The sequence below is a fragment of the Rectinema subterraneum genome, assembly GCA_009768935.1.
Taxonomy (GTDB): domain Bacteria; phylum Spirochaetota; class Spirochaetia; order Treponematales; family Rectinemataceae; genus Rectinema; species Rectinema subterraneum.
On the sequence record WESA01000006.1, the window covers coordinates 1 to 57,671 of the forward strand.

At 50.2% G+C, this 57,671-nt stretch carries 49 protein-coding genes and 4 tRNA genes; 20 read left to right on the forward strand and 33 right to left on the reverse strand.

Translation table 11 applies throughout. From position 1 onward, the window contains the following. Window positions 1-197 precede the first annotated feature (197 nt). On the forward strand, window positions 198-1,514 hold the full coding sequence (gene hisS, locus GAP13_RS03010; protein ID WP_158906058.1) for a histidine--tRNA ligase: 1,317 nt from the start codon (window positions 198-200) through the stop codon (window positions 1,512-1,514). Beyond that, window positions 1,501-2,241 (forward strand): tRNA (guanosine(46)-N7)-methyltransferase TrmB, encoded by a 741-nt coding sequence (gene trmB, locus GAP13_RS03015; RefSeq protein ID WP_158906060.1) that lies wholly within the window; start codon window positions 1,501-1,503, stop codon window positions 2,239-2,241. Before hisS ends, trmB begins: the two co-directional genes overlap by 14 nt. On the opposite strand, the gene GAP13_RS03020 is transcribed toward trmB, so the two are convergent. Beyond that, complete coding sequence (locus GAP13_RS03020) at window positions 2,228-4,897, reverse strand: helicase-related protein (RefSeq protein ID WP_241864278.1); 2,670 nt, start codon at window positions 4,895-4,897, stop codon at window positions 2,228-2,230. The two genes, trmB and GAP13_RS03020, sit on opposite strands and share 14 nt — an antisense overlap. Window positions 4,898-4,977: 80 nt before the next feature. Here GAP13_RS03020 and xseA point away from each other — a divergent pair, with 80 nt between their 5' ends. Then, the gene (gene xseA, locus GAP13_RS03025) at window positions 4,978-6,237 is read left to right on the forward strand and encodes an exodeoxyribonuclease VII large subunit (RefSeq protein ID WP_158906062.1); all 1,260 of its coding nucleotides are present in this window, start codon (window positions 4,978-4,980) and stop codon (window positions 6,235-6,237) included. Further along, entirely contained in the window at window positions 6,224-6,466 is a 243-nt protein-coding gene (gene xseB, locus GAP13_RS03030) for an exodeoxyribonuclease VII small subunit (RefSeq protein WP_158906064.1), read from the forward strand. The genes xseA and xseB overlap by 14 nt, the downstream gene beginning before the upstream one ends. A gap of 46 nt (window positions 6,467-6,512) precedes the next feature. On the opposite strand, the gene GAP13_RS03035 is transcribed toward xseB, so the two are convergent. The 3 genes from GAP13_RS03035 to GAP13_RS03045 form a co-directional block, all read right to left on the reverse strand. Continuing rightward, entirely contained in the window at window positions 6,513-6,959 is a 447-nt protein-coding gene (locus tag GAP13_RS03035) for an NUDIX domain-containing protein (RefSeq protein ID WP_158906066.1), read from the reverse strand. Between the two features lie 10 nt (window positions 6,960-6,969). Then, entirely contained in the window at window positions 6,970-8,631 is a 1,662-nt protein-coding gene (locus GAP13_RS03040; RefSeq protein WP_158906068.1) for a bifunctional ADP-dependent NAD(P)H-hydrate dehydratase/NAD(P)H-hydrate epimerase, read from the reverse strand. A gap of 76 nt (window positions 8,632-8,707) precedes the next feature. Next, window positions 8,708-9,919 carry an LIC_12708 family protein gene (locus GAP13_RS03045; RefSeq protein WP_158906070.1) on the reverse strand — a complete coding sequence of 404 codons (1,212 nt, stop codon included), beginning with the start codon at window positions 9,917-9,919 and terminating at the stop codon, window positions 8,708-8,710. Window positions 9,920-9,975: 56 nt separating this feature from the next. Here GAP13_RS03045 and secA point away from each other — a divergent pair, with 56 nt between their 5' ends. Genes secA through GAP13_RS03070 form a run of 5 tightly spaced genes read left to right on the forward strand, consistent with a single transcriptional unit; the run spans window position 9,976 to window position 16,729 of the window. Next, entirely contained in the window at window positions 9,976-12,741 is a 2,766-nt protein-coding gene (gene secA, locus GAP13_RS03050) for a preprotein translocase subunit SecA (RefSeq protein WP_158906072.1), read from the forward strand. 15 nt (window positions 12,742-12,756) lie between these two features. Then, window positions 12,757-14,202 carry an NFACT RNA binding domain-containing protein gene (locus tag GAP13_RS03055; RefSeq protein WP_158906074.1) on the forward strand — a complete coding sequence of 482 codons (1,446 nt, stop codon included), beginning with the start codon at window positions 12,757-12,759 and terminating at the stop codon, window positions 14,200-14,202. Beyond that, window positions 14,199-15,167, forward strand: coding sequence for an ABC transporter substrate-binding protein (locus GAP13_RS03060; protein ID WP_158906076.1), 969 nt, complete (start codon window positions 14,199-14,201; stop codon window positions 15,165-15,167). Before GAP13_RS03055 ends, GAP13_RS03060 begins: the two co-directional genes overlap by 4 nt. Further along, window positions 15,151-15,951, forward strand: a complete 801-nt coding sequence (locus GAP13_RS03065) for an ABC transporter permease (RefSeq protein WP_158906078.1) — start codon at window positions 15,151-15,153, stop codon at window positions 15,949-15,951. The genes GAP13_RS03060 and GAP13_RS03065 overlap by 17 nt, the downstream gene beginning before the upstream one ends. Window positions 15,952-15,982: 31 nt before the next feature. After that, entirely contained in the window at window positions 15,983-16,729 is a 747-nt protein-coding gene (locus GAP13_RS03070) for an ABC transporter ATP-binding protein (RefSeq protein WP_158906080.1), read from the forward strand. Here the strand turns inward: GAP13_RS03070 and GAP13_RS03075 are convergent. The 8 genes from GAP13_RS03075 to ispE all read right to left on the reverse strand — a co-directional run bounded on the left by GAP13_RS03075 (window position 16,726) and on the right by ispE (window position 26,123). Then, on the reverse strand, window positions 16,726-18,618 hold the full coding sequence (locus GAP13_RS03075) for an ATP-binding protein (protein WP_158906082.1): 1,893 nt from the start codon (window positions 18,616-18,618) through the stop codon (window positions 16,726-16,728). The two genes, GAP13_RS03070 and GAP13_RS03075, sit on opposite strands and share 4 nt — an antisense overlap. A 34-nt stretch (window positions 18,619-18,652) precedes the next feature. After that, window positions 18,653-20,566 (reverse strand): S1C family serine protease, encoded by a 1,914-nt coding sequence (locus GAP13_RS03080; protein ID WP_158906084.1) that lies wholly within the window; start codon window positions 20,564-20,566, stop codon window positions 18,653-18,655. Between the two features lie 8 nt (window positions 20,567-20,574). Then, complete coding sequence (ftsH, locus tag GAP13_RS03085; protein ID WP_158906086.1) at window positions 20,575-22,455, reverse strand: ATP-dependent zinc metalloprotease FtsH; 1,881 nt, start codon at window positions 22,453-22,455, stop codon at window positions 20,575-20,577. Next, window positions 22,436-23,935, reverse strand: a complete 1,500-nt coding sequence (gene tilS, locus GAP13_RS03090) for a tRNA lysidine(34) synthetase TilS (protein ID WP_158906088.1) — start codon at window positions 23,933-23,935, stop codon at window positions 22,436-22,438. The genes ftsH and tilS overlap by 20 nt, the downstream gene beginning before the upstream one ends. A gap of 97 nt (window positions 23,936-24,032) precedes the next feature. Beyond that, complete coding sequence (locus GAP13_RS03095; RefSeq protein ID WP_158906090.1) at window positions 24,033-24,686, reverse strand: 50S ribosomal protein L25; 654 nt, start codon at window positions 24,684-24,686, stop codon at window positions 24,033-24,035. A 31-nt stretch (window positions 24,687-24,717) separates the two neighbouring features. Next, a tRNA-Gln gene (locus tag GAP13_RS03100) sits at window positions 24,718-24,789 on the reverse strand. Between the two features lie 49 nt (window positions 24,790-24,838). Beyond that, entirely contained in the window at window positions 24,839-25,123 is a 285-nt protein-coding gene (spoVG, locus tag GAP13_RS03105; protein ID WP_158906092.1) for a septation regulator SpoVG, read from the reverse strand. Continuing rightward, on the reverse strand, window positions 25,110-26,123 hold the full coding sequence (gene ispE, locus GAP13_RS03110; protein WP_158906094.1) for a 4-(cytidine 5'-diphospho)-2-C-methyl-D-erythritol kinase: 1,014 nt from the start codon (window positions 26,121-26,123) through the stop codon (window positions 25,110-25,112). Before ispE ends, spoVG begins: the two co-directional genes overlap by 14 nt. Before the next feature lie 192 nt (window positions 26,124-26,315). On the opposite strand from ispE, the gene GAP13_RS03115 reads away from it, so the two are divergent. Continuing rightward, complete coding sequence (locus GAP13_RS03115; protein ID WP_158906096.1) at window positions 26,316-26,657, forward strand: hypothetical protein; 342 nt, start codon at window positions 26,316-26,318, stop codon at window positions 26,655-26,657. A gap of 108 nt (window positions 26,658-26,765) precedes the next feature. On the opposite strand, the gene rsfS is transcribed toward GAP13_RS03115, so the two are convergent. From rsfS to ligA, 10 genes are all read right to left on the reverse strand, one after another. After that, window positions 26,766-27,131 (reverse strand): ribosome silencing factor, encoded by a 366-nt coding sequence (gene rsfS, locus GAP13_RS03120; RefSeq protein WP_158906098.1) that lies wholly within the window; start codon window positions 27,129-27,131, stop codon window positions 26,766-26,768. Beyond that, window positions 27,121-28,311, reverse strand: coding sequence for an LCP family protein (locus GAP13_RS03125; RefSeq protein WP_158906100.1), 1,191 nt, complete (start codon window positions 28,309-28,311; stop codon window positions 27,121-27,123). The genes rsfS and GAP13_RS03125 overlap by 11 nt, the downstream gene beginning before the upstream one ends. Next, window positions 28,308-28,922 (reverse strand): bis(5'-nucleosyl)-tetraphosphatase (symmetrical) YqeK, encoded by a 615-nt coding sequence (gene yqeK / locus GAP13_RS03130; RefSeq protein WP_158906102.1) that lies wholly within the window; start codon window positions 28,920-28,922, stop codon window positions 28,308-28,310. Before yqeK ends, GAP13_RS03125 begins: the two co-directional genes overlap by 4 nt. Further along, window positions 28,900-29,478: a nicotinate (nicotinamide) nucleotide adenylyltransferase gene (nadD, locus tag GAP13_RS03135; RefSeq protein ID WP_158906104.1), complete on the reverse strand. Its 579-nt coding sequence runs from the start codon at window positions 29,476-29,478 to the stop codon at window positions 28,900-28,902. The genes yqeK and nadD overlap by 23 nt, the downstream gene beginning before the upstream one ends. After that, a complete protein-coding gene (gene obgE / locus GAP13_RS03140; protein WP_158906106.1) occupies window positions 29,475-30,566 on the reverse strand; it encodes a GTPase ObgE in 1,092 nt (363 codons plus the stop codon). The genes nadD and obgE overlap by 4 nt, the downstream gene beginning before the upstream one ends. 87 nt (window positions 30,567-30,653) lie before the next feature. Further along, window positions 30,654-30,899 (reverse strand): 50S ribosomal protein L27, encoded by a 246-nt coding sequence (gene rpmA, locus GAP13_RS03145; RefSeq protein WP_158906108.1) that lies wholly within the window; start codon window positions 30,897-30,899, stop codon window positions 30,654-30,656. A 28-nt stretch (window positions 30,900-30,927) separates the two neighbouring features. Then, window positions 30,928-31,239 carry a 50S ribosomal protein L21 gene (rplU, locus tag GAP13_RS03150; RefSeq protein WP_158906110.1) on the reverse strand — a complete coding sequence of 104 codons (312 nt, stop codon included), beginning with the start codon at window positions 31,237-31,239 and terminating at the stop codon, window positions 30,928-30,930. A gap of 110 nt (window positions 31,240-31,349) precedes the next feature. Then, window positions 31,350-33,125 (reverse strand): arginine--tRNA ligase, encoded by a 1,776-nt coding sequence (gene argS, locus GAP13_RS03155; RefSeq protein WP_158906112.1) that lies wholly within the window; start codon window positions 33,123-33,125, stop codon window positions 31,350-31,352. 22 nt (window positions 33,126-33,147) lie between these two features. Beyond that, on the reverse strand, window positions 33,148-33,453 hold the full coding sequence (locus tag GAP13_RS03160; RefSeq protein ID WP_222126132.1) for a DUF167 domain-containing protein: 306 nt from the start codon (window positions 33,451-33,453) through the stop codon (window positions 33,148-33,150). Further along, window positions 33,450-35,378, reverse strand: coding sequence for an NAD-dependent DNA ligase LigA (ligA, locus tag GAP13_RS03165; protein WP_158906114.1), 1,929 nt, complete (start codon window positions 35,376-35,378; stop codon window positions 33,450-33,452). The genes GAP13_RS03160 and ligA overlap by 4 nt, the downstream gene beginning before the upstream one ends. 115 nt (window positions 35,379-35,493) lie before the next feature. Between ligA and GAP13_RS03170 the strand changes: the two genes are divergently transcribed. Genes GAP13_RS03170 through GAP13_RS03190 form a run of 5 tightly spaced genes read left to right on the forward strand, consistent with a single transcriptional unit; the run spans window position 35,494 to window position 40,198 of the window. Beyond that, window positions 35,494-36,063, forward strand: a complete 570-nt coding sequence (locus GAP13_RS03170) for a transcription termination/antitermination NusG family protein (RefSeq protein WP_158906116.1) — start codon at window positions 35,494-35,496, stop codon at window positions 36,061-36,063. Then, on the forward strand, window positions 36,035-38,086 hold the full coding sequence (locus GAP13_RS03175) for a molybdopterin cofactor-binding domain-containing protein (RefSeq protein ID WP_158906118.1): 2,052 nt from the start codon (window positions 36,035-36,037) through the stop codon (window positions 38,084-38,086). Before GAP13_RS03170 ends, GAP13_RS03175 begins: the two co-directional genes overlap by 29 nt. Then, window positions 38,083-38,571, forward strand: a complete 489-nt coding sequence (locus tag GAP13_RS03180; protein ID WP_158906120.1) for a (2Fe-2S)-binding protein — start codon at window positions 38,083-38,085, stop codon at window positions 38,569-38,571. The genes GAP13_RS03175 and GAP13_RS03180 overlap by 4 nt, the downstream gene beginning before the upstream one ends. Continuing rightward, the gene (locus GAP13_RS03185; protein WP_158906122.1) at window positions 38,558-39,382 is read left to right on the forward strand and encodes an FAD binding domain-containing protein; all 825 of its coding nucleotides are present in this window, start codon (window positions 38,558-38,560) and stop codon (window positions 39,380-39,382) included. The genes GAP13_RS03180 and GAP13_RS03185 overlap by 14 nt, the downstream gene beginning before the upstream one ends. A 24-nt stretch (window positions 39,383-39,406) precedes the next feature. Beyond that, the gene (locus tag GAP13_RS03190; RefSeq protein ID WP_158906124.1) at window positions 39,407-40,198 is read left to right on the forward strand and encodes an SAM-dependent methyltransferase; all 792 of its coding nucleotides are present in this window, start codon (window positions 39,407-39,409) and stop codon (window positions 40,196-40,198) included. 7 nt (window positions 40,199-40,205) lie between these two features. Here GAP13_RS03190 and mfd read toward each other — a convergent pair whose 3' ends face one another. Continuing rightward, the gene (gene mfd, locus GAP13_RS03195; protein ID WP_158906126.1) at window positions 40,206-43,601 is read right to left on the reverse strand and encodes a transcription-repair coupling factor; all 3,396 of its coding nucleotides are present in this window, start codon (window positions 43,599-43,601) and stop codon (window positions 40,206-40,208) included. 79 nt (window positions 43,602-43,680) lie between these two features. On the opposite strand from mfd, the gene GAP13_RS03200 reads away from it, so the two are divergent. Together GAP13_RS03200 and GAP13_RS03205 are read left to right on the forward strand one after the other, a co-directional pair. Next, window positions 43,681-44,082, forward strand: a complete 402-nt coding sequence (locus GAP13_RS03200) for a hypothetical protein (protein ID WP_158906128.1) — start codon at window positions 43,681-43,683, stop codon at window positions 44,080-44,082. Between the two features lie 52 nt (window positions 44,083-44,134). Continuing rightward, a complete protein-coding gene (locus GAP13_RS03205) occupies window positions 44,135-44,461 on the forward strand; it encodes an ArsR/SmtB family transcription factor (RefSeq protein WP_158906130.1) in 327 nt (108 codons plus the stop codon). A gap of 5 nt (window positions 44,462-44,466) precedes the next feature. Here the strand turns inward: GAP13_RS03205 and ispG are convergent, their stop codons facing one another. From ispG to GAP13_RS03245, 8 genes are read right to left on the reverse strand one after another with little or no spacing between them, the layout of a single operon-like run. After that, window positions 44,467-45,573, reverse strand: coding sequence for a (E)-4-hydroxy-3-methylbut-2-enyl-diphosphate synthase (ispG, locus tag GAP13_RS03210; RefSeq protein WP_158906132.1), 1,107 nt, complete (start codon window positions 45,571-45,573; stop codon window positions 44,467-44,469). Between the two features lie 16 nt (window positions 45,574-45,589). Continuing rightward, entirely contained in the window at window positions 45,590-46,012 is a 423-nt protein-coding gene (locus GAP13_RS03215; protein ID WP_158906134.1) for an ATP synthase subunit C-like protein, read from the reverse strand. Continuing rightward, the gene (locus GAP13_RS03220) at window positions 46,009-47,925 is read right to left on the reverse strand and encodes a V-type ATP synthase subunit I (protein ID WP_158906136.1); all 1,917 of its coding nucleotides are present in this window, start codon (window positions 47,923-47,925) and stop codon (window positions 46,009-46,011) included. The genes GAP13_RS03215 and GAP13_RS03220 overlap by 4 nt, the downstream gene beginning before the upstream one ends. Next, complete coding sequence (locus GAP13_RS03225; RefSeq protein ID WP_158906138.1) at window positions 47,922-48,536, reverse strand: V-type ATP synthase subunit D; 615 nt, start codon at window positions 48,534-48,536, stop codon at window positions 47,922-47,924. The genes GAP13_RS03220 and GAP13_RS03225 overlap by 4 nt, the downstream gene beginning before the upstream one ends. Window positions 48,537-48,568: 32 nt before the next feature. Next, a complete protein-coding gene (locus tag GAP13_RS03230) occupies window positions 48,569-49,867 on the reverse strand; it encodes a V-type ATP synthase subunit B (RefSeq protein WP_158906140.1) in 1,299 nt (432 codons plus the stop codon). A 3-nt stretch (window positions 49,868-49,870) separates the two neighbouring features. Next, window positions 49,871-51,634, reverse strand: a complete 1,764-nt coding sequence (locus GAP13_RS03235) for a V-type ATP synthase subunit A (RefSeq protein WP_158906142.1) — start codon at window positions 51,632-51,634, stop codon at window positions 49,871-49,873. After that, the gene (locus GAP13_RS03240; protein ID WP_158906144.1) at window positions 51,631-52,218 is read right to left on the reverse strand and encodes a DUF2764 family protein; all 588 of its coding nucleotides are present in this window, start codon (window positions 52,216-52,218) and stop codon (window positions 51,631-51,633) included. Before GAP13_RS03240 ends, GAP13_RS03235 begins: the two co-directional genes overlap by 4 nt. A gap of 1 nt (window position 52,219) precedes the next feature. Continuing rightward, complete coding sequence (locus GAP13_RS03245) at window positions 52,220-52,837, reverse strand: hypothetical protein (RefSeq protein WP_158906146.1); 618 nt, start codon at window positions 52,835-52,837, stop codon at window positions 52,220-52,222. A gap of 656 nt (window positions 52,838-53,493) precedes the next feature. On the opposite strand from GAP13_RS03245, the gene GAP13_RS03250 reads away from it, so the two are divergent. After that, window positions 53,494-53,565, forward strand: a tRNA-Gly gene (locus GAP13_RS03250). Between the two features lie 111 nt (window positions 53,566-53,676). Here GAP13_RS03250 and GAP13_RS03255 read toward each other — a convergent pair. Together GAP13_RS03255 and GAP13_RS03260 are read right to left on the reverse strand one after the other, a co-directional pair. Next, window positions 53,677-53,750: transfer RNA gene (locus tag GAP13_RS03255), tRNA-Arg, on the reverse strand. Between the two features lie 44 nt (window positions 53,751-53,794). Further along, window positions 53,795-53,867 (reverse strand) — tRNA-Pro (locus GAP13_RS03260). Between the two features lie 309 nt (window positions 53,868-54,176). Between GAP13_RS03260 and mgtA the strand changes: the two genes are divergently transcribed. Together mgtA and GAP13_RS03270 are read left to right on the forward strand one after the other, a co-directional pair. Beyond that, window positions 54,177-56,831, forward strand: coding sequence for a magnesium-translocating P-type ATPase (gene mgtA, locus GAP13_RS03265; protein ID WP_158906148.1), 2,655 nt, complete (start codon window positions 54,177-54,179; stop codon window positions 56,829-56,831). Between the two features lie 2 nt (window positions 56,832-56,833). Then, window positions 56,834-57,631 carry a PTS sugar transporter subunit IIA gene (locus tag GAP13_RS03270; protein ID WP_158906150.1) on the forward strand — a complete coding sequence of 266 codons (798 nt, stop codon included), beginning with the start codon at window positions 56,834-56,836 and terminating at the stop codon, window positions 57,629-57,631. The last annotated feature ends 40 nt before the right edge of the window (window positions 57,632-57,671 follow it).

Below are 57,671 nucleotides of genomic sequence, written 5' to 3' on the forward strand. Positions count from 1 at the left end.
GATGAAATAAACCAGCTATTTCACCTGATGTAAAGACTTATTGAGTTGGGCAATGTCAGGCTACTGCGGAATCATGGAGGGCATTGTTTTATAGCACAAAAGATTGTGAATAGCAAGCATTGCCCGCTTGCACGGCTGGCGATTTATTTTCATAATAGCGACGCATTCCAATTTATGTATCCAAGACGGAGATATCGATGCCGACCATAACCCCGAGAGTCCTTAAAGGTTTCCGTGATTTTCTGCCCGACGCGGAGATGGCGCGAGCTTCTCTTGTAAAGAAGCTCGAACAGGTATTTGCATCATTCGGCTTTGTGCCGATAGATACGCCCGTCCTTGAGTATGCAGAAATTCTCCTGGGCAAAGGTGGAGGCGAAACCGACAAGCAGGTGTACCGCTTTCTCGATCATGGAGAGCGGGATGTTGCCATGCGCTTCGATCTCACGGTTCCTTTCGCGCGATTTATGGCCGAGCATGTTGATGAACTGTATTTGCCATTCCGGAGGTACCACATTGCAAAAGTCTGGCGCGGCGAAAATACGCAGCGCGGCAGATACCGCGAATTCATGCAATGTGATTTCGACATTGTCGGTACCGATTCTGCGTCGGCCGATGCAGATATTGTGCTTACCGCCGCACAAGCTATGACAAAACTCCAAGTCGGCGATTTCAGCCTCCGGGTCAACCACAGAGCTCTTTTCAACCGATTCCTGGCGCATATCGATGCGTCTGACAAATCGGTCGATATCCTGCGGGCAGTCGATAAGCTCGAAAAGATTGGACAACAGGCGACAGCCAATGCGCTCTCTTCGCTTGTTGGCAGCCCTCTGGCAAGCGATATTCTCGAATTCATCCGCAAAGAGGATTCTTTCGAGGCGACTCTCGATAAAATGCACCGCTTTTGCGCACAGAAGGACCAGGCTGCGGATATGGCAAAAGACCGAATGCTCAAGATTATGGAGTGTGTTTCTGCTGCAGGTTTCGAGAACCGCATGGTACTCGACCCCAGCATCACGCGCGGACTTGATTACTACACGGGCATGGTGCTGGAAACCACTCTTGCTGCCCTGCCCGAAATCGGCTCGGTTTGCTCGGGCGGCAGATATGATGAATTAGCAAGCCTCTATACCGACAAAAAACTCCCAGGCGTTGGCGCTTCTGTTGGCCTTGACAGGCTTATGGCTGCGCTGGAGGCAATCGGCAAGCCTGTGGTGTCCGACGAATCCACCCAAATCCTCATTATCAATCAGGACGATATTCAGCTGCCGGAAATGCACAGACTTGCCAATTTGCTGAGAGCCGATGGTTTCGCGGTCGAAGTTTTCCCGGAGCCCAAAAAGGTAGTCGCGCAATATACCTATGCAGAGCGAAAGCACATTCCGCTCGCGCTTTTTTTAGGTAATGCGTCCAAGCCCTATACTCTCCGCGTTCTTGGCCGCCGCGAAAATATTGAAATTGCCGATTTTTCTGCTATTGGCGATGCCGCAAGGAAAGAGCTTGATGGCTCGCGATGACGCAAAGCCCCTCGAAGGCGACCAGCTGCACAATAGCTCCCCCCTCGAAGGCAGCCAGCTTCTCGACGGAAGCGTGCGATCCTTTGTTGTCCGCTCCGGCAGGCTGACCGAAGCCCAGCGACGGGCAATCGAGGTCTGGGGACCAACCTACATCATCCCCTTCACCCCCGTTCCGCTGGATTTTGCAAAGCTATTCGATGAGCAAAGACCCGTTATCCTCGAAATCGGCTTCGGGATGGGCCAGGCAACCTGGCAAATTGCCAGAGACAGACCGAACTACAACTACCTTGGCATCGAAATCCACGCGCCCGGTGTAGGGAGACTCATCATGGATCTCCGCGAGCACAATATTGCCAATGTGCGAATTATCCAGCACGATGCGCTGGAAGTGCTGCGCACGGCCATTCCTCCGGAAAGCCTTGCGGGCCTGCACATCTTCTATCCTGACCCGTGGCCAAAAAAACGGCATCACAAGCGCAGGCTCATGCAAAAGGCTGTCATATGCTTGATGGCAGAAAAGCTTGCATCAGGCGGCTATCTCTATTTTGTCACCGATATCGAGGAATACGGCGAATTTGCAAAAAATGCGCTCGAATCCTGCAAACTGCTGGCGAACCGCTATGAAGGCTTTGCGCCTCGCCAGGACTGGCGCCCAGTGACCAAATTCGAAGGCCATGCAAATGAATCAGGTCGAAACGCATTCGAACTCATGTTTATAAAGAGCTGAAAAAATCATTCAGCCTGCGATAGAGCAAGCCAATTTTATCTTTGAGCTCGGCCTCAAGCCCTAAATCCTTCGCATAATCGACAAGCAATTCTGCGCTTGCCAGGCTCTGATTCAGGGCCTCCGAAAACGATCGGGTCGGCTGGAACCAGAAATTGCCTGCTTCGTCCGAATAAAGGCCAATGAATCCCAGCTTTCCAGTCTTTCCTACCTTTGTGACATGCAGGACTGAGCCAAGGGAATCTGCGAGCTCCTCAAGGGTGCGCCTTCTTTTTTCCAGGCTGTCTTCTTCGCTCTCGCTTTTATCCGCTTCAAAAGAATAATTCTTGTGCTTTGGCCAACCCGAAGAAAGATCTTTTTCGATATCCATCCATTTGAGAGCCTTCAGCACAGTGGAAAATTTTTCGTTTCCGAAAAGCTGGTACTTGCCCCATTCGATTTTGGCTTTGAGACCTTTTCCAAGATCTTCATCTGCGGGACCTATCTGCGAAGCGATACGCTTCAGGCGATTCCAGTCTAGTACAACCGTTCGCAAGGACGGTTTCTTGCCCTCGATCGGGAAAACCTCCCCGCCCAGAACAAGCGATTCGAGCTTTTCTTTCTGGGGCAGGTCATGGCTGGATATTTCGGATTTTCGTCCGCCTCTCTGGCTTTCTTTATGATTTCGACTCCGGTATGCATCCCTTTCTCTGCTGCGCGGAGGCATCGATGTTTTCTGCCTGAGGCGTATCAACTGATCTGCAAGCTCCGGAGAAATGCGATACAGCTGGGCTTTCGATAGCGGCGAGACCGACATCGCATACATCCTCGTTGTCCGCACGATTTCGCCTGCGACGATAAAATCAGCATCCTGTCTGAACATGACCGATCCAGGGTGTATCTGTATTCTTTCCGCAGTAAGGGAGCGGAACATCCCCCGCCCCTGCCTTGCGCAGACAAACTGGATGAGGCCCCTGCTTACCGCGCAGATATAGTCAGCTATCGCGCCCCCCGAGCCAATGGGCACGCCAAGATCGGACACAATCAGCTCAAGCTGTTCCCGGATCCGCACAATTTCATGTAGTGTGCGCTCATCTAGATAATTGCGCTCGCAGAATCTGGTTTTGTCCCGCGCAGCTACAAATGCTTCATAGAGCCGCAAATACGATGCAAAATCGCCCATTGGGTCCCGGAACTGATGATGCGCAGCGCGCGCTTCCGTCTCCTCGCCAGGCGGCAAAATGTAAGGGCTGGTAGTGGAGAGAAAGGCAGATGCAATCAATGTTGCGGCTATCACATCGGGATATTTCAAAATAGCTTCAACTATCATACGGGAAAGCTTGGGCAAAAGCGGAAAGGCACACATCATTTCGCCGATGCGGGTGAGGGTACGGTCAGGGTTGAGCGAATCGAGCAGATTCAGCACTTCGATTGCGCCTCGAATGGCGCTTTTGGGCGGCCTAGTGATGAAATCGAAATGCTCGAAATCCGTAATGCCGAGCTCTGCCATGCGAAGCAGGACTTCCGAAAGATCGGTGCGATGAATTTCTTCGGTCGGATACAATGGCCTTGACTCAAAATCCTTAATCGAATAAAGCCTGTAACAGATGCCGGGCCGCGTACGCCCCGCTCTTCCCTTCCTTTGGTTACAGGATGCCTTGGAAATGGGGGTTTCGATAAGACTGGCAGTAAAAGTCTTTGGGTTGTAATAATTTATTTTGGCAAGGCCTGAATCGATGACGACTGTGATGCCGTCGATGGTAACGCTTGTTTCCGCAATGTTCGTTGCGATAACTACCTTGATTTTTCCGGGCGGCGGATCATCAAACACGCGCTCCTGTTCATCTTTGCCGAGACGCGCATACAGGGGAATACAGTATAATTTTGCTGCCCAGCGGCTGGCTATTAGCTGTTGCAGGCAGCCTTTTATGGTTTTTTCTCCTGGAAGAAAAATAAGGATATCGCCTGGTTCGGCTCCTGCATCGCCATCGAGAACTCTGCCCACAATAGAAAGAATCTTGTCGTAGAGCGCGTCATCGGAAGAACGATAGTAGCCGGCTTCATGCTCGCCTGCTGGCTGCGGCAAATCCGAAACAGGTTTTATTGCATCGTACACAACACGAACAGGAAACATTGGAGCATCGATGCGAACAATCGGGCATTCCGAAAAATATTCCGAGAAGATCTCGGCATTGATCGTGGCTGATGAAACGATAACGCGGAACTCACTTCTGGCTTCCAACACCTTCTTGAGAAGTCCGAGGATAAAATCGATATTGAGACTTCGTTCGTGAGCCTCATCTACCATAATTACCCCATAGCGGGAAAGAAATGGATCAAGCTTCATCTCCTGCAGCAGGATGCCATCGGTCATAATCTTTATTACTGTATTCGACGCGGTGGCATCTTCAAAACGCATCTTATAGCCGATAATTCCAGGGATAGCGCTCCCCAGCTGGCGCGCAATAAAATCGCTCACTGAGAGCGTAGCAATGCGGCGAGGCTGCGTCACACCGATAATTCCGCGGGCTGCATATCCTGCTTCATACAGAATGATTGGAAGCTGTGTGGTTTTGCCTGAGCCTGTCGGGCTTTCGACTACAATGACCTGATTCTTCTCGAGCGCATCGAGTATTTTCGCCCTTTGCTGATAAATGGGCAGATCGTGAGGATTCATCATGTCGTTAGTCTAATATTTGCGACCGAATTAAGCCAGTATGCAGCTTTTCCGGACAGGGACATTTCTGCTAGAATGTTGCCATGCATGCCGATGACTGGCTCGCCGATTCTGTACAATCTTCCTCGCCACTCAGCGTCTCACAGCTGACACTGCTCATAAAGAACGATCTGGAAAATAAATACCCCGATGTAACCGTAGAGGGAGAAATATCGAATTGCAAGGTGGCCGCCTCTGGCCATCTCTATTTTTCTCTGAAAGATGACCAAGCCGTATTGCAGGCCGTCATGTTCAGGCGAGATATGCTCGCGCTGTCATTTGTTCCTCGCGATGGGATGAAAGTCTGGGCGCGAGGCGGCATTTCAGTCTACGCAGGCAGAGGACAGTATCAGCTTATTGCAAGAACGATGAGAGCTGCCGGGCTTGGCGACATTCTTGCCATGCTTGAGGAGCGAAAGCAGAAGTTTGCAAAGGAAGGCCTTTTCGATCAGGACAGAAAAAAACAGATCCCTGCTTTTCCTGAGCGAATTGCAGTAGTTACCAGCGCAACAGGAGCTGCGATACGGGATATCATCCATGTGTTGCGCAGGAGAAACCCCAAAGCACACATTATTCTGCTTCCGGCAGCCGTGCAGGGGGAAGAAGCTGCCGCATCGATTGCAGCGCGAATACGGCAGGCAAACCAGTGGAGCATTGCGGATGTGCTCATTGTAGGGCGAGGCGGCGGTTCCATCGAGGATCTGCTGCCGTTTTCAGAGGAAATTGTCGTTCGCGCAATTGCCGAATCCCGCATCCCTGTCATCAGTGCAGTCGGTCATGAGACAGACTGGGCTCTTTCCGATTATGCTGCCGATCTGCGTGCTCCTACCCCATCCGCAGCAGCCGAAATGGCTAGCAAGGATCTTGGCCTTGTCCAGAAGGAAATCGAGCATTTTGAAACGGTCCTCGCGCAATCGATGCGGCAGATAATTGAGCATGCGCGGCAGCGCCTTTCGCTGGTGTCCCCACGCAGCATGGAAAGCATGCTTGTTCGTCGCCATATGCTTCTGATGCAGCGCTTCGACACGGCAACTGAAGCGATCGAGCAGGGCATGCGCAGCAAAGTCGATGCCTTCAGCCATCGCATCGCGCTTGCTGCAAGTGCGATCGAGCTTTCCAACCCCAAAGCAATCATGAAACGGGGATTTTCTATAGTGCGCAAAAGCGCTGAAATCATTCGCTCTGCAGAAATGATCAAACCTGGTGAAGAAGTGCACATATCATTTTACCGAGGCGAAGCGAACGCATCGATATTGAGCGCACAAGCCGAAGATGCAAGGAGCAAAAACGATGAAGGACTTTGAGAAGAAAATCGCAAGACTTGAACAACTCGCCGAGCAGATGAGAGATACAGATCTTCCGTTGGAAAAATCGTTTGAGATATTCGAAGAAGGCATCACCCTTGCTCGATCCCTCAAGAAAGAACTTGATGAGCTGCAGGGAAAGGTCGAAGTTTTGCTCAACAGTCTGGAAGAAGACGAATCTCCGCGCACAGCCGCGTTCGAGGATCAAGCGCAGAACATTCAGCCATAGAATTGATTTTGCTCGCCCATGCTCAAATTCAGAGCATGAGCAGTTTTTACATTTTTTGCTGCAGCGCGGAAAAAGCAGCCTGCACAAGCGGCAAAAGCGACCGATCCGAGTCCGCAAGGTCCATTTTCGTGATCGATTCGAATGGAAGCCAGGCAGCCTCCGAGTGTTCATTCAACATCGCTACATCTTTCGGCTGCATGCGTATTTCCCATGCGGCGAGAATGCGCATTCTCCCTCTATGAGCAAACATGGTCTCGCCAAGATACCTGACCACTTGTATCCTGGCGCCAAATTCCTCAAGAAATTCCCGCTCAAGCGCTTCTTCATCTGTTTCTGTTTCTTCCACTTTGCCGCCAGGAAATTCCCAGCGGTAACTCATTTCTGTATCATCCTGCTTTCGCCGCGCGAGAAAAAAAAGCGAACCGCTCGCAGCGATTCCAGCAACTGACCGCTGAAAAGAGTCTACAGGTCCTCGTTTTTTAGATGATGTCATATATCTGCCATTATTGCGCCTTCAAGCAATCGAGCTGCCATGAGCTGATACGCGCACAGGTTCGTGCCAGCTCCTCTGGATTGAACCATCCCTGGGCATCAAAAAGACTGCGCCCTGCAGCGGCATGCACAAGTACCGCGCTGATAATCGCTGCCGAAAGGGGATCTTTCCACATGCCGTGATCCCCCTCATTGAGCTCTGATGCGGCGCGAAGCTCTCGTGCTGCGCGCCACCTTGCAAGAAACCCCCCGGCGAGCCCGGAAAGCACGTCTCCTGAGCCGGCAACCCCAAGCCCTGGCGTGCTACCGTCGCAGATTGCGCATGATTCATCGGGGAAGGCAATATGCGTTGTGGATGCCCTGAGCGCAACAACAATCCCGAATTTTTGCGCGAGCGAGCAGACTTGATTCACCATTCCCGATGACTGAAATTGCGCTGCTTCTTCCTGGCTTATGAATTTTTGGAGCGCAGAAAATTCTCCCGGATGAGGTGTCAGAACAAGCGGAGCCTTAAAAAAACGTAGAGTTCCGTTCCGCGAATGCTGCTCTGCAAGATGTGCAAATAGCCGAACTCCGTCAGCATCGAGAATTATTGGAGTTTTCGATTGGAGCAGCCGAGCAAGCTGGCCCTCTCTTTTTTCTCCGATTCCCCATCCTGGGCCAATGACCAGTGCGTCCCATTCTTCGGCGGAAAAAGTATCGTCGGAATATACTCTTACAATCGCATAATCGCCAAGAGCAGAAAGGTACGCAGAGTAAAGCTCTTCGTCGCAATACAGCGCAATATACCCCGCCCCGGAAGCTGCTGCACCGCGCACGCAATGCATTGCAGCACCAGCGCCGGCCGCACTTCCTGCAAAAATTGCCACCCTGCCTCGCTGCATTTTATGCGCCCATGGCGAAATCGGCGGAAGAAACTCGGGAAGATCAGCACTTTCAATTTCCCATACTCGGGGATGTGCCTCGTTTGGCCATAACGGGAAAATCCCTCCTACCGGTATGATTTTGCCAGCATAGGGCCTCGCGGCATGCATGAAAAGGGCTTCTTTCATCGGCTCGATACAGAGCGTCGCATCTGCTTGGACGCATGGAAAGCCTGGTTCCCACTCATCGCTCAAGCCTGAGGGCACATCTATCGAAAAAAGATAGGGGAAATGGCTTTTCTCTGAAACCGCTGCTTTTTTTGCGCTTGCTAGCGCAGATATCAGTGCTGCCGCGGGTTCTTTTGCCGCTCCTTTAACGCCAGTGCCGAGTACAGCATCCAAGAGAATATCTTGAGCCGTAAGTTTTTTTTCAAGTTCATCCGGGGCGAGATCATATCTGATGATATCGATTCCGCAGCGCTCCGCGCGGCATAAATTCAATCGCGCATTCTCTTTCATTGTCGCTGGATCGGGAATGAATACAGAAAGACGCTGAAAGCCGTCCATTTTCGCATGCCTGAGCATTGCGAGGGCATCGCCTGCATTATCCCCTTTCCCGCACAGCGCAGCTATTGCAATGGTATCTTTGCTCTTGCCGGTCAATGCGCCTAGCGAAAGCATTTCTTGCTGCAATGCGTACCATAGCCGCAATGATGCAACTTCCATGAGTCCATCTGCAGAAAAGTTGAACAGCTCTCGCGTGGAGGCATCCAGCAAGAGCGATTGACTCATCGAAACAAGAGAGCGCATCGAAAAACCTCCGCTTCCACGAGACTTTTCTAACTATACTCGCTGATTCCCTGTATCTGCAAGCAAAACATTATTATCACATGCCAGGGATCTTCCATGCATACATTCGGAGTGCAGAAGGCAGAGAGGCAAGCAAATAGAGGTACCCATCATCTCCAACAGTCATTGCAACAAATGCAGCAGCCTCATCTGGGCAGCGAATGCTCAGTTTTCCAGTTACTTTTCCGCTTGAGTCAAATTTCAGCAACTCTCCTCCAAGGTATTGATCAGCCCAGCGGATGGTCAGAAAACTGTCCTTTTTTGCAGCAACAAGCTGCAGATTGACACCCGTTTCGCTCATACCGCTCTGGAGCGGAAACGCATTGAGGATTGAGCCGGCAGATGCATCAATTTGAAGTATCCATCCTCCTAGCTGATCAATCGACAGAGTGACGCCGGTTCCGACATCATAATTTTCAAGGTAATAATTGATTTTTAAAATCACTTCTGTTTTCCCCGCGACATATGCGGGTATGATGGACTCCAGCGAAGGAATGATCCGAAGGCCTTTCCCCTCCGGATTTTTTTTCAGAATCTGGGCAGGAATCGGCAAAGTATTGTCTTTCAGTTTGAGTAGATGCAGGAAAACGCCATTTCGGTCGTAAAAGTAAACCAGGGTTTCAGTCTCGGAGGCGCATATCACCGCAAGCGTATCGTTTTCTGTAATTTCAAGACGCATTATTTCCGGAAATGGCGAACCAGCTATTCCTTCCTGGCCAAGAGGCCCTAGTTCTTTTCCATTGGCATCGAAACGCCGGACAATTCTGTCCGGCTCGGCTCCATACGCGGAATTTTCAGTGCCATTCGCAGAAACCTGGTTTGACTTCCTGTCCGCGACGTAGAGTGTTTGCCTTGAATCCGCAGCCATTGGCCAGGGATCAACAAAAGAAACCTGAGTCGCAAAGCGGCCCATGTCCTCTTTTGACGACCCAGCATCGATTTTCACATCCTTCAGAATCATCGGCGCACTTCCGCGTGCGGGGTCGTACCACATGGCAAGTGTTTGGCCATATGAGGAAATGCTCAGAATTTTCGCCTCTCCCCTGCTCAGAATATGGAATATGCCTTTGTTGATGGATAATCCAATATTGTTTTTTTCTGATGCCGAAAGATCAAGAGTAAAGTCGGTCTTCCCGTATCCGATATCGAATAGCGCATGCGTCTTTGCTTCATCTGATGATACCTTGCAGCTGGCCAGTACCAGGAGAACCCCGAGAAGCAGCAGAGTCCTTGTGCATCGTCTGTTCATACTCCGGATTATACCATTCCTTGACCCTTTATGAGAACGAAAGTATTCTATTCATTATGTCTGGAAACATTCTTGCAGCCCTCCTGGGCTCAAAAAAAGAAAAAGATATCAAGGCTGTTCTGCCGCTGCTCCATAGAATCAATGAACTCGAACCATGGGCTCTGTCATTGTCGGATGCGGATTTCCCCAAAATGACTACTAAATTCAAAGATCGCCTCTCAAAAGGTGAGACGCTGGATGATATATTGCCGGAGGCTTTTGCGCTTGTTCGGGAAGCGGCTCGCCGAAGACTTGGCGAGCGCCCTTTCGATGTCCAGCTGATTGGCGGAATTGTTCTGCATCAAGGCAAAATCGTCGAAATGAAAACCGGGGAAGGCAAGACTCTTTCATCTGTCACGGCTGCGTATCTCAATGCGCTGACGGGCCAGGGCGTCCATGTCATTACTGTCAACGATTACCTTGCTGAACGCGATAGCCAATGGATGGGGCAGATCTATACATTTCTGGGTCTTTCTGTTGGATGCATCCTCTCGTCCATGGATAATGTGGCCAGAAAAACCTCGTATGCATGCGATATCACGTATGGAACCAATAATGAATTCGGTTTCGATTACTTGCGCGACAATATGGTCTGGTCGCTCGATCAGAAAGTTCAGCGAGGACATGCCTACTGCATAATCGATGAAATCGACTCCATTCTTATCGATGAGGCGCGGACTCCGCTCATCATCTCCGGCCCTGCAGACGACGACACCTACAAAGTGAACGAAGTGAACCGGCTTGCCCTTTCTTTGGTTGAAGCGAAAAAAAATCCCGAAACAGGCGAATATCCCGATGAATCAAAAGGGGAAGTGCTGGAAGGCGATTTCAAAATCGATGAAAAATCGAAACGCGTCATGTTCACCAGCGAGGGCATGAATCATATTGAGTCGCTTCTCCAGAAACGCGGCCTCATTAAAGGCAGCCTTTTCGATCCAGCAAATTTCGAGTTTGTGCATTATTTTACGCAAGCTGTCCGAGCGCAGCGCCTTTTCAACAAGGATGTGGATTATGTAGTGCAGGACAATCAGGTGCAGATAGTCGATGAATTTACCGGCCGCATTCTTCATGGCAGGCGCTACTCCGAGGGTCTTCACGAAGCAATAGAAGCAAAGGAACGCATTAAAATCGCGCGGCGAAATCGCACGCTGGCGACGATTACCTTTCAAAATTACTTTAGATTGTATAAAAAATTAGCCGGCATGACGGGAACTGCTGACACCGAATCGGAAGAGTTTAATAAAATATACAATCTCGATGTTGTTGTCATACCCACTAACAGACCAGTCGTGCGCAGAGACGAAAATGATCTTGTCTATCTGAATGAAACGGAAAAATTTGACGCAATATTGAATGAAATCAAAACCCTGCACACCAAGGGCCAGCCAATTCTGGTCGGCACCGTGTCGATAGAAAAATCGGAAAAGCTTTCCGCCATGCTTACAAAAAACGGCATCCGGCACGAAGTTTTGAATGCCAAGAACCACGCGCGTGAAGCACTCATCATCTCGGAAGCGGGCGCAAAGGGGGCCGTCACCATCGCCACAAACATGGCAGGCCGCGGCACTGATATCAAACTCGGTGGAAATCCCGAATTTCGCGCCCGCAGAAAAGCGGGAACCGAAGCTCCAGAAGAAAAATACAGAGAAGCCCTGCTCCATGAATACGACCTCTGGGCACGCGATTACGAAGAAGTAAAGAGCCTTGGCGGACTTTGTGTCATAGGCACCGAGCGGCATGAATCCAGGCGGATCGACAATCAGTTGCGCGGACGCAGCGGTCGACAAGGCGACCCTGGAAGATCCATTTTTTTCATTTCACTTGACGACGACCTCATGCGCTTGTTCGGCGGAGAAAACTTCAAGCAGCTTATGAGCAAAGCTGGCATGAAACCCGGAGAGCCCATCTATCACCCCCTTCTCAACAAATCTATCGAAAGCGCACAGAAAAAAGTCGAAGAGCGCAACTTTGAAATCAGAAAACATCTGCTCGAGTATGACGACGTGCTCAACAAGCAGCGCAATTTCATCTATGAACAGCGCAATGCCATTCTGGCAGATACCGACCTCATAGAGAGAGTCAGAACTTCCGCAACCGAAATGCTGGAAGACCGAAGCGACCTTCTCGATCAATCCATCAAAGAGAACCAGAACAAAGCGATCGCTGATTTCTGCTCATGGCTGTTCGACACATTCGGCATTGACCTTTCCCCCAAGCAGGTTGCCGATCTGCATCGCTCGGGCACAATTATCCAGGAAATCCAGAAACTGCTGGATCAGGACCTCAGCGCAAAAATCGAATCGGCCGGAGCGGAGAGCCTCAATTTCTTCATTCGATTCTCATATCTTCAGGAAATCGATGAAAAATGGCTGGATCATCTCGAGTCCATGGAAGCGCTTCGCGAAGCCGTATATCTGCGCAGCTATGCCCAGAAGAATCCGCTTCTCGAATATAAGCTCGAAGGCTCGGATATTTTCGAATCGCTCATTCTCTCGATTCGGCACAATATCGCTTCGAAGGTGTTCCGCGTACGAATCCAGCAGAAGGTCGAACAGACTGCGACAATACCATCGCGGGCTCCAAGAATCGAAGTCGCGCAAACGAGCCATCAGTCTGTTGGTTCTTTTGCAGGCGAATCGGAAGCAGTGCGGCAGGAATCCGCCATTGCCGCAGCAGCAGCGCCGCCTGCGGCTACAGTCATCCGGCAAGGCCAGAAAATAGGCCGCAATGATCCCTGTCCGTGCGGCTCAGGGAAAAAATATAAGCATTGCCATGGCCGCTGATCCGGAGCGGAACTGATGTCGCTTAATTGCGAGGAAATCGAACTCATCCTCTCCGAAGAGCCGCTCGAAGGCATGAAGATACAGAATATTTTCCAGCCTTCCTATGATGCCATTGTCCTGGAGCTCTATGGCAGAGGCAACAGGCTGTTCTATCTGATCAGCATCGCTCACAATGCGTGCAGAATCCATCCACTCACCGCGCCGCCGGCAAAAAACGAGCGCCCATTGCGCTTTATGGAGTGTCTCAGATCGAGAATCAAGGGCGGTACAATCATTCATGCTGAGCAAATTTCCAAAGACCGGATAATCAAGATCGAAATCACCAAAGCCGATGAAAAAGGCAGCCCTGCCAAACTTTTTCTTTACGCCAGACTCTGGAGCGGCGCAGGAAATGTGCTTCTCGTTTCTGAAGAAGGCATTATCATTGATGCACTCCGCCGCCTTCCTTCGCGGCAGGAAATATCGGGCGCCGCGTTTGCATTGCCTGCCCCAAGAGATGCCGCCAGCCAGAGCGCAAAGCCTTACACGATCCGAGATCTGCAAGGCCCGGGACCATTCTGGCAGCGAATAGAACATTTCTATTCCGAGCATACAGGCCAGCTTTCCCGGGATGCGCTCATCGCGCAAGTGCGGGAAATATTCAGCCGCAAGTATTCTTCGCTTGAAAACCGGCTGTCCGCATTGAGCGCCAAGCAAAATGAATACCAACAAGCGGAACGATTCCGCCAGATCGGAGATATTCTTATCGGCGGCTACGCTATTGAAATGCAAGGAACAAAGACCTTCGCCCGTGCCCTCGATTTCTACGAAAACAGAGAAATTCTCATAGAGATCGAACCATCCGCAACTCCAGCACAGAACGCAGCGCGCTACTACGAAAAATATCATAAGGCGAAAACCGGCATCGATGATATCGCCGCGGAATTGGAGCGATGCCGAACTTCGATGAGCCAGCTGAAAACATGGCTTTCCAAACTCGAAGCAGAACCCGATCCAATTGTCATCGCGCAAGCGCTCCGAAAAGGAGGAGCGGCCCGCACCAAAGAAAAAATGCGCTTCCCTTGCCAACACATTGAATACAAAGGCTGGACGATTCTGATAGGCAAATCGGGCAAGGAGAATGACGAAATATTGCGGCACATCGCCCGAGGCTCGGACTTGTGGCTTCATGCAAGGGATTATTCTGGTTCCTATGTCTTTATAAGGGCTATTAAAAATAAATCCTTTCCTCCTGAAGTCATCCAGACCGCCGCGCGGCTTGCAATCTATTATTCCAAGGCGCGCAAAAATCTCGGCGGCGATGTACACACGACCTATGTCAAAAATCTCAGGAGGGCAAAAGACGGCCCTGTCGGTCTGGTCATTCCATATCTCGAAAAAAATATATATATTTCATTCACTGAAGCGCAGATCAAAGATATTCTTGATGAGAGCCTTTCAGGGGAGGAGATAGAGCAATGAAACGTGCCGGATCAGTTTTCTGTGTTTTGCTTGTTCTTGCCTTTGCATGTACAGCTCCTGCAATTGCGCAGCAAAAAAGTAAAGTTGTTGTTTCTGTGCTCAAAGGCCCTTCGGGGCTGAGCAGCGCATGGATGATGTCGGAGCTGCTCAAGACAAGCCCGGATGAATTCGGATTTATCACAGTTGCCAGCGCTGATATGGTCGTTGCCAAGCTCCTTAACGGGGAAATCGATGCTGGCGTCCTTCCTGTCAATATCGCAGCCAAGCTTTTCAACGCGGGAGCACCCATTCGGGCTCTGGCTGTTGTTGGCAATGGCATGGTCAAATTCCTCACTACCGACCCGGATCTCGCGTCGCTCGCCGATGTGAAAGGCAAGACAATCTACATCGCGGGACAAAAAGCCACGCCTGATTTCCTGTTTCAGTACCTATGCGCCGCGTATGGATTGAATGCAGGCTCAGATTATACTCCTGTTTACAATCTCGCGTATCCGGAAATCGCAGCAGGGCTTGCAGCTGGCAAAATACGGTATGCCGTTCTGCCTGAGCCATTCGCGTCGCAGGCAATTCTTAAGAACGCAAGCATCAGGGCCGCTGTGGATTTGAAGCATGAATGGCAATTGCGCACAAATCAAGAGGATTACCCGATGTCGCTCTTCGTTGCCAGAAAAGAGCTTGTCGAATCGAATCCGGAAAAGGCCAGAATACTTCTGGATTCCTATCGTGCCTCGCTGCGGAAAGCCAAGGAAGACCCGTCAGGCACAGGCAAATTGGCAGAATCTCTTGACCTTGGAGTAAGCGCGCAAGTAGCTGCAAGTGCCATTCCACTCTCCAATTTTGTATTTATAGAAGCTCCCGCTGCCCGCCATTCCATAGAAACGCTTCTTTCTGTATTTTTGCAATTCGAGCCTGCTTCGGTCGGTGGAAAACTGCCTGATAGTGCTTTCTATGCAATCATCCGCTAGGCCATCCTGGACGCCGCTCGCCTGGCGGCTTCTGGGCATTGCATGTTTCCTTGTGGCATGGCAGGCAGCTTCTTCCATTGTGAAAAGCGAGCTGATCCTGCCAGGGCCGCCAATCGTGCTTAAGGCACTTGCAAATCTTTCTACTACCGCAAAATTTTGGTCCGCTGTCTCTGGATCTTTGGCCCGCGTGCTGGAATCGTTTATAATCAGCATTGCCATCGGGCTTTTAAGCGGCTTTATTTCAGGCATCAGCCAGCCCGCAAAAGCTTTTTTGAGCCCTTTTATAACAGGAGTTCGGGCGACGCCGGTTCTTGCCCTTATCCTTCTTGCCATGTTCTGGTTTCCTTCTTCGCAGGTACCTGTATTCAGTGCCGTTCTTATGGCATTTCCGGTTATGCACACATCGGCGGAAGCTGGTATTCGATCAGTCGACCAGAATCTTCTGCAGATGAGCAGGCTTTTTCATGTGCCAAAGCGGGTTATGCTATGGCGGCTCAGGGTTCCTTCCGCTCTCCCCTATATCCTTTCAGGAGCAAAAAATGCACTCGGCTTATGCTGGAAAGTCGTTGTTGCCGGAGAGGTTTTGAGCCAGCCGCGCATGGCTCTGGGGTCAGCCATGCAGGAATCGCGTCTTATGCTGGAGACTGCTGATGTTTTTGCATGGGCTTTGGTGACTATTCTGCTCTGCGGTCTGAGCGAATATTTGTTCGGATTGCTCTCGGCACGGGCAAATCTAGTCTATCTCTCCGTCGCTCCTCAAGTGAGCAGGCAGAGCAGCATATGAGATCAAAGCAATTAAGAAGGGCGATGAGCATATGAGCATGGCCATCCAAAATCTTCGAAAACGCTTTGGCGACCTTCTGGTGCTGGACAGCGTCAGTTTCGAAATGCAGGCATCATCGATTACCGCCATTCTCGGCCCCAGCGGATGCGGAAAAACTACCCTTCTGAACATACTATCGGGCATTTTAGCGGCTGATGCGGGAGCTATGGCCGGTCTTGAAGACAAGCGATTTTCCTATTGTTTCCAGGAGCCAAGGCTTTTGGCATGGCTCAGCGCTGAAGACAATATGCGCTATGCAATGGCATCCCTGCAGGACACAAATACAATCGAACAGCGCATTTCCCGCTTTCTTGAAGAAGCAGGGCTGACCGAATTCAGGCATTTTCGGCCGCACCAGCTCTCGGGAGGTATGCAGAAACGCCTCTCGCTTGCCAGGGCCTTCGCATTTCCTTCTGATATTCTGCTTCTTGATGAAGCTTTTTCGGCAGTGGATCTCAAACAGAAAATCGAGCTCATGCAAGCCTTTCTGAAATTATGGAAAGACGAGCGTCCTACTGCTGTCATCGTAACGCATGACATACATGATGCTCTTTTTCTTGCCGATCAGGTCGTCGTGCTCAGCCAGCGGCCGGCACGTGTCAGGGGTATATTGCAAATAAACACCCCTCATGAAGCGCGGCTGTTCGGCTCCAATGAGCTTGCAGCATATGAACAGCAGCTTTATAGCCTTCTGGGCTTCAGTACACTCGATCAGGATGCGAATATGCCGGCGAATTAAGCACGGCCTCTTTTTATTGCCTTTGCACACGCTTCGATGAGGGCTGCTGGAGCAAATGGCTTTAAAAGAATTGGCTCTTCTGTTTCCACTCCCAGGGAATGGGGCTCATAGCCCGTCATATATAGGCATGAAACAACGGAATTGCCTTTTTTCAGCCTCTGCCAAAGCTCAGTTCCATAGACGCCAGGCAGGACTATATCGACAAGAAGCAAGTCGAATGTATGATGCTCGAGCAGGAGTAGCGCTTCGCCCGCATTTACGCAGGTTTCTGTAAGGCAGCCAGCTCTTTCGAGAGTTCGCTTACATGTCGCGAGTACGGATTCATCGTCATCTACGATCAGTATTCTTTTGCCCTTGAGCTCCGACGCATAATGATTATAGATGTTCTCTGTTGGGAGCACGCTGCTTGCTTCGGAGACTTCACTTGTCTGAGAGCCTTTGGCAAGAGGCAGCCATATCCTGAATGTAGTACCAGCACTGGGCGTACTTTCGGCGCCTATATATCCGCCATTCAGGTCTACGAGAGAGCTGACTATCGAAAGGCCAAGGCCAGTACCCTTCCCTTCGCCTTTCGTAGTAAAAAATGGCTCAAAGATCTTCTCCATGACTGCTGGTTCTATGCCGATCCCATTGTCCTTTACTTCGATGAGCGCATAATTGCCTTCAGGAACAAGGCTCTTGCCGGCTTTTTCTCTTTTGACAGCAGTATGGCTAAGCAAAATAGAAATATGCGGATTATCAGCTGTTTCGAGCGCATCCCTCGCATTGACCACAAGATTGAGCAGTATCTGCTCGATGTGCCCAGCATCCGCAATTACCGGGCAGGGCGAATCCGGCAGGCTGAGCGATATGTAAATCTTCTCTGGAATAAGGCGCTTGAGCATTTTGTGCGAATCGCTCAGGACTTCCCGTAGATCCAGCACAGCCGGAGAAAAGGATTTTCGCCTAGAAAATCCCAGCAGCTGGCGCGTCAATGCGGATGTTTTCTGGATGACATGCTCCATTCCTGCTATATCTTCGGAAATCTCTTTGCTTGTGCCTGCATCGAGTTTAATCATCTCAAGGGAGCCAATCATCGAAGTCAGGAAATTGTTGAGATCGTGTGCAACGCCTCCGGCCAGGCGTCCGATCGCTTCGAGCTTCTGGGACTGGAACAGTTCATCTCTGAGTCTTTTCGACTCAGTGATGTCAATGAATTCACAGAGAACGCGCGTCTCGTTCTGCTCATCCTGAAAATATGAAAAGCTGGACAGCACATCTCGGGCGCCTTCCCCTGAATCTCTGGTCCGAAGCTCTTCCTGCAGCACCTGCCCTTTCTCAAGGCTGTCGAGAACACGGTTCCATATGCTTTCTTCCGTAAAAAGCTCTTGTATGTTTCTGATTTTTTGAGGCAAGCCAAATTGCGTCTCGAATGCATTATTTCTTTCAAGAATCGCACCGTCGAAAGCAGAAATGCATCGGGCCGAAAGGCTATATGCAAAAAGGTTTCTGTACCTGCGCTCGCTGTCTCGGAGCTTCTGTTCCATTGAGACGCGGTACAACCCTGTTTCGACATTTGCAATGAGTTCGCGCGAGGAAAATGGTTTTACAAGCATCCCAAGGGGTTCGGCTTCACGAAGCTTCACAAGCGACGCAGAGGCGATATGGTCACTTATGACAATGCAATGAATTCCAAAATCGCGGTACACTCTCGTAGCAGTCTGAATATCTTCCTCGCGGTTATCGTCAATGTCTATTACGAGCAGATTGAAATGCTGTTCTGTCAGCTCAGGTTCGAGTGCGCCAAAGGATTCGAATACATCAACACTCGCCAGGTTTGCTTGTTCGATGCTTTTTGCGATGTCCAGGGCGATCACCGCATCCGCTTCCAATACTGCAATTTTTGGCATTGGCATTGCCTCTTGCTATTTATTGTACATCTTTTTAGATGATAGCAGCACTCTCGGCTGGCAGTTCAAGGCGAATGGTGCGTTCAAAATAGCCGCTCAACCGTGACTTCGCGGAAAATTCCAGTATAAAAACCTTGTTCTTGCGGTCGAGCTGGATTTTGTGTATGTTGATCGTATCATTTTCGGCTATACCAGTCTCATCCGCTGCTTCAGCAGGACATACCCAACTTACAGAATAGAGCCCTCCAACTTTGCTGGAATCCTCGAGCTGTTCAAGCCGGGCGCCGAGAATGCCTTCCAAGATATAGGTGCGCTTGATAGTATCCCACGCAGGAATGAGCGAAGCGCCGCCCGTGTTCTGGATTCGGCGCAGCCTTCTAACTGGCTGGAAGTCACGCTGAGCCTCGACCATGCAGAGAGCATCCGGAGGCACCGCTGCAAGCTGCAGCTGGATGGATGCAATATCTTTGGCTGGCACTCCATTGATCTCTTTCAGCACATCGCCGGCTCGAAACGCTCTGGAAACCTTGTCGAGATCGGAAAGCACAACCGGATTCTGCCCGCTCCCCTTGCCAAGCACTATTCCCAGTCTTGGATGCACAACCGATGTGCCGCTGAACAGCGCAGGAAGTGAAGATACAATCCATTGTACCGGCAATGCGAAATTTATGTTCTGGAACGAAGGCAAACCAGCAAAAACCATTCCGACCAGCAGGCCATTGGCCAAAAAAAGCGGACTGCCTGAATTCCCTTGATTAACCGGGACATCTATTTGCGCTGCTTCGCCGTATGAAATGATTTTCCTGCTCAGCGAGCTGACGACCCCAGCGGTAACGCTGTTCTCCAGGCCTATTGGAGAACCAACCGCAAAGACGCGGTCTCCCGCCTGGAACTTCATGGAAGATGGAATATAGATGACACTCTGCAATTTTTCTTCTGATTGAAGCAAAGCAAGGTCCATCTCTTCGTCCCATCCTATGACTTTGGCCGGCACTCTGGCCTGGGGATTGTCTGACGGACGAATGCTCAGGCGCGAATATCCCTTATAGCTCGGGTCGACTTCACTCTGCACTACATGATGGTTTGTCAGATAGAGCCCGGGCGCAATCTGAAACCCTGTCCCCAGAACCCTATCAGGAACGCTGTAGCCGCCTTGAATCTTGAATCCTCTATCGACATACACAGTAACGACGCCGGAAACAGCGCTGGCGATCCAATCTTCCTTCTCACCCTGCGGAGAGACTGCCTCGAATTTGATTTGTCCAGCCATGGCGCCAAACCACGCCGCAGCTTCAATATCATTATTTGCTTTTGCCCGTTCTGCCCAGGACAAGAAAAAAAGAGCCGGCTCTTGAGCTGAATCTATTTCTTTGCTGATAGCACTGGGCACATCTCGGATTGACAAAAGTGAAGGTTCAGCCGAAAGCGCTGCTGCGAGCACCGCTTTGCCGGCAACATAGCCGTTTTTTTTGAATTTCGCTTCTGCTTCCAGGAATATAAGCTGGAGGCGGACAGCGGGCTCTCCCATTGCGGAAAAATCCGCAGGGAGAACATTCTTAAGGGATTCGTACAAAGAAGCATATCGGGAGATGGTGTGCGCGGAAAAGGACAGCCGCTTTGCAGTCACAATATCCCCTTCCTGCAGCGCTTTTCTGAACAACCCCAGCATAGTGCTGGCGGATTTTCCGAAAAGCTCGACAGCCTTCCCGCCTATAATGCTATTTTCTAGCGGCTCGCCTTTTTCTCTTTGTTTTTCGAACAGATCCGATAGCATCGCGATTGAAGCTTCAGGATCGTTCGCTGCAAGCTGCTCGATATTGCCTGCCATTGCCTCAGATGGTTCTGGTGGTGCAATGCTTGCTTCATCTGCGGTAAGGCAGCTTTGAAAAAGAAATGCAAGAACTAGAACAGGGATTAGTGAAATGATAAAACGTTTTTCCCTTTTCATTCACGCCCTCAGCACTTCACTGCTCCTTCTTCCACAAATTTGCCATCCTGCAATCCGAGGAGCGTTCGGACATCGCTATCTTCAAGAGTCTCTATCTGCATGAGCCTGTCTGCTAGCGCCAGCAGGCGATCTTTTTCCCGGGTGAGAATGCTCATGGCTTTTTCGAGTGCTGAGCTTAAAAGACTTTGAATTGCTGCGTCGATTTTGCGAGCGGTTTCTTCGGAGTAATCTTTGTGTTGAGCAATTTCTCTGCCCAGGAAAATTGGTTCTTCTTCATCGCCGAGAGAAACAGGACCAATTGCGTCGGACATTCCCCATTCGCGCACCATTTTTCGCGCAATTTCTGTCGCTTGTTTGATATCCTGGGCAGCTCCGGTCGTTGTTTCTCCATATACGATTTTCTCGGCTGCATATCCGCCGTAGGAGATGACGATGCGATCGTACAGCCACCCATAGGTGCGCGAATAGGTGTCTTTTTCTGGCAGCGAAAGGGCCAGCCCGAGCGCCCGTCCTCTTGGCACAATCGTTACTTTATGGAGAGGATCTGAATTCGGAAGAAAATAATGAAGAAGCGCATGTCCCGATTCGTGAATTGCCGTTGAGCGCTTTTCTTCATCCGCAATCACAAGGCTTTTGCGAGCGACGCCCATGAGTATCTTGTCTCTCGCATCCTCGAAATCTTCCATTTCGACGATATCTTTGCTCTTCCGTATTGCAAAGAGCGCAGCCTCGTTTACCATATTGGCCAGATCCGCACCGGAAGTTCCAGGCGTGGCTCTTGCAAGCCTTTCGACATCGACATTTTCGGCAACAGGAATTTTGCTCATGTGGATTTTGAGAATATCTTTCCGCTCCTGCACATCAGGCATCGCCACAACCACCTGCCGATCAAAACGCCCCGGACGCAGCAGAGCTGGATCGAGCACGTCGGGGCGGTTCGTCGCCGCGAGCACAATAACCCCGTCTTTCGTATCGAAACCATCCATTTCAACCAGCATCTGATTGAGCGTCTGTTCCCGCTCATCGTGTCCGCCGCCAAGGCCAGAACCCCTCGTGCGCCCAACAGCATCCAGCTCATCTATAAAAATGATACATGGTGCATGTTTCCGGCCCTGCTCGAAAAGATCCCGAACCCTGCTGGCACCAACACCTACAAACATCTCGACAAAATCAGACCCAGACATGTGAAAGAAAGGCACATTCGCTTCGCCTGCGGTAGCTTTTGCGATGAGCGTTTTGCCTGTCCCCGGCATTCCGACAAGCAATACACCTTTGGGAATTTTCGCTCCCATTTTGACGAATTTTTTCGGGTTCTTCAAATAATCGATAACTTCCATGAGTTCATATTTGGCTTCTTTCTGGCCCGCAACATCATCAAAGGTGACTCTTTTTTCTGAATCATTATAGAGCTTTGCTTTGCTCTTTCCAAAGCTGAACGCTTTGTTATTTCCCTGCATTTGGCGCATCATTATCCAAATCAGGATGAAACCGAAAATCCAGGGCGTGAGTTCGAAGAGAATCTGGAATGGACTTGTTCCGCTGACAGCGCCTGTGACACTCACTCCTTTATTCTGAAGACGAGCCATAAGTTCGGAATCGAAGTACGGTATTTTTGTTGTGAATGACATTTCAGCGCCATTTTTGCCTATCAGATAGCCGTCTATGTCACGTTGATCGATAATCCTGACAGACTTGACCTCTCCAAGGTCGAGGTATGATAAAAATGAGGAATATGGGATTTCTCTTGAATTTTCCTTCTGCCCAAAAAACAGATACACGCCAAAAAGCACAATTAAAGAGAAAAATACCGCAAGCGCGGCTCGGTTTCCCTTGACTGCGGGCGGCAGTTCTGGCCGTTTGTCGTTGCTGTTATCGTTTTGATCTGACATTGATTGTCGAATCTCCTTTCATTGAAAGCAAAATATACTTCATTTTTTTGTTTTGGCACAGCGCCGGATCTCTGAGAAGCGGCCTGGCAGAAGCAGCATTGCCAAAAGCAGATGGAATAACCGCTGCAATTCCATCCTTATCTTCTATGACAGGGACTGCATGTCGCAGCCTTGCTGCAATCTTGATCTCTTTCAGGTATGTATCGACCGCCTTCTGGCCTGCTGGGCCGAGAACGGTATCGCCTGCCCTTCTGTTCCTCAAAATAAATGGGAAAAAAGCGCATACCAAGCTATTCGCAGTCGCTGGCGGCGTATCATGCAATGTTGACCCATGCTCATACTCAGAGATCTGGATGATATAAGGTCCGCACCGATATGTGCCAGCTGCAGGTACCATGAGAAAATACTGGTCTTTTTCATATGAATCAAGTAGAGGCGAAATTGCCCGGACCGCTTGAGCAGAAGAGCCCCTTGTCTTGCCGCAGAACTTCAGAAAGCCTTCGGCGAGATCGAATTCGAATCCGCCTGCCTCAATCCGCTTTTTATTGCTCGATATAGCCTGGTCAAGTTCCTCGACCGCTTCGCGGCTTGCAGCAATTCCCCCTCCCAGGCGGGCAAGATAAAGCTTTATAACTGCAAGGCGCATCAATCTCCTCTCTTTCTTCAGTAATTCAATGTCAAGCAGTTCTTCGCCTTCCACTTGCGCCAGAAGCCGATGCAATATCTTCTGTGCCGATCTCTCCACAAACTCGTGCTCCTCTCGTATCTGCTCGACATACGACAGAACAGACGTTTTCCAGGACGGAAATTCTGCATTCAGCAGCGGAATCAAAACGTGGCGGATTTTATTGCGCATAAAAGCAGTATCAGCATTGGTCGAATCTTCGGACCAGACGATTCCCTTCCGCATGGCATACTGAAAAAGCTCAACTCTTTCGAAGCTCAATAGAGGACGAATAATATATATCCCTTGCGATGCCGACAGCATTCTTACAGGCTCGATGCCCGAAAGAGCCCTCAAGCTGCCTCCGCGAACCATCCCCAAAAGAAATGTTTCAACCTGATCATCAGCATGGTGCGCCGTTGCAACAGTGCGGATACCAAACCGCTGCGCGCTGCGGACAAGCGCGCGATACCTGAAATGCCGGGCTGCCGCTTCGATACCGCACCGAGCTTTCGAGGCATATTGATCGATTGCCCCCTCTTTTACATTCACTATCGTGAGATTTACATGCATCTTCATGCATGTCTCTTTTATCAGCACTTTTTCCCTTGCCAGCTCATCCGCTGGACGGATATTGTGGCACACATGCACAGCGCGGATATTTCGAAGCCCGCACCTGACGAGGAGATTGAGCAAGACCACAGAATCAAGTCCCCCGGAAAAAGCAAGGGCCAGAGGCGTCTCTGGTTTTATACCAAGGGCCAGCAAAATTCGGCGCATGCGAAGCTCAAGTCTGTCCACTGCCTCACCCCGCATTCATGCAATATGTATTCCAGAATAAAATAAATAGTCCAGTTCCCAGCCGGCCGACTGGATAACTGGACTACTTCTTGCTTCGATTCTGGCGAGCGAATTACTTTTCAGCGGTTTCGGCCGCACCTTCAGCCGCAGGCTGGGCTGCTGCTGCCGCCGCTTCTGCTTCGGCAGCCTCAGGAGCCTCGACCTTCTCGACTTCAGCACGAGCAAATTTGATAATCGCGATAACGGTTTCCGGATTGGTAAGCACTTTGACGCCTTCCGGAATTGCAATATCGCGAAGATGAAGCGCATGGTTCGCTTCCAGGTCCGTAATATCCACTTCGATTTTTTCCGGCAGCATGTCAGGATCGCATTCAACTTCAATATCATGGATGGCATGTTCAAGAATGCCGCCCTCTCGAACGCCTTTCGCAGAGCCGGTCAGATGAAGCGGCACTTTTACGTGTATCTTGTGGCCGCGCTCTATCAGGTTGAAATCAATATGCAGCAAATCGCCTGAAATATTCGCTTTCTGAATCTCTTTCATCAGCGAGGGATATTTCTTTCCTTCAAGATTCAAGTCGATTATCATGCTCTCGGTAATGCGTCTGGCAGCGCTTCCAAATTCCTCCCGGTCGATAAAAATCGATACAGGCGAGATTTCTTTTCCATACAATTGTGCAGGCACTTTTCCTTCTTTGCGTGCCTTGTTAAGTTCTCCTTTGGTAAGCTTACCTCTCGGAGATACTTTTAACTCGATATGCTCCATTTCTCCCACTCCTTCAGATATTTGCCTTTTCCTGGGACGGCAGGATTCGAACCTGCGCATGCCGGAACCAAAATCCGGAGGCTTACCGCTTGCCTACGTCCCAATGGAAAGAATAAGCTTTACTATATGCGGAAATTCAAAAAATGTGAAGGTCAGTCAAACTCAGGTACTGTTGTATCGTTTGCCTTGTCCGAATTATAGGCTGCAAGGATTTTTTCTTGCAGTTTCGACCTGAAATCCGGACAAATCGGGTGCGCGATGTCTTTGTATTCCCCAGTTTTTGTCCTTCTGCTGGGCATCGCGATGAACATGCCACTCTTGCCTTCGATAATCTTGACATTATGCACGACAAAACATTCATCAAAGGTTACAGTGACGTACGCTTTGAGCTTACCTTCAGAGCTTACTTTCCGGATACGGATGTCAGTAACTTCCATAGCAAGGGCGCTCCTTGTCTGACCTTGTATCTTCGTTGCAGTCTTGAATATAACTTACAATCATGCTTCGCGCAAGCGGTTTTGCGGCAATTATGTGTGCAGCGAAGCTTTGCGCCCTATCCCCTTCGCCAAAAAGCAAGGAAGAGCATGTGCATGAGGCTTTTTGTGCTGCTTCAGCGTTGTCGAAAACACCAAATACGCATGAGCCTGACCCTGTCAGATTTACATAAGCCGCTCCTGCTTCTTGCAGGAGCGACAGCATTTCTGAATATTGCTTTTTCTTTTCGGCGAGAACAGGCAGGAAATCGTTTTCGAATCCCCATTTTTGAATGGGTGAGCGATAGATCTTTTCCAATTGCTCATTTGGCAGATTGATTGAATATCCAGCTGCATCTTCTGAAGTGCAAGCGTGTTCAATTCCTCGTATGGCTCGGTAATTGTCCAACGCCGCATAAGCCGCTGGTGTTGAAGAAGCCCAGGTCGGCTGCAGGATTACCAAGCCAAAATCTGTTCTCGGTTCAATCGGAAAGACATATTCTCCCCGCCCTCTTACGATCGCAGCGCCCCCATAGAGAAAGAATGCCACATCGCTGGCAACGTGCGAGCCAATTCTGGCAAGTTCAGCCCTTGAAAGCCTTTTCTCGAAGAGTTCGTTCATTCCAAATAAGGTTGCTGCAGCATCTGCACCGGCTCCACCCAATCCAGCGCCTGAAGGAATGCCTTTCTCGACTTTGATTGTGACTCCTGTAATTGGGCTCTTATCTTCAAATTCCATGCAAAAGTGCTTTGCAGCATGGTAAATAGTCGACTGCTCAGGAGCGCAGCCAATATCGCCTTCTATCACGATCTTGCCAACATTGTTCGGACGAATCCGCAGAGAGTCGGCTATATCGACATTCTGGAACAGGCTTTCGATGTCATGATACCCAGATTTCCGGCGATCGAATATTTTGAGTCCTATATTTATCTTGGCAAATGCAGTGATGTTTGTTTCTTCCATCAGCCATACTGTATACGCAAAAGGATTTTTGGTCAAAAGTATCATTTAGAAGAAGATTTTTTCATTTTTTTCTTGACAGATTTCCATTTGACCTATAGATTTTGCCTTGCCCGAGTATTGACGTGCTGACCAATTCTCGTAATATTACACCAGCTTCAATACAAAGAGACTATGAAAAGGGAGGAGCGCATCATGAACCATAAAACCACTATGACCGCCGATCCGCAGGAAGACTTCGAAATAATCACCCTCACCCATGGCAATTCCGCCAATACCATATATTCGCTTCGACAGACTGTACGATTCGATGGTGCCTATGATGATGAATTCGATTACGACAGCGACGATGATTTCGAGGACGAAGAGGATTTAGAGGATGATGAAGACTTCGAAGATGATGAAGACTTCGATGACGATGAAGATCTGGATGACGATTTCGAAGATGACGACGAAGATCTAGATGAAGATGAAGACCTGGATGAAGATGATTTCGAAGATGATGATTTCGATTATGAAGATGATACCGATGAGTGATCGTACGGCCTCATGAAATCAAGGCGCGGCTGCTTGGCCGCGCCTTTTTATGTGTACGCCCGGCAGAGAGCGCAGCAAATAAATCAGAAATCCCGCCTTTTATGCATCTCAGGATTCCTTCTTTCCGTTAAAAGTCACTGAAAAGCGCGGCGCATTGAACCACAGCGATTCCAGATCATAGAATGCGCGAGCCTCATTTGTCATGATGTGAATAATGACATTGCCTCCATCCAGCAAAAGCCAGCTCTGATCATCCGTCACCTCTGGCTTGTTGAGAAGAGAGATTTCCGCGTTTGCAAAGAATTCTTCCAGATGCCGCTCTAGACCACGCATATGGGCAGCGCTTGTGCTGGTGGCAATCACAAAATAATCGGCCCATCCTGCTGTGTCATGAATATCCATCACTAGTACATCGAGCGCATTGTGCCTTGCAAGAATTTCTGCACTTTGATATGCAAACGCTTTACTGTCCAACGCAATACCTCCCATTGAAATCTTTGCCCAGGATTATCGTAACATTCGCCTTTCTCGGCCCGGGCAAATCGTCAGGATTCCCGAAGCTTTTACAGCCGATCACATCCGCAACCTGCTGAAGCGCGCTTTTATCACCTTCATTATCATACATTACCGTTTTCGCATAATCGAAGGAGGAAGCATTTCCGACCGACACTACTTTATACCCATAGCTCTCGAAGAGAACAGAAGCAGCTCCCGCGACACCTTTTGACCCTGTTCCGTTCAATATTTCTATTGTTACAGCCGACTTCTGCAAATTTGTAGAATTTTCGGTACCAAGCGCTTTCGCTGTCTGGCTGACGATATCGCGCGCCAGTTCGCCATCATAATAAGGGAACAGAAGTTTGCGGCCTTCAAATGTCCTGAAAGAGCCGGAAATGAATTGTGTAATTGTCATTTCTACATCGATCTGAACAAAGTGCCTGAAAATTTCTTCGCGCGTTTCAAGGCTGAAATTGCTTTTCGGTTTCGATGCAATCAGGCGAAGTCCTTTGCTGCTGCTGATTACACCAGATTTTTGCGACAGCTGTGAAAGCAAGCTGACAAGCAAACGCTGTTTTCTGCTGATTTCTTCCGTGTATGAATCTGCTGAGCATGCATATGTAAGGTATTGGCTTGCCTTCTCGCCATCGAGCAGGACAGAACCTCCTGGCAAAGAGACATCCGGCAGCGCATTGTTGCCCATTGCAGGCTCTGGAAGAAATATCTGAATACCCTCCAGCAAATCTACTGTCTTGGAAAGGCCGCGTTCATCATAGGTAAGCCATCCATCTATCGGGAATCTGAGATAGTCAGATATTTCTTTCACATAGCGCGCGGGGTTGCGGGAATCATATACGCTGTCAATGCTGCTCATTCGGTTAGCGCTCTTAAGAATTATCCCCATTGATCCAGGGATGTCCATGATTGCAGCTTTTCTTCGGGAAGGATACCAGATCAGCAATTGGTTCGAGACCGGTTTTTTCTCTTGCTCGAAAATAAAAAGAATTCCCATCGCTTTATCTTTTTTTATGACAGCTTCGACAGTTCCCTTCTGCGTCAGTCGCACTACAATGAATGCGCTTATTGCAGCAAGAACCAGAATGAGAAGAAGCGGCAATACACTTCTCTTGAATATCCCTGGCTGTAATTCATTCATGGCTGCAGCATCCTATTATAAAGCTCAGCGGTATAAGGCGAGAGAGATTTGCCGGATTCCTGGAACCAGCGAACCACGTTAGCAAGCGTATAGACAAAAAGCGCATCCAGATTGAGCGTATGCAGCATCTCTTCCGCGTCAGATGGCCTTTGGCGAAGCGGTTCAAGCTTGTCAGCGATATACACAACTTTTGCAAGATCGGATGCACCGTTGTCTGCGATGCTATGCAAAGCTATCGCTTCCAGGATGTCCGCATCATCGACTCCAAATTCATGACAAAGCATGCACGCGGCAGCAGGGCCGTGAATCATTTTCTTCCTGTACACCGGATCGGATAAAAGCGCTTGCAGCGAAGGACTGGCATGGAAACGATCGAGACATGAGCCGAATTGCGCGATTATCCTTTCCTGTTCTTCATAGACCAGCTCTCTGCACATGTCATGAGCAATGCCTGCAAGTCTTCCTTTTTCGACATCGAGCCCGAAACGTTCGCAGAGAAACGCCGATGTCTCCGCCGTGGATCGGCAGTGCGCGAGCCTTTTCGCAGAAAGCTCTATTTCGACAGTCTTTTCGACTTGTGAAAGAATTTCAGATATTCCGATATAATCCATAGGTTTCAATTATTTCTTGTACACCTGGCGACACGAGGGACCGCCAGGCTCCGTGGTTTGCGATTCTCTCTCTTACGAGAGTAGAAGATACCGGTATGAGAAGGTTCTTGATATATCGATGCGCATACGGCAAGCTGAGCTCTTCAGCATGCTCGCGATGGGCAACGATAATATCCGCATATTCCAGAATGAGTTCAGGGTCTTTCCATACTTTCAGGAAGTCGGGAGCAAGATCATCCCCAATGACAAGCCCCGGTTTTCCATCGAAGGAATATTTCCGCGAAATCTCTCTCAGCGTATCGATTGTATACGAGATGCCGGGCCGCTTTAGCTCGCACGGCTCTATAGCGAATTCTGACCATCCTTCAAGCGTGGCATGCAGCATTGCAAGCCGCATATCCGTTCCGGGATCTCCCTGCGGCTCTTTGTGCGGAGGTATATTTGCGGGAATGAACAGCACACGATCGTAATCGAGGGTTCCCAGGATTTCTTCAGCCAGGATAATATGGCCTATATGAGGAGGATTGAAAGAACCTCCAAGCAAGGCGATCCTCATTCCGGCAGCTCCTCGTCATCGAAATCTATCGTTTCGAAAAGGGATTCCGTTTCGGCGGCGCTGTGGAGTTCGGATGCCTCATGGGCTTCGACTTTCTCGAAGAATACTTGCTTTAGCTGGTCGAGCCCGGCCCCTGAAAATACCGAAATGCAATAAGCTTGTTCTTCAGGAAAGGCCGCGTAGAAGTCCTTAGAATGTTCTTGCGCTTCCGGAAGATCCAATTTTGTGCCCAGAAGTATGCGAGGCTTTTTTGCCAATTCCGGGGAAAACATTTCGAGCTCATGCAAGAGTGTAGGAAACGCGCTTCGCCAGTTATCATCGGAAAGATCGATCAGAAATGCCAGGCACGCGGTTCTTGCAATATGCTTCAAAAACCGGATTCCCAGACCCGCTCCCTCGTGCGCTCCTTCGATGATTCCAGGTATGTCCGCAAGGATGATATCTCGATCATTGACAGTGAGGACCCCAAGGTTGGGTATTTTTGTGGTAAAAGGATACGGGGCGATTTTTGGCCGCGCATTGGTAAAATAATCGAGAAGACTCGATTTTCCCGCATTCGGAAATCCTACAAGGCCTATATCGGCAATGAGGCTAAGCTCTATTTTCAGTTTTCTTTCCTGACCTGGCTGCCCTGGCTGGGCAAAATGGGGCGCTTGATTGACCGAATTTTTGTAATGTGTGTTACCCCAGCCCCCTTTGCCGCCTTTCAGAAAAACCCAGCGTTCACCTTCCTGAAGCGCACCTTTCCATGTCCTTGCACTGAAATCTTTCAGGATTTCACCCGTTTCCGCATCCCGAATTATTGTTCCCGGAGGAACTTCGATGATGGCATCTTCGCCGTCTCGCCCATGCATGTTCTTCCCCATGCCAGGCTGACCGTTTTGCGCACGAAAATTCTGGCGATACCGCAGATAGGCAAGGGTACGCAGATTCCTCTTGACGACAAATATAACATCGCCGCCTCTGCCCCCATCTCCGCCTGCAGGTCCCCCGAAAGGAATGAATTTTTCGCGTCTGAAAGCGACACATCCGTCGCCGCCCTTGCCGCTTGCTACCGTAATAATCGCTTCATCAGCGAACTTGATCACACGATACTCCCTTGCATATGTCCAGAATAATAAAAAACCGCCCCCAATGCTACAGGAGCGGTTGTACGTTTTCGGACGCTGCAGCTCTCATGCGTTGGTGACAGGCTCCACATCGACGAATTTTTTTCCCTTGTGTTCGCGGAAACTCACCATTCCATCGGCAAGAGCAAACAAAGTGTCATCTTTGCCCATCCCGACATTTTTGCCAGGATTTATTCTCGAACCGCGCTGGCGAACGATAATAGTGCCTGCGGTGATATGCTGGTTGCCATAGGCTTTGACGCCGAGATGCTGAGGGTTTGAATCGCGACCATTTACGCCTTTGTGTGGCATGATAATTCCTCCGGTTGTTCAGGGCGCTTCAGGCGCCGACGATTTCGTTCACCGTCAGCACAGTATACTGCTGGCGATGGCCATGGGTTCTGCGATAGTGCTTCTTGGGCATATATTTGAATACAACGACCTTATCGCCTTTGACTTCTTCGTTCACTGTGGCCTTTACAGAAGCACCTTTCACATATGGCGTTCCGAAAGCGGTGTTTTCACCTGCGAGAAGCACAACCTTTTCAAAAACCACCGATTCTCCAGGCGCTGCATCGAGGCGATCCACCAACAGGTTTTTGCCATTTTCTGCCCGGTATTGCTTTCCATTGATTTCAACAACTGCGTACATATGCATTATCCTCACGTAATTTTCATGTCAGGCGGAGATTTATACACTTTATCGCCCTCATGTGTCAACAGGCGCTGCGTGGCTGCAGACCGGATCTTGGAAAGCCCGCCTTACATCGCTTCCAGAAATGGCACACAGAGCAATTCGCTTGCGCGCATCAAAACAGATTTGACCGCACGCACGAGCGCAAGGCGGCTTGCGGATAGGTTCGGGTCTTCATTTATCAGCACAGGATTATCTCGATACCAGGCTGAAAATTCGCTTGCAACAGCATGCGCATAGCCTGCCAGAATTGATGGATCCTTGCCTTTCGCGGACTCTTCAATTATCGAAGGCAGTTCCATCAATGTGCGCACAAGGGGCCAGTCGGCATCACTGGAAAGAAGGTTCGCTTTTGGTATGCCCTGTGCCGCGTTGCCCTCGCCCTGATCGTGCTTGCGAAGAATCGAACTTGCGCGGGCGCCCATATACTGGATATAGGGCCCAGTGTCGCCTGTAAATGAAAGCGATTGCTCCGGGTTGTACAGCATATCCTTTGCAGGCGAAATCTGCAGAAGGTAATAATGCAGCGCGCCCAAAGCGATTTGTCCCGCAACACTCTGGATATCGCCGACCGCGTCCGCCCTGCCTTTTTCGGCAATCTCAACAGCTGCAAGGCGGGCGAGCTCATCGATGAGATCATCAGCATCGACGACCGTGCCTTCGCGCGTCTTCATGCGTCCGGTCGGCAAGTTAACGAGGCCATACGAAAGATGGTACAGACTTGAAGCCCAATCGTACCCAAGTCTCTTAAGCACTTCAAATAGCACCTTGAAATGGTACTGTTGTTCCGATGCGACGACATAGATCAGCTGATCAAATGGCCAGCTCTCGTGGCGCATAATGGCAGTACCAATATCCTGCGTTATGTAAATGCTCGTGCCGTCTTTTCGAAGAAGGACCTTTTTGCCTAGCCCCAAATCTTCCAGATCGATCCAGATTGCTCCATCCTCGCCCCGATAGAAAACGCCGCGCTCCAGGCCTTCCAGGACTTCCTTTTTCCCGAGCTTGTAGGTTTCGTGTTCGAAATGATATTCATCGAAACTCACCTGCTGCCTTCGGTAGGTTTCCATTATCCCGTCGACTGCCCAGTCATTCATTTTTTTCCAGAGCGCGATGACTTCAGGATCGCCGGCTTCCCATTTCTGCAGCAGTTCCTGGGCTTTCTGCTCGGCTTGCGGGTCTTCTTCCTTGAGCTTGTTGAACAGTACGTAATATTTTCCGACAAAATGATCGCTCTTGAGCCCTTCATCCTCTGGCGTTCGCCCTTCCCCATATGCAAGATACGCCAGCATCGATTTGCAAATATGAACCCCGCGGTCATTTATAAGGTTTACTTTTTTCACTTCGGCGCCAGCGGCCTTCATAATCCTCGAAAGCGATTCCCCAAGCACATTGTTCCGTAAATGCCCCAGGTGCAGCGGCTTGTTCGTGTTTGGGCAGGAGAATTCAATCATCACTTTGCGCCCACTGAACACAGCGCTCGAACCCCAATCCGGATTTGCTGCATTCGACAGCAGAAATGTCACCGCGCGCGTTCTTTCGAGATAGACATTGAGGTATGGGCCGACAGCCTTGAGGTTCCCAGGCCAATCGCGTTTTTCGTTCTCATCTTTCAATAGCTGCTCGCTCTGAGCAACCTCTGAAGCGATTTGGGCAGGGGACAACCGGAATTGCTTGGCGAACGCAAACATAGGGAAGCCAATATCGCCCAGTTCTGGCTTTGGCGGCTTTTCGGCAATGATATCATTGAGAGTAAGCGAAAAATCCACAATTCCTTTTTTGTCGGCAATCGTGCGCAAATGTGCTGCAATTATAGTTTTCCATTGGTCTATATAGTGTTCCATCAGGGAAACGATTGTACCGGCTTTAGCCTATGTTTTGCAATAACACCATCTTGTTCCTGCACGTGTGTCCTCTGAGAATGCGCAAATTCGATGGCGCGATATCGAGAAATTCCGCTATTGCCGCAAGAACCGCCTCGTTCGCCTTTCCTTTTTCGGGAGCAACAGTAACTTTAACAAGCAGGCTGCCATTGCGAAAACCGGCGATTTCGTTTTTCGGAGCTCTCGGGATGACGGTGACAGACACAACAAATCCTTCTTTTTCCTGATGAACCGCGGGAGCAATCTGCGCGAACTTTTCTCTCGATATGGCGCCAGGCATTCGAGTCATTTTCTTCCCAAAAGCGCTAGAAATTGCGTTTCGTCGATCACGGGAATGGAGAACTCCTGCGCTTTGCGATTCTTTTCCGAGCCGGAAGTTGGATCATTTGTGACAAGATAATCGAGGTCTTTGGTAACGCTTGACTTTACTGTGCCTCCTGCCGCCCGCACGAGCTTTTCAGCTTCGCTCCGCTTTATTGATTCAAGCTCTCCTGTAAAGCAGAAGCTCTTGCCGGCAACACCTGCAGCCTCTTCGCCCGAGCTACGCGCGGCAGGAAGTATGCGCACATATCCTTGCTCTGCAAGCTCGCGCATATCTTTTTCTACCACACGCAGCCCATCATAGAGCGAGCGCGCAGTGATTTCCGCAAAACCATCAATTTTTTCGAAATCCGAAGGGCTTGCAGCAAATAATTTGTCGAGCGTATCAATCCCGGCTGCTATCAGCTTGTCCGCCATGAGCACACCAATACCCTCTATGTCGAAGCCTGCGATAAAATCGGACAAGCTCACTTCATTTCGCGCATGCACATTCCTGATTATCTTTTGGGCGCTCTTTTCGCCCATTCGTTCGAAGGCGAGCAAATCTTGCACAGACAGCCTGTAGAGGTCTGGAATGCGAGTCACTTTTCCGGAATCGAAGAGCCTTTTTAAGAGCGCGGATCCGAGATCTTTGATATCGATTACAGAAAGCCATTTTTCGAGGCGATGATATGCTTTGCCAGGGCATGCAGGATTTGGACAATACAAGCTCGTCCCTTCATCGATGAGCTCCGCGCTGCACAATGAGCAATGTGTCGGAATTTCGATCTGTACTGCATCTGGCGGGTTTTCGACAAGCGATTCGATCTTGGGAATGATCTCTCCACGTTTGGTAATCACCACTTTGGAGCCAATACGGAGATCCATCGAACGGATCATGTCGGGATTCGCGAGGTTAGCCCGCTGGACTGTTGTGCCCGCAAGCCGCACAGGCTCGACAATGCCGATCGGCGTTACCGTCGCTCCTGATTCGCTCCATTCAACCTCGCGCAGGGTCGTAACTGCTTCCTCAGGACTGAACTTAAATGCAATCTGAAGCTCGGGCCGCAATTTGCTTGCGTCTTCGCGGTCGATTCTGTCGCCTTTGACAACGAGTCCATCGATGTCATATTCAAGGTCAGGACGAATATCCATTATCTTTGCGCGATATGCGATGACTGCTTCCGGGCTTTCACATTCGACTGTCGGCACGACTTTAAATCCCATCCGTTCGAGCCAGGCGATTTTTTTGCGCTCGGTATCGAATGGTGTGCCGGTTGCGAGCGAGCTTACTGCATCATAGCAAATGATATCGAGGTCCTCCGCGCCCACACCGTCTTTTCGCTTCATAAGTCCATTTGCGGCATTTCGGCAATTTGCCTTGTCGGCATATTTTGCATCATGCATGCGGCGGGACATGAGCACCTCGCCACGAACTGCCCCGGTAAACGGCTCTGGGAGCTCTTTTGGAACGCCATTCATTTTTGCCACGTTGGGCGTGATATCGTCACCGATTACACCATCCCCCCTCGTGACGCCGCGAACAAAATGGCCCTCATCATATTGCAATTCCATGCTTGCGCCATCGAGCTTGTACTGAACGAGATACAAGGGGTACTGGACTTTCGCTGCCCATGCAAGGAAAGATTCCGGGTCGGTCGCTTTCGACAAGCTGCCCATTGTCATCCGATGCGGCGATTTCGGCCACCGTTCAGAACGATCCGTGCCCACTGCTTTGAGCAAGGGATTGCCAGGATCAAGCGATTCCAATTCATCCCATAACGCATCGAATTCCTCGTCCGAAATTTCGGGCTCGCCATTGTAGTAGAGTTTCTGATGGCGCTTGATCTCTGCTTCCAGCTCATTAACGCGGGCGTTTTTTTCGCTCTCGCTCAAACGCGATGTATCAGGCATGGTGAAATACTAACTTTTCTGTGCCCGGCTGTCAAATTGCCGTCCCTCATTGCCGCCGTTTTCCACCGTCATTGCGCCAGCTGACGAATGAAAATGGATATGCTATTCTCGAACCATGCGATATTTTGCAATTCAAGTTGCCACTCGCCATGAAGATGATTGGCTCGATAGAATTCAAGATCAAATTGAACATGTAAAATTCCACAAAATAATGAAAAAAATGTATATTCGGAAAAGAGGCAAAACCAAGCTCGAAGAAGTTCCGCTTTTCCCCGGCTATATTTTTTTCGAACATCCTGAAGAAGAATTGCCCCTAGAAGTCCTGAGCAAGATTCGCCACTCAAGGTTTTTTATTCGCTTTCTTCCAAGCAATGAAGCGCCTCGCCCACTTGATCGCCATGATAGCGATATCATTCGCCATTTCGTAAATTTTGGAAGCCTTATTCCGCCCTCCCTCGTAAAATTTGATGAAGACCAGAAAATAAAGGTGGTTCAGGGACCGCTTCAAGGCATAGAAGGATTTATTGTAAAAGTTGACAGAAGAAAGCACCGCGCAAAGGTCAGATTGACAATCGCCGAATCCGTGATGATTCTGGATCTTTCATTCGAAGTTATGGAATCAGACTCAACCGAGGCTGAAGCAAAGGGCAGCCGCCATGCAGAAAAACGAGTACATTCCGTTTGACCAGCTCGAGGTGCCAGGCATGCTCTATGCCTGCATGATACGTGCGACTGCTCAAATTGGGCATATTCTGGCCATTCGCCCTCCTGCGCTTCCCTCTGGCTATAGCATACTCACCGCCGATCAACTGCCTCTGCGCAATGAGCTTAAAATCAGCTCTGTTTCAATCCCTGTATTTGCATCGGATACTGTCTCGTATGCAGGAGAGACTGTCGGACTGATAATAGGGCCGGATCCTTTGCTGGTAGAGGAATTCGCCTCCTCTACTGCTGTCGAATGCGATGGCGATAGTGTGCACCGCGACTGGCGGATGTTTCCTTCATCACGAATAGCTGCTAGGCTGAACTTGCAGCGCGGCAATATGCCCGAGGTCTCCCAAAATGACTCACCGCTTGTATTCAATTCGTACGTATCGATTGAACCCGGCGAATTTTCTTTCAATAGCGGGATAGGTGCACTTGCAGAATGGGACTATGACAAGCTGAAGCTTGCTTGCCCTACTCTGTGGCCGGAGCATGTTCGATCGAGCCTGGCATCTATCTTGGAAGCCTCGCCCTCCGATATCGAGCTTTTGCCTGTTCTAATGAACGATAGTTCAGAATTCTACTTCTGGTATCCATCGCTCCTTGCTGCGCGCGCCGCTTTTGCAGCATGGACACTGAAGCGCCCGGTCAAGCTGATTGTATCGATCAAGCGGGAAAGGCAATATCTGCCCCGCGTCCAGGGTATTTCCTTGTGGTTCAAATCGATCTGGTCCAGCAAAACAAGCAGACTTCTGGGAATCGAGTGTCGTTTTTCCATCCCGACTGGGACATACTCCGTTTTCGCCAATAAAATCCTAAGAAAGACCGCACATCTGGCAGCTGATATCGTTCCAGGTCTGCCAGTATCCATTACTGGTTTTGCGATACGTACAAACGCAGTACCAATGGGAGCAATCGAGAGCCCCGCTTCAGCAGCCATCTATGCAATGCTCCAAGCGCACATCGCACAGGCAGCCCGTGCATTGGACAGAGATGTATTTGAACTCTCGCAATCGACCCTATCGAGAATGGATACATCCAAAAAGGCTGGCGCACTTGGAATCGCAGAAATCCCGTTTGCCAAAATTGCAAAGCCCTTGCTAGAAAAAACAGACTTTATGCGAAAATACGCTGCCTATGAACTGGTCCATAAGAGAAATCCCGGGGGCAAGGAAGCTCTATTGAGAGCGATATCATTTTCTCTCGCCTATCAGGGCGCTTCGGATTTTTTGCCTGAATCGGCAAGAAAATCAGAGGTAAGGCTTTCTCTTGATCGAAACCTGAAGGCGCACGTGGAGTCAGATGCCGCATTTGCATCGGAAAGGCTGAAAGCTGCACTGACAACATTGATAGCTGACAACCTCAAAATACCTCCTGCGCATATTTTTTTCGCCATGCAGAAATCTCCCCATCCTGATTCAGTCCCTCTGATGTCATCCTCAGGAATCGCAATGCTGGGCGATATAGTCAGGAGAGCAAGCGCTCGCGTACAGCGTCTGCGCTTCAGGGAAGGTCTGCCAATCTCGGCACACGCATTTTCATCCGTCCGAGCTCAGGAAAACAGCACAAATGTGCTTTCAAAAATCGAACGGCCTTCATTGGGCGCAGCAATTATTGAGGTCGAATACGATACCCGATCCGGGATTTTCCAGTTCATCCGGATACACATCTCGGTAAATGCAGGAAAAATTTTATCCCCTCTCAATGCAAAGTCAGCAATTCGCGCTGCAAGCATCAACGCAATGCGTTCCTGCCTCGTCTCTACTTCTCCTAATGCTGCTGAGCGAAACGATATGTATGATCATATTCTTTCCAGAAGCACCATAGCCATTGAATTGCTTGATGACGAAAAATCGACGATTCCGCGGCCAGTGGGCGATATCGTACATTCTCTTGTGCTTTCATGCTTCCTTGGAATTATGCAGCAATTGAACGAAACAAATCGATTTATACTCCCCTTCAGGCCAGTCTCTGCAACCATTGCTGAAGGAGCCCAACAATGAATATCGAATTCACTCTGAATGGCCTTCAGCACAAAGTCACCATTACCAGCGTGGAACGAGCGATAGATGTGCTGATAAAGCAATGCGGCATCAAAAGTCTGGCGGCAGAATGCTTGGATGGTCATTGCGGGAAATGTCTTATTCTGCTCGACGGTAAATCCGCATACAGCTGCATCATGCCTGCTTTCCTGCTCCGCGACAGGCGGGTAGAGACAATCGAGCACTTCACCAAGAGACATGAATACGACTTGCTCGTCGCTGAGCTGCATCGATATAGCAGCCAGTCTTGCTCAGGATACCACAGTGCAATTGCGCTCATGGGCATGATGCTTCTGCAGAAGACAAAAGCTCCCCAAACCGACGAAATTCTCGATGCGCTGGAAAATACCCACTGCAATTGCCTTGATCCAGCGGATTTCGTGGCCGCAGTTCTGAATGCATACCAGAAATTGAGAACAACGAGAAAACAGTATGAATCTGAGTGAAATCCATTTCCCACAGACAATTCCGGAGCTTTTGACCCTGATTTCCCGTGAAAAGAATATTCAGCTTATTGGCGGTGCTACAACTTTCGGATATCTCCAGCCGACGCGGTATCTTTCTTTCCCGAATACGATTGCGATTACCAGCAGAATTCCCGAACTTCATGCTATCCATAAAACCGAGCGGATGATTTCCTACGGCGCTGCATGTACCTTATCGGAACTCGAGCATGTATATCCTTTTGAACATCCGCAATCTGCGTCGCTTTTGCGCACCGTTGCCACTTCGGCCGTCAGAAATGTCGCTACAATCGGCGGACATCTCATGTATGACTGCTCATTTCTCAGTCTATGGCCGTTGTTCGCGTGTCTCGACGCTGAACTGGAATTCAGGGCTGCTTCTCAGAGCCATATAAAAAACATCTGGTATCTTGTCGATGAAAATGGCAGACATTGCGCGGCGGGCAATGAACTACTCGCAAGAATTCGAATCCCTCTGCTATCGATCGATCATATCTATATCAAGAGAATCGGGGGCAATATTTTTCCTGGCGGTGATGGTGCGCATCTTGTTTCGCTGACATCGGTTGACCGGCGTTCGATCAATTTTTTCAGGCTTGTGCTCGCAGGAGCGCGCGCCTTCAGGGATTTCGAAGCAGAACAAAGAATTATCTCTGCATCTCACCCGCTTTCTCCGAAAATTGCGCAGACAGTGCTGCATATGTATGCTGAAAGTCTGAGGAAAACCAATTTCTGGAATGCAGATCTCATCCTTCCGCTAATCGGGCAGGTACTGGAAGACTTGCAGCGCTAGCGCTCGCGGAAACAGGAAAGTTGCATGGAAAATAAAAAAAAGGAATCAGGCTCTCTCTATCTTATTCCGACACCAATTGTGCCGTATGACCCTGCATTATGGAAACCCGCTCTTCTTCGAGCAATGATTTCTCCTGCTATCCTAGACCGCCTTTTTCGGATGACTCACTTCATTGTCGAATCCGAAAAATCGGCGCTCAGATTGCTTTCACGCATATTGCCGGCAGACAGGCTGAATGAGCTTGTATTCATGCTTCTCGATGAGCATTCCACGTCGAATGATCTGAATGCGCCACTTGCTGCATTGAAAAACGGCAATGACTGCGCTCTTCTCTCCGAAGCAGGAATGCCCTGCATAGCTGACCCTGGTTCCGCGCTTGTCGCAGCTGCTCATGCGGAAAACCTGCGCGTTGTGCCGATGGGAGGAGAAAGTTCACTCATGCTTGCTCTCGCTGGATCGGGGCTTAATGGCCAGAAATTCTGTTTCCTTGGATATTTGCCTGTGCGAGAACAAGATCTGCGCAAAATGCTGGTCGCTGAAGGAACGAAAGCCTCATCCGATGGCGCGGCAAGAGTCTTTATCGAAACACCCTACCGAAATGCAAAAACATTCAAAGCCTGCATCGAATCGCTCCCGGAAAGGCTTCATTTCTCATTTGCCTGCGCATTTGGAACGCAGAATTCGCTCATCAAGTCTATGCAGGTCGCTCGCTGGCGAAATTTCCTGTTTGAGCCACCTTCGCAGCCGGCGGTATTCTGCTTCGGTTTGCCAGCTGTCCTGCCACAACCGCAGCAGCATCGCGGCTGCAGAGCATAAGGCGCCACTATCCGGCAAGGAACGAAAGGCGCTCCTTGAGATATGCGCTCTTTTCTTTGAGCCCAATCGCTTTTGTCTGTATCTGTATTGCATTGGGTTTATCGGGAGACAGACGGATGGCTCCTGATGATTCGCGTATCAAGCGCAGTATTTTCTCGACAGATATCTTAGACACTTTGGAAAATTCGACAGTCACTAGCCCGTTTCTTTCCCTTAAGCTCGAAATTGCCAGCTTTCTGCAGAGCACGCGCATCTCGGCAAGCGCAAGGAGCGACAGCGCCTCTTCCGGAATCGGACCGAAACGTTCCTCGAGATCCATATGCAGGCTATCGATTTCATCCTGGTTCGAAACTGATGCAATGCGTTTGTAGATTTCCATTTTGATCATCGGTACGGATATATAGCTGTCCGGGATGAATCCTGAGTATTCCAGCTCAAGATACGGCTCTTCCTCTTCTCCCTCCACCCCAGAAAGCCTGCTGACCGCTTCGTCGAGCAATTTGAGATACAAATCGAATCCGACGGCATAGATGTCGCCCGACTGTTCCCTGCCAAGCAGATTGCCCGCACCCCGTACCTCAAGATCTTTCAATGCAATCTTGAAACCCGAGCCAAGTTCCGTAAAATCAGATATAATCTGCAGACGCTTCATGGCTAGTTCGCTGAGCGCCCGCTTGTCCGGATAGAGTAGATACGCATAGGCTTGCCTGTCGGAACGCCCTACTCTTCCTTTGAGCTGGTATAATTGAGAGACACCATAATTATCTGCCCTGTCAATAATTATTGTATTTACATTTGGAATATCGATGCCGTTTTCTATAATTGTTGTCGACACCAGGACATGGAAGGCTCCATGAATAAAGCGATGCATGATCGACTCAAGATCGCGCGGATCTATCTGCCCGTGTGCACTCTCGACCAGCGCCTCCGGCACAAGCTGCCGAATGAACTGCTCCACTTCCGGAAGCGTTTCGATCCGGTTATGCAGGTAAAAAATCTGGCCGCCCCGCGCAATTTCATTCCTGATCGCACGCGCGACGAGTTCAGGCGAGAATTCCTCGACAAAGGTTTGAATCGACTGCCTTTCCATCGGCGGTGTCTGCAATACGGACATGTCGCGTATTTTGAGGAGCGACATATGCAATGTCCGCGGGATAGGCGTGGCCGTCAAGGTTAGGCAGTCAACGCCTGCTTTCATCTCCTTAAGACGCTCTTTATCCTTTACGCCAAACCTCTGCTCTTCATCGATTACCAGCAGCCCTAGATCCTTGAATCTCACATCTTTCTGCAGAATTCGATGCGTGCCGATTACCATATCGATACTTCCATCCGCAAGCCCTTTCAGAATTTTCATCTGGTTTTTCTTATCGATAAGGCGAGATAACAGCTCAACCCTTACTGGAAATTCTCCGACGCGCTCCAGAAAATTCTCGTAATGCTGCTCGGCAAGAATCGTGGTTGGGGCAAGAAAAGCAACCTGTTTCCCTGCCGTGATCGCCTTGAAACACGCGCGCATAGCGATTTCGGTTTTCCCGAACCCGACATCGCCGCAGACGAGTCTGTCCATGGGCTTCGGGCTTTCCATATCGCGCTTGACTTCTTCGATGCAGCGAATCTGGTCTTCTGTCTCTTCGAAAGGAAAAGTTGCCTCGAATTGCATCTGCCAATCCGTATCCGGGGGAAATGCAAACCCCTTTGCTGCTTTCCGGCGGGCATAGATGCGAATGAGCCGCTCAGCGAGCTCTTCGACAGATTTGCGTACACGTCGTTTTCGATTTTCCCATGCCCTGGAACCGAGCGAATCGAGGTGCGGCGCCTCGCCTTCATTCCCGATATAGCGCTGGACGAGATTCGCCTGCTCGATAGGGACAAAAACCTTTTCTTCGCCTGCATAATCGATGCGGATGTAGTCGCGTTCGAGCCCGAGAACAGTAAGCCGTTCGATGCCGCTGAATCTGCCGATGCCGTAATTCACATGGACGACATAATCGCCAGGCGACAGCTCGATAAAGCTTTCGATGGCTGCGCTTTTCGTTTTTCCCAGAGAACGTGGCACATGTTTTCTGCGCCCAAAGAGCTCATGCTCGCTGACCGCGCGGAGCCTAAGTTCAGGGAAAATAAAACCTGATGAAATCGGGCCATGGACAATCAAAATGGAATCATCCTGGATGAGAGATGCAATGCGCTCGGCTTGAGGCTCGCTCGAAGCAAATATCCAGGTCTGATATCCGTCCTTCTCGAATCCGGCAAGCTCTTCCCGGAACAGGCGAATATTTCCAAAATAAGATCGGGGAGGCTCGGCACCCAATGCAATTCGGGAAGACGATTCGTCAACCCCCTTCAATGCATAGCAGAACAGCGCGCGCGAAATTGAGCTGATCAGCGAGTCAAGATTCTGTATCAGATGATCAGGCGGCGGTACAAGCATTTCACGCAAGGCAAGCCGGTACATGGATGCATATTCTTTTCGGATATTTTCTGCCAGAGCATCGATGCGCTCGCGTGCAACGAACACAAAAACCGTGTGGTCATCAGCGTAATCGACAATGCTGTGCATGGAATCAAATGCAAACGGAAACCAGAATTCTTCCCCCTGTATTTCTTGCCCGGAAGCAAGGGCTTCGATAATCTGTTCCATGCGCGCATCAGTTCGCGCTAGTTCGACTGCTTTCTCTTTCAGACGGGCAATCGTGGATGTATCCCATATTACTTCTTTGAGGGGACGCAGAATAATTTGCTGAATTCGTTCATGCCCCGATTGCGTGGCCGGATCGAATCTGGTGATTTTTTCGATTCTGTCAAAATCGAAATGAACGCGAATTGCAGTTTCTTCTCCGGGCATAGAAAAATCGAGCACTTCTCCGCGGAGCGCATATTCGCCTGGAAGGCTCACCGAAGGAACCCGCAGATAGCCAAATTCAGCAAGCCTTTCTGAAATCTTGGTCGGGTCAAAAAGCTGCCGTTCTTCGAGCTTCAGGGTATGCGCCAGCATATACGATTTTGGAGGGACCGCTATCGCGAGGGTTCGCGCTGATACAACCATTATCTCGAAGTCATTTTCCGCAAGCTTGGCGAGCGCCGAAGTTCTTTCGCTGAAGATTCTGGAACGCACCGGAATTGCCCGATATGGAGCCCCAGGCCAGGAAGGAAAATTGAGCACTTTTGCATCAGTAAGGGCAAGGTCTTGCGCAAATTCTTCTGTTTCCTGATCCGACGGAAGCACGACGATAAATCGCCGCTTGGTCTGGCGGGAAAGCAGCGCCAAGCTCATTGCGAGTGCCGAGTTTTCTGAATTTTGTAGATGAAGCGGCAGCCTGCCGAGTTCAAGATGTACCCTGATCTCTTTGAGGGCCGCATTCCGCGAGATTCTGTCGAACAATGCTTGCAGAGTATGAACTTTCATCGTATGCTGTCCTTCCGGAGCACTGTCCAGTATACCTATATTGACATCTGGTTTCTATGGCTGCTCTGATTGGTTGTTCATGTTTGCACTGATTTTAATCGAAGATACCTCGGTCGCTGATCTCGTTCTCAGAGATCTGCAGGAAAGCGGCATTAGCGCTATCAGCTATCGTGACCCGATAAAGGTCATCGACCATATCGCTGAAATTAAACCCGATGTGCTGATCATACGGCAGAAGGATTTTCCTTTGCACATCCCGCTCATTGCAGCCATGGTGCGCTTTTCAGAATCGCTGCAGCGCTGCAGGATTGTAGTTATCGGTGATGAAGTGCCGTCGTTTATGCAATGCTGGCAGATTACTGAAGAAAAACTGCAAAAAGATGCCAGCAGCCTTGCCCGACTGGTTTTCAGCGGAGCGGTATCCCCTGGCCATCGCGGCAGCAGACTGGTCGCAAAAGCGCAGCGGATGGTAAAAGAATAAAAAAATATTCGAACTTGCGCTTTTGCATTAATTGCTATATAATAAACATATTATGGATACAACACCAAAACCTTGCAATGAAGAGCAATTAACTCCTTATGCACAAAAATTTAAGGCGATCGGTCATCCGGTCCGGCTGAAAATTCTCTGCCTTATTGTCCATCAGGAAGTTCCCTGTGTTGGAGACATCTGGCGATGTCTGGACCAGCCACAACCGGTTGTTTCACAGCACCTCGCAATTCTGAAGCGCTATGGAATTGTATCTTCGGAAGTCAAGAAAACGCGCCGTATCTATTCGATCAGTGACCCATTCATAAAAAACCTGATTGACTCAATGATTTGCGAAATTGGCACCAGCGCTCCGGAGCCAAAAAAATAGCCCGCTTACATCGATTTTTCCCTTACCAGGGCATCGAGCTCCTCGCCAAATGCTTTGTCTGCTTCTTCTTTCGCGATCCGGCGGACGATCTCGCCATGCTTGAATATTAATACCGAATTTCCTGAACCTGTAATGCCAATATCGGCATGCCGTGCTTCGCCCGGCCCATTGACGACGCACCCCATCACTGCAACCGAAATATCCACGCCAATCGAATAGAGCCGCTCCATCCAGCGAGCCGTGAATGCATGCGTATCAAATGTAGCCCGACCGCAGCGCGGACAGGAAACAATTCTCGCTCCATTCATTTTCTTGCCTGCGCAGGCAAGAATTTCTTTCCCGGCAAGGACTTCCTGCTCCATTGTATCGGAGAGCGAAACACGGATGGTCGCGCCGATGTCTTTTTTCAAAAGAGGAACGAGAGCTGCGGTATTGCGTACTACCCCCGCGACGAGCGGGCCTGCTTCCGTTACACCAAGATGAAGCGGATACGGATACTGCGCAGCAAAAAGCTCGTTTGCGCGGATCACGGTCTCTGGCTCGTTCAGCTTGAGCGATACCACAATATCGCTGAAATGCATCGACTCTAGCACTTCGATTTCACGCGCTGCAGCTTTTAGCGCAGCAAGAGCGAGATCCGGCTCACCATCCAGATCCTTTGGCAGAGAGCCGCCATTTATGCCGATCCGAATGGGAATGCCTTTGTCGAGCGCCTTCGCCGCGACTTCGCGCACCTTCCATTCCGCGCCGATATTCCCCGGGTTTATGCGTACTTTCGCAATCGGAAAATCCATGCACCGCAGAGCAATACGCCAGTCAAAATGGATGTCGGCGACCACAGGCATCGGAGAAAACCCTGCAAGCATGCCAAGCGCTTCGGCAGCCGCAATATCAGGTACCGCAAATCGAATGATCTGGCAGCCAATCGCTTTGAGTGCGACAAGCCTCTTCAATATTGGTTGAAGACGCTCATCATCCGGGCTCGAAAAGGCAGGGAGCGGGTCTTTCCACATTGTCTGGATGCTGACAGGCCAGCCTTGGCCCATCAGCACATCGCCGACTTTTACTGCCTTTCTTTCAGCGGGAACGCCGCCAGAAATATTGGCTGCCATTGAACTGCTTTTGACTTCAGACTGCGCTGAAGGTGAATGCAAGCACAAAAAGTGCGACAGTTTCGCAGAGGCCGACTACAGTAATGTAGTTCGCAAAGCCCTTGCCTGTCTCGCCGAAGGCATCGCAGCCTGCTGCTGCTGCCTGCCCCTGGGCGACAGCCGACATACCAATGGCCAGCCCTGACATCACTCCCGCAGCAAGCAGAAGCAGCGGGTCTTTCGAGGAATTCATAAGCCGGCCCATCAGAATAAAGCCATAAATAGTCTGCGTCAGCGGCGCACCAGCAAACGCGACGAGCAGAAACGATGGCGTTTTGTTATTCAAATAGGAGCGCTTCCACGAACCGATTGCTGCCATACCAGCAATTCCCGCGCCGATACCAGAACCGGTCGCCGCCAGCCCGAGTACGCATGCCGCACCGATCAATGCAATGTTCATACTCCAGTCTCCTCAAGGGTTGATTGCATAGGCGCTGGAGAAGATTTCGCTTCTCTCAGCGGATTATATTTGTAACCAGACCACTCCATACCGAGGTGTCCGGAAAACTCCAGCATATTGAGTCGTATGCCATGTACGACTACCGATAGTACAGTGAGCACAAAGTTGAGCGAATGGCTCACCGCCAGCAGCATCACCGCTATCAGGAGCTTCAGAATAAAACCGAGCAAGAAACCGGCCGCGCCACCAAGAATACCCGCTGCCATGCCATTCACTGTCTGGGAAATTGCAAGTCCCGCAAGCCCGACCGCCCAAAGTCGGATATAGGACACGATATCGGCAAACACGCTCACCGTTCCCAGGAACGTAGGAATAAGACCCTTGAGGCTTTCCACAAGGCTCGGCACGATCTTTCCATTCCAATTTCCGAACACGAACACAAGGGAAAATCCCGATGCGATGCAGATAAGCGCCCAGCTCCGGATAGGAAACCTCTGCGCGTCGATGACGAGATTCAGCGCTGCATTGAACATGCCTGCAAGCAAGAGCAGAGAACCTATCTGTGACATGAACTTGAGGTTCGGAAAATCGCGCTTTATATTTTTTATGTGAGCGATTGAAAGCTGCACGAGGCCTATTATAAAGCAGAATACTTTGATGTTGCTTTCGGAATTCGGATTCTGGCCATTGATGAGAGGCAGGGAAATATTTTGGAGTATATACGGCAGGTGGTTGTACTGGATACCAAACCAGGATGCGGTCAGCGCACCCCATACGACTGTCACCGCGCCGAGCAGCAGGAAAAGCTTCTGCGCATCACTTGCTTTCTGGCCCTTTCGTTTCCCGAGCACAATCGATACAAGCGATGCCAGAACGATAAGCGACCCATACCCTCCATCACCGAAGATCATTGCGAAGAACAGAGAGAAAAACATCAGAAACCATAACGAAATATCATATTCCCTATAGTTGGGCACCGTGCCCAGAAATTCGAAAACCGGATCGATGATACGTATCGCAGGCGGATTTTCGACGAGGGTAGGAGGCAATTCCTCATCGGATGGATCATCGAAGGCTGCTGCCCAGCCATAGCGCGCAACCATTTTCTTGAACCGGTCACAGTCGCGAGCAGGCACAAAACCCTGCAAATATGCAAATTGCGCTTGACTCGGCATTCCCGAGCGCAACCGCTCCAGCGTAATATTCGATTCAAGCTCATCAAGATAGGATTTCAGAACCGAAGCATGAACAGTCCGGGCTCGCAGCTCGGCCTCGATCTCTTTTTTGCGGCGATCGATTGATGCTGCTTCCTGGCGCATAGACGAAAGCGGCATTTCTGGCGGAAGAAATTCCTGAAAAATGGCTGGCAGTTCAGGGAGTTTTTTGCCCTCTTCTATAAGGACGCCAAGCCTGATCTTTCCTTTAGGCGCTGCCAACCGCACATATTCAAGCTCTTCAGGGATATGCGCAGCTTCTTTGGAAGGCGCTTCGAAAAAATGTATTGAAAGACCAGTTTTTTCGCTCACTTCAGCGAGCTGGGAAACGGAAACCTCGCCCCACGTTGCAATGCGGTCCATTTCGCGCGCAAGCTGGGAAGCCCGTTCGTTCAGCGTATCGAATTCATGCTTCAGAGCGGATACTTCCTGAACAAGCAGCTTTGCTGCTTCAATTTGTGATAGCCCTTTTCCTTCCCTCGCAGGATGTTTCGATTTCGATTTTTTGTCCTCATAATTCGAAAGCAAATAATAGACCGTTTCAGCTTCCGATTTTCCCCGCTCTAGCGCTTGGTAGGTTTCTCCGCTCCCAGGAAGTTCCTCGACATGCGCGACGCCGAGCTTTCGCAGGCGCTCGGGGACACTTTCCCTATCTTTATCGAGAACAATGAGGTAAAACTTCTTCATGGGAACAATCATCGCCCGGCTCCTTCCACTTTGCGCTTCGCGATTTTGCCTCTTACCACCTGCGCGGTCTGCTGATCGCCAAGATATATGCGGATTTTGCGAATATCAGCGATCGTTTCGGGAATTTTTACCTTTTCAAAAAGATTGACGCGCTGCGTCGTAATGCGGAGCTCGTGCGCAAGCAATTCTCGCTGTCTGGTAACTATTTCCAGTTCCATCTGCGTCCGCAAAAGTTGCTCCATGAGCGTCAGAGCTGAATCTATCCACACAGGAGCCGCATACAGGTCGTATACCGACCGTTCGAATTCGATATCCTGAAAGACAGGGATTGTCACGCCCGCAATATTGCCCTCGTCCGTGCGTACGGAAACAATCCTCAAGAGTGGCTCACCGTTCGACTTCCGTGCTTTTTCTTGTTCAGAGAATACCGCAATCCAGGGATCGTACTCTTTTTCCAGCGTCGCCTTGCGCGCCAGAAGCTGTTCCAGGCGAGTCTGCACGCTGCGGACTTCAACCTGCAGCTGCTGCTTCTTGAGCTGAAGTGTCGGCAGATAACGCTGGTACATTTTCAGCGCATCTTTTTTCTTTTTGAGCTCGTTCTTGGTCAGCTTTATCTTCGCCATCGTGGTTCGCCTTTACGCCTTCATTTCTGCTATCATTTCCGCCCGACCCAGAATTTCTGGATCAAATCAGAGCGCAAGCCCGTCTCGCGCGGCTCGAAGCATTCTGCAAGCGTTTCCCAGCACTGATCCAGAGCCTTTTCGAGAGGAATATTGACCGAAAGGTCCATCATGCGCTGCTCGAAGAGCTCTCCGTATTTAAGAAGCTTGCGATCCCATACACTCATCTGGAAGCCCATCGACTTCTTTTCCAGCGTGTCGCGGTAGGCGGCATACAGCTTGATCATTGCGTCCATGATCGAGCGATGGTCCTCGCGGGTCTTGCCGTTGACCATCTGCTTGAGGCGCGAAAGCGAACCAAAGGGCTCGATATGGCCGCCATGAAGATAGAACTGCCCCTCGGTGATGTAGCCTGTGTTGTCCGGGACCGGGTGCGTGACATCATCGCCGGGCATCGTGGTGACTGCAAGAATCGTTATGGAACCAGCATCAGAGAAATCGACCGCTTTTTCGTATCGCGCGGCAAGCTGCGAATAGAGATCGCCAGGATAACCGCGGTTCGAGGGTACCTGCTCTTGAGTAATCGCGATTTCTTTGAGCGCGTCAGCAAAGTTTGTCATGTCGGTAAGGAGCACTAGGACGTTTTTGCCCTTAAGCGCAAAGCGCTCCGCAACCGCAAGCGAGATATCCGGCACCATAAGGCATTCGACAATGGGATCCGCGGCAGTATGCACAAACATGATTGTCTTGGAAAGAGCGCCGCCCTGCTCCAACGAATCGCGGAAGAAAAGATAGTCATCGTATTTGAGGCCCATGCCGCCGAGCACAATGAGATCGACTTCCGCCTGCATAGCGATGCGGGCTAAAAGCTGGTTATACGGCTCGCCGGAAACCGAAAAAATCGGCAGTTTCTGGCTCTTCACAAGCGTATTGAATACATCGATCATGGGGATGCCGGTGCGGATCATCTCGCGCGGAACTATGCGTTTGTAAGGGTTGACCGAAGGTCCCGCAATAGTGATGAGATTATCCGAAAGCATCGGCCCGCCGTCGCGAGGCTCACCTGCTCCGTCGAAGATGCGGCCGAGGAGATTGTCGGAAAAGCTCACCTGCATCGGGTGGCCAAGAAACCGCACTTCATCGCCGGTAGAAATACCCCGTCCTCCAGCAAACACCTGGAGAAAAACCATTTCTTTATCCAGACGAATGGTCTCCGCAAGCGACATGCCGTATCGCGTCTTCACCTGCGCCAGTTCGCCATACGCGACATCCTGCGCTTTTACCGCAATGACGTTGCCGACAATTGATTCAATTCTCGAATATATTTTGTTCATGTCTCACTCCAGCGCGCTGATCGCTTTCAAACCGCGGTTTTCGAACTCGGGATTCCTGTCCGCCAATGCCTGCTCGACTTTTGCATACAGTGAGTCATACATTTCGCTGTCTTCTGGCGTGCCGTTGAGGTCCAGCATTGTCTGCCGCAAGTCATAGAAGAATTCTCGCGCATCTTCCTTGTCTTTATACTTGACCTGTGAAGCAAGTATTTTTAGGACAAGGCTGAACATATGTTTCTGGCGATCCGGCGGAACAGCAGCATCGACCGGATCGAAAGAGTTCTGCTGGAGGTAGACGGCATCGAGGAATTCGCTCTTGAGATATACCACATAATCTTCAAGGCTTGTCCCCTCTTCACCGACAACTTTCATCATCGCGCCGACTTCTGCGCCGCGCTCGAGAAATGAATGTGCGTACTGCACCGCTCTCTGCGGCATGATGCCTTCATATTTCGACCAAGAATCGAGCGGGTGAATGGCAGGATATTTGCGCGCATCCGAACGCTCGCGCGAAAGGCCATGGAACGCACCCACAACTTTCAGGGTTGCCTGGGTGACAGGCTCTTCGAAATTGCCGCCTGCAGGAGAAACGGTTCCGCCGATAGTGACAGAGCCTTTCTGCCCGTTATAGAGCTGCACGATGCCTGCACGCTCATAGAATGCGGCGATAACCGATTCAAGATATGCAGGAAATGCTTCTTCACCAGGGATTTCCTCGAGGCGGCCGGACATTTCGCGCATCGCCTGAGCCCATCGACTGGTAGAATCTGCAAGCAGAAGGACATCGAGCCCCATCTGCCTGTAATATTCTGCAATAGTGACCGCAGTGTAGACCGAAGCCTCTCGCGCGGCGACTGGCATCGACGAAGTATTGCAGATAATAACCGTTCGCTCCATTAATGAACGACCTGTTTTGGGGTCGATGATTTCCGGAAATTCCTTCAAGGTTTCGACAACTTCGCCTGCACGCTCGCCGCATGCTGCAATGAGCACAATGTCGACTTCAGCGTTACGGCTTGTAACTTGCTGAAGAACTGTTTTTCCCGCGCCGAACGGGCCGGGGATGCAATATGTCCCGCCCTTTGCAACCGGAAAAAATGTGTCGATGATGCGTGTCTTGGTTACAAGCGGCTCTGATGGCTTGAGCCGTTCGGAATAGCAATCGACCGCACGCTTGACCGGCCAGGAGAACCACATCTTTATCGGTTTGGTATTGCCTTTTGCGTCTACTACATGCGCAACATTCTCATCGATTGTGTAATCCCCTTCAGGGAGAATATCTGCAAGCTTCCATTCTCCGTATAAATCGAAAGGCACCATGATGATATGCCTGAAATGAAGCTCGGGCACCCATCCGATTGCCATGCCTCGCTGCAATGTATCGCCAACTTTTGCCAGCGGCGTAAAATGCCACCTTGTTTCGCGCGAAAGAGCCTTCAGGTATAGACCTGGCTCCAGAAAATAACCCACTTTTTCGGCAATTTCAGGAAGCGGGTTCTGAAGACCATCATAGATCTGCCCAAGCAGTCCCGGACCAAGTTCGACGGAAAGCAACTCATTGGTGAATCGAACTTTATTCCCGACCTTGATGCCTTTGGTTATTTCATAGACCTGTACCTGGACTGAATTGCCACGAATGCGTATGATCTCGCTCTTGAGGCTCCTCGTCCCAGTTTCGATGTAGGCTACCTCATTCATGGTAACATTTCCGTCAGTTTCGACAGAAACCATATTTCCGTTTACTGCGGTAACGATTCCTTCTGTCATGTTGCCACTCCGGTGTCTAGCGCGCTGCTGGCTACATCCGCAGCTGCATCGACGATATCTTGATAAAAGATCCTGAACCCTTCCGCGCCTCGATCTCTCTGGAAGGAGATGCAGCGGGTCGCAATAAGCAGTTTGATTTTATACGCAAGAATATAATCGAGTTCAAAGGCAGAAAGTGCTGAAAGTCTTTCGACCGCAATCCATCGTTCACGCTCGAAGGTGAGCTCTGCCTGCAATGGATCAGAAGCCGAATGAATAGCTTGCGCAGCTTGCAGCGCGTCCGTATTGGTGCTGCCTGGTCTTATCCAGGGCTCTGGATCCCATTTGAATTCTCTTGCCCTCAGCATAGCTAGGGCATTGCGAGTGCCGCGCTCCCATTCGAAAAATGCTTTCAGAAAAGGAGATTTTTCGATTGTGCCCGTGTACTCGCCCCTCACTGCAGCCCCTGCTGCCTGGATGAGTTCGCGATCGCTCTTGTCAACCAAACGCTCGCAGAGGGCGTCGAATTCCTGAGCAGAGAAAGGAGGAGGCGCTCCAAATGGAAAAGATGGCAAAGTCGAAGCGAAATACCAATACCGCTTCATTTCAGGTCAGGCTCCCTGAAGCTTCCTTCAAATATTCAGCGAGAAGCCTGTTCACCCGGACCGATAGAATTTGCGCAATGCTTTCGGAAGTAAAATCAAACTGGACCGCAGAACCTTCGACTGCCACACGGAATCCCGCATCGATTGCAGGATAGGGCTTAAAGGTTATTCCGCGGGCAAGCTCTTTCGAAAGCCTTGCTGCAATGGAGGCATCAATCTTTTCTTCCAGCGTAGGAGGCAGAAGCACTTCTATATCGCCGCTCTGGCTGGAGGCAAGGATTCTGACAATCTCGGGTATAACCTGCGCTGCCATTTTTGCATCGAAAGCGGCTTCTATATCGGCATTCAATGCGGATTCGACAAACATGCGCACACTCTGTTTGAGCGCAATCATTGTGTCCCGCGAAGCTTGAAGAAGGCTTTCACGCGAAGCAGCATCCATAGAAGCAATGCGGCGTTCTGCTTCTGTAAGCGCCTCTTCGGCTTCTTTCTTTGCTCTTGCAATAATTTCATCGGCTTGAGCCTGCGCTTTTTCGATGATCTCTTCCGCCTGCTTTTTTGCAGTTTCTATGCCTTCGTTCCGAATTCTCTCAAGAAGCTCTTGTACCTGGATCTCCATGTTAATTTCCTCTGGATGTGTAGGATCTCTGGACTGGCAGAGATGGCGTATCGATTTTCCTGCAATGGCTTCGGGCCGAACTTGCTGAGAAACCGGATAAGAAAATCACCACTGCCACCTTATATCAATAATATAATATATAAATAAATCTTGAAATGGAGCGCATATTCAAGAAACCAGTTTATACCGAAAGCGCTGTTTGGGCAAGATCTGGCTGTGTTGCGCTTCCTCTTGACATGATGGCTTGCTTGCGATTAAATCGCGCTAGTTGCGAAAAGCGGCGAATTTAAAAACGCGACCGTCGTACCGCGACGGCGCACATGCAGAGGCCCGCAGCGCTTGCAAACCGGCAGAAGCCGGAGCAGCACGACGGTTACCTCTGCTACCTGCCGCGAAAAGCGGCGAATTTAAAAACGCGACCGTCGTACCGCGACGGCGCACCACCAGAGGCCCCAGTGCCCGCATACCGGCAATAGCCGGAGCAGCACGACGGTTACCTCTGCTACCTGCCGCGAAAAGCGGCGAATTTAAAAACGCGACCGTCGTACCGCGACGGCGCACATGCAGAGGCCCGCAGCGCTTGCAAACCGGCAGAAGCCGGAGCAGCACGACGGTTACCTCTGCTAGCCGCCGCAAAAAGCGGCGAATTTAAAAACGCGACCGTCGTATAACGGCTATTACCCCAGCCTTCCAAGCTGGAGACGTGGGTTCGACTCCCATCGGTCGCTCGACAAAAAAAGCGGCAGAAACAATCTGCCGCTTTTTATTTTCCCATAGTCTGGTAACAAAACTTGAGTAACAATGCGATATCGCAAACAATGATATGTTGTAATTCTTTATGGGACCAGAGGGAGTCGAACCCCCGACCTACTGCTTAGAAGGCAGTTGCTCTATCCAGTTGAGCTATGATCCCTATTGTTCGTTATGCCTGCTCGGCGAGCCACGGCGTATTTCTATTCGGGACGAGAGGATTTGAACCTCCGATCTTCTGCTCCCAAAGCAGACGCCTTAGCCCCTAGGCTACGTCCCGATTCCAGGGTTGTAAACTAGATGAAAAAGCGCATGTCTGTCAATATATCGGAAATTTTAAGCTTGACTACAGCGGAATTTTGCTCCATAGTAAGACAAATTTCGAATGTTCCATAAATCCAGCAGAAAGGAGGATGCGTCATGAACGACTCGGATGGCAGTCATAGTTGTTGCATATGTACCGAGCCCGAAGATCCATTCCCGCGACCATCTGACCTGACAGCTGGCAACGAAAAGGCTGAAGGCAGCCACTAGCCTTAAGCCATTCACCTCCTGCTGTCAGGCACGCGGCAGTATTTAGAGGTGAGCTATGACCAAATTACCATTACTCTTGCCTTTTCTCAAAAAAAGGGGCAGCTCCGCCAACGGAGGCATTTCGAGCAGCGACGAGTACCGGCTGATATCACTCTGCTCTTCCTCTGTGCAAAGCACTTTGTCCGAGCTTGAAACAAGCGCCCGGGGGCTCTCTGAAAAAGAAGTGGACAAGAGAATTTCTGAATTTGGACGGAATGAACTCTCCCAGCTTAAAAAGCTCAGCTTTTGGGAGGATATGTTCGAGCGATTCAAAAGTCCTCTTGTGATTCAGCTTCTTATCATTGCCACGGTCTCCGCCATCATCGGAGAAGCTACTTCATCAATCATAGTAGGAGCGATGATTTTGCTCAGCGTCGGCTTGTCGTACATACTCGACAGCCGCTCGAACAAGGAAGTTGAAGCCCTTGGCAAACGAGTACAATCGCGGACATATGTGCTTCGCGATGGCGCAGAAACAGAAATTCGGATGTCCGAGATCGTTCCGGGGGACATCGTGCTGCTTCAAGCAGGTGCAATCGTTCCTGCCGATGTGCGGGTTATTTCTGCGAAAGACTTTTTCGTCAGCGAATCAGCCCTCACTGGCGAGTCCATGCCAGTCGAAAAGACCGCAAACCCACCCGCTGAACCTGTAAAATCGGCCATGGAACTTCCAAACGCATGCTTTATGGGAACGAGCGTGACAAGTGGCACTGCGCGAGCTGTTGTCGTAACAACAGGAGCACATACGCTTTTCGGCGCCATTTCCAAAAAGCTAATCGAAAGAAGAGAAGAAACCAGTTTCGACAAGGGAGTGCGTTCGTTCACATGGCTCATGATCAGGTTCATGCTGGTCATGGTGAGCGTAGTCTTCCTTATTGTGGGTATAACAAAAGGCAATTGGCTCGAAGCCTTGCTCTTTGCGCTCTCGGTTGCAGTCGGACTCACACCGGAAATGCTGCCGATGATCGTCACAGTCAACCTTGCAAAAGGCGCACTGGCGATGGCCAAGAAAAAGGTCATTGTAAAGAAACTGCCGTCGATCCAAAACCTCGGATCAATCAATATCCTCTGCACTGACAAGACTGGCACCTTGACCCAGGACAAGGTCGTGCTCGAACACCATGTGGACATCATCGGCAACAAGAGCGATGAAGTGCTGAACTATGCCTATCTCAACAGCTATTTTCAGACAGGCCTTAAAAATCTGCTCGACAGAGCGGTTATCGAGCATGTCGATCTCAATGTAGATGAATGTCACCTTGTCGATGAGCTCCCCTTCGATTTCCAGCGAAGACGTATGTCAGTCGTCGTCGAATACGAAGGCGATAACGTGCTGATCTGCAAGGGTGCGGTCGAAGAAATATACAGCTGCTGCACCCACTACCAGATTGACGAGGAAATTTACCCGCTTATCGACATGATCCGCGCCGACCTCTTCGAGGAAGTGCAGAAGCTCAATCAGGAAGGCTTCAGAGTCCTCGGCATTGCCTACCGCGAATTCCCGAGGACAAAGACAACCTTCACTGTCCAGGATGAAAGCCAGCTTATTCTTCTTGGGTACATCGCCTTCATGGACCCGCCGAAAGAGTCGGCCACCGAAGCAATCAAGCTGCTTGCGAAAGCTGGTGTCGGAGTCAAAGTGCTCACCGGTGACAATGGGCTTGTCACCGAAAAAGTGTGCAGAGACGTCGGTATTCCCTTTACTTCAGCGATCACCGGGGCGGAGCTGGGTGCACTCGATGCCGCAGCATTCTCCGAAAAGGTTCGCAGCTGCGAGGTCTTCGTCAAGCTCACTCCGAGCCAGAAAGAACAAATTGTCAAGGAACTCAGGCGCCAGGGCAATATTGTCGGATACATGGGCGACGGCATCAACGACGCAACGGCGCTCAAAGCCGCTGATGTGGGCATTTCGGTTGATTCCGCGGTCGATGTCGCAAAGGAATCTGCGGATATTGTCCTGCTCGAAAAAAGCCTCCTCGTTCTGGAAGAAGGCATTATGGAGGGCAGGCGCATTTTTGCCAATATCATCAAGTATATCCGAATGGGCGCGAGCTCCAACTTCGGCAACATGTTCAGTGTATTGGGCGCGAGCTACCTTCTGCCGTTCTTGCCCATGCAGCCTCTGCAGATTCTGACCAACAATCTCCTCTACGATTTTTCGCAGACCGGCATACCGATGGATAATGTCGATTCGGAATTGATCACAAAGCCCGTCAAATGGGATATCAACAACATAAAGCGCTTTATGATTTTCATCGGACCTATCAGCTCGATTTTCGATTATGCGACATTCGCGCTCATGTGGTTTTTCTTCAAGGCGAGTGCCTATATCGACCCTGGCATCGCCGCCGCCCAGAAAGACGCAATCGCTCGCCTTTTCCAGACTGGCTGGTTTGTCGAATCGCTTCTGACGCAGACGCTGATTGTGCATATTATCCGCACAAGGCGCATTCCGTTTTTCCAGAGCAGAGCTTCCGGGCCGATGTTGCTCACGACACTTGCGGTGATGGCCATAGGTGCCTGGCTGCCCTATTCGCCTTTCGCCGCGATGCTCGGGCTTGTACCGCTTCCCGGCGTCTATTGGCTCTGGATTGCGGGTTTTCTCATCACCTATTCGGTGCTTACACACAAAGTAAAACGCTGGTTCATGCGGCGTTTTGAAGGGGCATAATCATGGATTCAATTCTCGATGCACTTCAGGAAGGGCGACTTTTCGAGCTTCCAGAAAATGACAAGAATCATGCGCTGCAGTTTCTGGCGCATATTATTGAGGCTTTTCCGCAGATTCCGACCGGCACCGACATTGTCGGCAATGTCATGGCGCGCGAAAAATCCATGAATACGGCGCTTGGCAAGGGCTGGGCATGTCCGCATGCGCGCGTGGATTTCGAAGAAGATCTGATGTGCGTCGTCGGATGGAGCCCTAGCGGCATCGACTATGGCGCTCCGGACGGGCAGCCCGTGTCGATTATCACAATGTACCTCGTGCCGTCGAATCAGCGCAACCACTACTTGCGCGAAATTTCGATTATGGCAAAGGTACTCAAGTCTTCGCCTGAAATCGATAAGCTCTCTTCCATAAAAGAATTGAATGATGTCCGCAATTACCTTCTGGACCTCATTTCAGCAAGCAAAGAGACTGTAGGCCCCGATGCCCGCGCGCGTATGATTCGGCTTCAATCCAAAGCCGCGCTGGCAACGCAGCCTGTTGCTGACCTGTCGAATCTTATCGTCGAGCCGGTTTCAATTATCGCGGGAACTGGCTTCAAGCCGCTCGCGCTTACCCAGAATCTCGAGCTATTGAATTTTGTGGAAAGCACCGCGGGCCTGGCGGAACGCCTTGATTCGGACGGTACATATCAAAACGGAATCTGGAGAATTGTGCGAAGAAGCGCGACTGCATATCAAGGCGGGCGAACTGTGTTCGACTGCATTGCAATCATGCCGGCAAAAGCTTCACAAAAAGCATAAAAATAGCGGCCTTGACCAAGGCACAGTGCCTTGCAAGGCC

Excerpts from the sequence above, each read along its gene's own strand:
- xseB (WP_158906064.1), top strand. The coding sequence starts at position 6,224 with ATGAAGGACTTTGAGAAGAAAATCGCAAGACTTGAACAACTCGCCGAG.
- GAP13_RS03245 (WP_158906146.1), bottom strand. The coding sequence starts at position 52,837 with ATGGAGATCCAGGTACAAGAGCTTCTTGAGAGAATTCGGAACGAAGGC.
- hisS (WP_158906058.1), top strand. The coding sequence starts at position 198 with ATGCCGACCATAACCCCGAGAGTCCTTAAAGGTTTCCGTGATTTTCTG.
- argS (WP_158906112.1), bottom strand. The coding sequence starts at position 33,125 with ATGGAACACTATATAGACCAATGGAAAACTATAATTGCAGCACATTTG.
- GAP13_RS03220 (WP_158906136.1), bottom strand. The coding sequence starts at position 47,925 with ATGATTGTTCCCATGAAGAAGTTTTACCTCATTGTTCTCGATAAAGAT.
- GAP13_RS03020 (WP_241864278.1), bottom strand. The coding sequence starts at position 4,897 with ATGATGAATCCTCACGATCTGCCCATTTATCAGCAAAGGGCGAAAATA.
- GAP13_RS03200 (WP_158906128.1), top strand. The coding sequence starts at position 43,681 with ATGTTTGCACTGATTTTAATCGAAGATACCTCGGTCGCTGATCTCGTT.
- GAP13_RS03070 (WP_158906080.1), top strand. The coding sequence starts at position 15,983 with ATGAGCATGGCCATCCAAAATCTTCGAAAACGCTTTGGCGACCTTCTG.
- GAP13_RS03040 (WP_158906068.1), bottom strand. The coding sequence starts at position 8,631 with ATGCGCTCTCTTGTTTCGATGAGTCAATCGCTCTTGCTGGATGCCTCC.
- yqeK (WP_158906102.1), bottom strand. The coding sequence starts at position 28,922 with ATGGATTATATCGGAATATCTGAAATTCTTTCACAAGTCGAAAAGACT.
- GAP13_RS03045 (WP_158906070.1), bottom strand. The coding sequence starts at position 9,919 with ATGAACAGACGATGCACAAGGACTCTGCTGCTTCTCGGGGTTCTCCTG.
- mgtA (WP_158906148.1), top strand. The coding sequence starts at position 54,177 with ATGACCAAATTACCATTACTCTTGCCTTTTCTCAAAAAAAGGGGCAGC.
- GAP13_RS03240 (WP_158906144.1), bottom strand. The coding sequence starts at position 52,218 with ATGAAGCGGTATTGGTATTTCGCTTCGACTTTGCCATCTTTTCCATTT.
- GAP13_RS03225 (WP_158906138.1), bottom strand. The coding sequence starts at position 48,536 with ATGGCGAAGATAAAGCTGACCAAGAACGAGCTCAAAAAGAAAAAAGAT.
- trmB (WP_158906060.1), top strand. The coding sequence starts at position 1,501 with ATGGCTCGCGATGACGCAAAGCCCCTCGAAGGCGACCAGCTGCACAAT.
- rpmA (WP_158906108.1), bottom strand. The coding sequence starts at position 30,899 with ATGCCACACAAAGGCGTAAATGGTCGCGATTCAAACCCTCAGCATCTC.
- GAP13_RS03095 (WP_158906090.1), bottom strand. The coding sequence starts at position 24,686 with ATGGAGCATATCGAGTTAAAAGTATCTCCGAGAGGTAAGCTTACCAAA.
- GAP13_RS03055 (WP_158906074.1), top strand. The coding sequence starts at position 12,757 with ATGTCGCTTAATTGCGAGGAAATCGAACTCATCCTCTCCGAAGAGCCG.
- GAP13_RS03160 (WP_222126132.1), bottom strand. The coding sequence starts at position 33,453 with ATGACTCGAATGCCTGGCGCCATATCGAGAGAAAAGTTCGCGCAGATT.
- GAP13_RS03060 (WP_158906076.1), top strand. The coding sequence starts at position 14,199 with ATGAAACGTGCCGGATCAGTTTTCTGTGTTTTGCTTGTTCTTGCCTTT.
- GAP13_RS03075 (WP_158906082.1), bottom strand. The coding sequence starts at position 18,618 with ATGCCAAAAATTGCAGTATTGGAAGCGGATGCGGTGATCGCCCTGGAC.
- GAP13_RS03080 (WP_158906084.1), bottom strand. The coding sequence starts at position 20,566 with ATGAAAAGGGAAAAACGTTTTATCATTTCACTAATCCCTGTTCTAGTT.
- GAP13_RS03035 (WP_158906066.1), bottom strand. The coding sequence starts at position 6,959 with ATGACATCATCTAAAAAACGAGGACCTGTAGACTCTTTTCAGCGGTCA.
- GAP13_RS03170 (WP_158906116.1), top strand. The coding sequence starts at position 35,494 with ATGCGATATTTTGCAATTCAAGTTGCCACTCGCCATGAAGATGATTGG.
- nadD (WP_158906104.1), bottom strand. The coding sequence starts at position 29,478 with ATGAGGATCGCCTTGCTTGGAGGTTCTTTCAATCCTCCTCATATAGGC.
- GAP13_RS03270 (WP_158906150.1), top strand. The coding sequence starts at position 56,834 with ATGGATTCAATTCTCGATGCACTTCAGGAAGGGCGACTTTTCGAGCTT.
- rplU (WP_158906110.1), bottom strand. The coding sequence starts at position 31,239 with ATGTACGCAGTTGTTGAAATCAATGGAAAGCAATACCGGGCAGAAAAT.
- ftsH (WP_158906086.1), bottom strand. The coding sequence starts at position 22,455 with ATGTCAGATCAAAACGATAACAGCAACGACAAACGGCCAGAACTGCCG.
- xseA (WP_158906062.1), top strand. The coding sequence starts at position 4,978 with ATGCATGCCGATGACTGGCTCGCCGATTCTGTACAATCTTCCTCGCCA.
- spoVG (WP_158906092.1), bottom strand. The coding sequence starts at position 25,123 with ATGGAAGTTACTGACATCCGTATCCGGAAAGTAAGCTCTGAAGGTAAG.
- GAP13_RS03175 (WP_158906118.1), top strand. The coding sequence starts at position 36,035 with ATGCAGAAAAACGAGTACATTCCGTTTGACCAGCTCGAGGTGCCAGGC.
- GAP13_RS03215 (WP_158906134.1), bottom strand. The coding sequence starts at position 46,012 with ATGAACATTGCATTGATCGGTGCGGCATGCGTACTCGGGCTGGCGGCG.
- GAP13_RS03125 (WP_158906100.1), bottom strand. The coding sequence starts at position 28,311 with ATGAATGAATTACAGCCAGGGATATTCAAGAGAAGTGTATTGCCGCTT.
- ispG (WP_158906132.1), bottom strand. The coding sequence starts at position 45,573 with ATGGCAGCCAATATTTCTGGCGGCGTTCCCGCTGAAAGAAAGGCAGTA.
- secA (WP_158906072.1), top strand. The coding sequence starts at position 9,976 with ATGTCTGGAAACATTCTTGCAGCCCTCCTGGGCTCAAAAAAAGAAAAA.
- tilS (WP_158906088.1), bottom strand. The coding sequence starts at position 23,935 with ATGCGGGGTGAGGCAGTGGACAGACTTGAGCTTCGCATGCGCCGAATT.
- ispE (WP_158906094.1), bottom strand. The coding sequence starts at position 26,123 with ATGGAAGAAACAAACATCACTGCATTTGCCAAGATAAATATAGGACTC.
- ligA (WP_158906114.1), bottom strand. The coding sequence starts at position 35,378 with ATGCCTGATACATCGCGTTTGAGCGAGAGCGAAAAAAACGCCCGCGTT.
- GAP13_RS03115 (WP_158906096.1), top strand. The coding sequence starts at position 26,316 with ATGAACCATAAAACCACTATGACCGCCGATCCGCAGGAAGACTTCGAA.
- GAP13_RS03180 (WP_158906120.1), top strand. The coding sequence starts at position 38,083 with ATGAATATCGAATTCACTCTGAATGGCCTTCAGCACAAAGTCACCATT.
- GAP13_RS03235 (WP_158906142.1), bottom strand. The coding sequence starts at position 51,634 with ATGACAGAAGGAATCGTTACCGCAGTAAACGGAAATATGGTTTCTGTC.
- GAP13_RS03230 (WP_158906140.1), bottom strand. The coding sequence starts at position 49,867 with ATGAACAAAATATATTCGAGAATTGAATCAATTGTCGGCAACGTCATT.
- GAP13_RS03190 (WP_158906124.1), top strand. The coding sequence starts at position 39,407 with ATGGAAAATAAAAAAAAGGAATCAGGCTCTCTCTATCTTATTCCGACA.
- mfd (WP_158906126.1), bottom strand. The coding sequence starts at position 43,601 with ATGAAAGTTCATACTCTGCAAGCATTGTTCGACAGAATCTCGCGGAAT.
- GAP13_RS03065 (WP_158906078.1), top strand. The coding sequence starts at position 15,151 with ATGCAATCATCCGCTAGGCCATCCTGGACGCCGCTCGCCTGGCGGCTT.
- GAP13_RS03205 (WP_158906130.1), top strand. The coding sequence starts at position 44,135 with ATGGATACAACACCAAAACCTTGCAATGAAGAGCAATTAACTCCTTAT.
- GAP13_RS03185 (WP_158906122.1), top strand. The coding sequence starts at position 38,558 with ATGAATCTGAGTGAAATCCATTTCCCACAGACAATTCCGGAGCTTTTG.